General features: G+C 44.7%; 58 protein-coding genes (2 of these 58 running past the window's edge). 25 read left to right on the top strand and 33 right to left on the bottom strand.

What is annotated here, in order from left to right; all coding sequences use genetic code 11:
- From MHI51_RS05710 to MHI51_RS05655, 12 genes are all read right to left on the bottom strand, one after another.
- Nucleotides 1–724: the 5' portion of an MFS transporter gene (locus MHI51_RS05710; RefSeq protein WP_076100052.1), read on the bottom strand. 476 nt of this gene lie to the left of the window's left edge; the window shows 724 of its 1,200 coding nt (coding positions 1–724); it begins with the start codon at nucleotides 722–724; its stop codon lies off the left edge, out of view.
- A 172-nt stretch (nucleotides 725–896) separates the two neighbouring features.
- Nucleotides 897–1,505: a TetR/AcrR family transcriptional regulator gene (locus MHI51_RS05705; RefSeq protein ID WP_081383506.1), complete on the bottom strand. Its 609-nt coding sequence runs from the start codon at nucleotides 1,503–1,505 to the stop codon at nucleotides 897–899.
- 156 nt (nucleotides 1,506–1,661) lie between these two features.
- Nucleotides 1,662–2,012: a type II toxin-antitoxin system PemK/MazF family toxin gene (locus tag MHI51_RS05700; RefSeq protein WP_036686777.1), complete on the bottom strand. Its 351-nt coding sequence runs from the start codon at nucleotides 2,010–2,012 to the stop codon at nucleotides 1,662–1,664.
- A 3-nt stretch (nucleotides 2,013–2,015) separates the two neighbouring features.
- On the bottom strand, nucleotides 2,016–2,297 hold the full coding sequence (locus MHI51_RS05695) for a CopG family ribbon-helix-helix protein (RefSeq protein ID WP_025698676.1): 282 nt from the start codon (nucleotides 2,295–2,297) through the stop codon (nucleotides 2,016–2,018).
- A gap of 215 nt (nucleotides 2,298–2,512) precedes the next feature.
- On the bottom strand, nucleotides 2,513–3,694 hold the full coding sequence (gene alr, locus MHI51_RS05690; protein ID WP_036686775.1) for an alanine racemase: 1,182 nt from the start codon (nucleotides 3,692–3,694) through the stop codon (nucleotides 2,513–2,515).
- A 188-nt stretch (nucleotides 3,695–3,882) separates the two neighbouring features.
- On the bottom strand, nucleotides 3,883–4,968 hold the full coding sequence (locus MHI51_RS05685; protein ID WP_076129533.1) for an outer membrane lipoprotein carrier protein LolA: 1,086 nt from the start codon (nucleotides 4,966–4,968) through the stop codon (nucleotides 3,883–3,885).
- A gap of 206 nt (nucleotides 4,969–5,174) precedes the next feature.
- Nucleotides 5,175–5,348 (bottom strand): aspartyl-phosphate phosphatase Spo0E family protein, encoded by a 174-nt coding sequence (locus tag MHI51_RS05680; protein WP_076129534.1) that lies wholly within the window; start codon nucleotides 5,346–5,348, stop codon nucleotides 5,175–5,177.
- A 147-nt stretch (nucleotides 5,349–5,495) separates the two neighbouring features.
- Entirely contained in the window at nucleotides 5,496–6,881 is a 1,386-nt protein-coding gene (locus MHI51_RS05675) for a helix-turn-helix transcriptional regulator (RefSeq protein ID WP_076277904.1), read from the bottom strand.
- Nucleotides 6,882–7,136: 255 nt separating this feature from the next.
- A complete protein-coding gene (locus tag MHI51_RS05670; RefSeq protein ID WP_076277903.1) occupies nucleotides 7,137–7,895 on the bottom strand; it encodes a DUF3600 domain-containing protein in 759 nt (252 codons plus the stop codon).
- Nucleotides 7,882–8,469 (bottom strand): sigma-70 family RNA polymerase sigma factor, encoded by a 588-nt coding sequence (locus MHI51_RS05665; RefSeq protein WP_076277902.1) that lies wholly within the window; start codon nucleotides 8,467–8,469, stop codon nucleotides 7,882–7,884. Before MHI51_RS05665 ends, MHI51_RS05670 begins: the two co-directional genes overlap by 14 nt.
- Nucleotides 8,470–9,040: 571 nt before the next feature.
- Nucleotides 9,041–10,003 (bottom strand): DUF4367 domain-containing protein, encoded by a 963-nt coding sequence (locus tag MHI51_RS05660; RefSeq protein ID WP_405173662.1) that lies wholly within the window; start codon nucleotides 10,001–10,003, stop codon nucleotides 9,041–9,043.
- Nucleotides 10,000–10,566 carry a sigma-70 family RNA polymerase sigma factor gene (locus MHI51_RS05655; RefSeq protein WP_076277899.1) on the bottom strand — a complete coding sequence of 189 codons (567 nt, stop codon included), beginning with the start codon at nucleotides 10,564–10,566 and terminating at the stop codon, nucleotides 10,000–10,002. The genes MHI51_RS05660 and MHI51_RS05655 overlap by 4 nt, the downstream gene beginning before the upstream one ends.
- A 218-nt stretch (nucleotides 10,567–10,784) precedes the next feature.
- On the opposite strand from MHI51_RS05655, the gene MHI51_RS05650 reads away from it, so the two are divergent.
- The 5 genes from MHI51_RS05650 to MHI51_RS05630 all read left to right on the top strand — a co-directional run bounded on the left by MHI51_RS05650 (nucleotide 10,785) and on the right by MHI51_RS05630 (nucleotide 14,363).
- Entirely contained in the window at nucleotides 10,785–11,204 is a 420-nt protein-coding gene (locus MHI51_RS05650; RefSeq protein ID WP_076219269.1) for a MarR family winged helix-turn-helix transcriptional regulator, read from the top strand.
- Nucleotides 11,205–11,375: 171 nt separating this feature from the next.
- Complete coding sequence (locus MHI51_RS05645; protein ID WP_405173661.1) at nucleotides 11,376–12,023, top strand: hypothetical protein; 648 nt, start codon at nucleotides 11,376–11,378, stop codon at nucleotides 12,021–12,023.
- A gap of 12 nt (nucleotides 12,024–12,035) precedes the next feature.
- Nucleotides 12,036–12,347: a hypothetical protein gene (locus tag MHI51_RS05640; RefSeq protein ID WP_076277897.1), complete on the top strand. Its 312-nt coding sequence runs from the start codon at nucleotides 12,036–12,038 to the stop codon at nucleotides 12,345–12,347.
- A 103-nt stretch (nucleotides 12,348–12,450) separates the two neighbouring features.
- The gene (locus tag MHI51_RS05635; protein ID WP_405173660.1) at nucleotides 12,451–13,584 is read left to right on the top strand and encodes a copper amine oxidase N-terminal domain-containing protein; all 1,134 of its coding nucleotides are present in this window, start codon (nucleotides 12,451–12,453) and stop codon (nucleotides 13,582–13,584) included.
- Entirely contained in the window at nucleotides 13,581–14,363 is a 783-nt protein-coding gene (locus MHI51_RS05630; protein WP_405173659.1) for a TatD family hydrolase, read from the top strand. The genes MHI51_RS05635 and MHI51_RS05630 overlap by 4 nt, the downstream gene beginning before the upstream one ends.
- Nucleotides 14,364–15,036: 673 nt before the next feature.
- On the opposite strand, the gene MHI51_RS05625 is transcribed toward MHI51_RS05630, so the two are convergent.
- The 4 genes from MHI51_RS05625 to MHI51_RS05610 form a co-directional block, all read right to left on the bottom strand.
- Nucleotides 15,037–15,603: a histidine phosphatase family protein gene (locus tag MHI51_RS05625; protein ID WP_076221148.1), complete on the bottom strand. Its 567-nt coding sequence runs from the start codon at nucleotides 15,601–15,603 to the stop codon at nucleotides 15,037–15,039.
- Nucleotides 15,604–16,204: 601 nt separating this feature from the next.
- Nucleotides 16,205–17,506, bottom strand: a complete 1,302-nt coding sequence (locus tag MHI51_RS05620) for an MFS transporter (protein ID WP_405173658.1) — start codon at nucleotides 17,504–17,506, stop codon at nucleotides 16,205–16,207.
- Nucleotides 17,507–17,580: 74 nt separating this feature from the next.
- Nucleotides 17,581–18,732, bottom strand: a complete 1,152-nt coding sequence (locus MHI51_RS05615) for a winged helix-turn-helix domain-containing protein (RefSeq protein WP_081387657.1) — start codon at nucleotides 18,730–18,732, stop codon at nucleotides 17,581–17,583.
- A 148-nt stretch (nucleotides 18,733–18,880) separates the two neighbouring features.
- A complete protein-coding gene (locus MHI51_RS05610; protein WP_405174039.1) occupies nucleotides 18,881–19,564 on the bottom strand; it encodes a DUF4309 domain-containing protein in 684 nt (227 codons plus the stop codon).
- A gap of 558 nt (nucleotides 19,565–20,122) precedes the next feature.
- Between MHI51_RS05610 and MHI51_RS05605 the strand changes: the two genes are divergently transcribed.
- Genes MHI51_RS05605 through MHI51_RS05595 form a run of 3 tightly spaced genes read left to right on the top strand, consistent with a single transcriptional unit; the run spans nucleotide 20,123 to nucleotide 23,266 of the window.
- Nucleotides 20,123–20,650: an RNA polymerase sigma factor gene (locus MHI51_RS05605; RefSeq protein ID WP_405173657.1), complete on the top strand. Its 528-nt coding sequence runs from the start codon at nucleotides 20,123–20,125 to the stop codon at nucleotides 20,648–20,650.
- Nucleotides 20,647–20,985 (top strand): hypothetical protein, encoded by a 339-nt coding sequence (locus tag MHI51_RS05600; RefSeq protein ID WP_341088595.1) that lies wholly within the window; start codon nucleotides 20,647–20,649, stop codon nucleotides 20,983–20,985. The genes MHI51_RS05605 and MHI51_RS05600 overlap by 4 nt, the downstream gene beginning before the upstream one ends.
- Nucleotides 20,975–23,266, top strand: coding sequence for a hypothetical protein (locus MHI51_RS05595; protein ID WP_405173656.1), 2,292 nt, complete (start codon nucleotides 20,975–20,977; stop codon nucleotides 23,264–23,266). Before MHI51_RS05600 ends, MHI51_RS05595 begins: the two co-directional genes overlap by 11 nt.
- A gap of 77 nt (nucleotides 23,267–23,343) precedes the next feature.
- On the opposite strand, the gene MHI51_RS05590 is transcribed toward MHI51_RS05595, so the two are convergent.
- From MHI51_RS05590 to MHI51_RS05535, 12 genes are all read right to left on the bottom strand, one after another.
- Nucleotides 23,344–24,153 (bottom strand): SDR family NAD(P)-dependent oxidoreductase, encoded by an 810-nt coding sequence (locus MHI51_RS05590; RefSeq protein WP_076277892.1) that lies wholly within the window; start codon nucleotides 24,151–24,153, stop codon nucleotides 23,344–23,346.
- A gap of 46 nt (nucleotides 24,154–24,199) precedes the next feature.
- Nucleotides 24,200–24,634 carry a MarR family winged helix-turn-helix transcriptional regulator gene (locus MHI51_RS05585; protein ID WP_076129552.1) on the bottom strand — a complete coding sequence of 145 codons (435 nt, stop codon included), beginning with the start codon at nucleotides 24,632–24,634 and terminating at the stop codon, nucleotides 24,200–24,202.
- Between the two features lie 117 nt (nucleotides 24,635–24,751).
- Complete coding sequence (locus MHI51_RS05580) at nucleotides 24,752–25,291, bottom strand: RDD family protein (protein WP_076277891.1); 540 nt, start codon at nucleotides 25,289–25,291, stop codon at nucleotides 24,752–24,754.
- Between the two features lie 35 nt (nucleotides 25,292–25,326).
- Nucleotides 25,327–25,854 (bottom strand): hypothetical protein, encoded by a 528-nt coding sequence (locus MHI51_RS05575; protein WP_076186750.1) that lies wholly within the window; start codon nucleotides 25,852–25,854, stop codon nucleotides 25,327–25,329.
- Nucleotides 25,855–25,858: 4 nt separating this feature from the next.
- Nucleotides 25,859–26,158, bottom strand: a complete 300-nt coding sequence (locus tag MHI51_RS05570) for a hypothetical protein (protein WP_076277916.1) — start codon at nucleotides 26,156–26,158, stop codon at nucleotides 25,859–25,861.
- Nucleotides 26,159–26,304: 146 nt separating this feature from the next.
- Nucleotides 26,305–28,155 carry a ribosomal protection-like ABC-F family protein gene (abc-f, locus tag MHI51_RS05565; RefSeq protein ID WP_405173655.1) on the bottom strand — a complete coding sequence of 617 codons (1,851 nt, stop codon included), beginning with the start codon at nucleotides 28,153–28,155 and terminating at the stop codon, nucleotides 26,305–26,307.
- Between the two features lie 378 nt (nucleotides 28,156–28,533).
- On the bottom strand, nucleotides 28,534–29,445 hold the full coding sequence (locus tag MHI51_RS05560; RefSeq protein ID WP_076129557.1) for a L,D-transpeptidase family protein: 912 nt from the start codon (nucleotides 29,443–29,445) through the stop codon (nucleotides 28,534–28,536).
- Nucleotides 29,446–29,972: 527 nt separating this feature from the next.
- Nucleotides 29,973–30,107 carry a hypothetical protein gene (locus MHI51_RS05555; RefSeq protein WP_405173654.1) on the bottom strand — a complete coding sequence of 45 codons (135 nt, stop codon included), beginning with the start codon at nucleotides 30,105–30,107 and terminating at the stop codon, nucleotides 29,973–29,975.
- 876 nt (nucleotides 30,108–30,983) lie between these two features.
- Nucleotides 30,984–31,952: a sugar phosphate isomerase/epimerase gene (locus tag MHI51_RS05550; RefSeq protein WP_036680409.1), complete on the bottom strand. Its 969-nt coding sequence runs from the start codon at nucleotides 31,950–31,952 to the stop codon at nucleotides 30,984–30,986.
- Nucleotides 31,953–32,684, bottom strand: a complete 732-nt coding sequence (locus tag MHI51_RS05545; RefSeq protein ID WP_038569006.1) for a ThuA domain-containing protein — start codon at nucleotides 32,682–32,684, stop codon at nucleotides 31,953–31,955.
- 51 nt (nucleotides 32,685–32,735) lie between these two features.
- On the bottom strand, nucleotides 32,736–33,812 hold the full coding sequence (locus MHI51_RS05540) for a Gfo/Idh/MocA family protein (RefSeq protein WP_076129559.1): 1,077 nt from the start codon (nucleotides 33,810–33,812) through the stop codon (nucleotides 32,736–32,738).
- A 6-nt stretch (nucleotides 33,813–33,818) separates the two neighbouring features.
- Nucleotides 33,819–34,772, bottom strand: a complete 954-nt coding sequence (locus MHI51_RS05535) for an AraC family transcriptional regulator (RefSeq protein ID WP_076195168.1) — start codon at nucleotides 34,770–34,772, stop codon at nucleotides 33,819–33,821.
- 346 nt (nucleotides 34,773–35,118) lie between these two features.
- On the opposite strand from MHI51_RS05535, the gene MHI51_RS05530 reads away from it, so the two are divergent.
- From MHI51_RS05530 to MHI51_RS05510, 5 genes are all read left to right on the top strand, one after another.
- The gene (locus tag MHI51_RS05530; RefSeq protein ID WP_036680403.1) at nucleotides 35,119–36,123 is read left to right on the top strand and encodes a LacI family DNA-binding transcriptional regulator; all 1,005 of its coding nucleotides are present in this window, start codon (nucleotides 35,119–35,121) and stop codon (nucleotides 36,121–36,123) included.
- Between the two features lie 155 nt (nucleotides 36,124–36,278).
- A complete protein-coding gene (locus MHI51_RS05525; protein ID WP_076129561.1) occupies nucleotides 36,279–37,544 on the top strand; it encodes an ABC transporter substrate-binding protein in 1,266 nt (421 codons plus the stop codon).
- Between the two features lie 77 nt (nucleotides 37,545–37,621).
- The gene (locus MHI51_RS05520; protein WP_038568998.1) at nucleotides 37,622–38,488 is read left to right on the top strand and encodes a carbohydrate ABC transporter permease; all 867 of its coding nucleotides are present in this window, start codon (nucleotides 37,622–37,624) and stop codon (nucleotides 38,486–38,488) included.
- Nucleotides 38,485–39,306, top strand: a complete 822-nt coding sequence (locus MHI51_RS05515) for a carbohydrate ABC transporter permease (protein ID WP_172628781.1) — start codon at nucleotides 38,485–38,487, stop codon at nucleotides 39,304–39,306. The genes MHI51_RS05520 and MHI51_RS05515 overlap by 4 nt, the downstream gene beginning before the upstream one ends.
- Before the next feature lie 34 nt (nucleotides 39,307–39,340).
- The gene (locus tag MHI51_RS05510; protein ID WP_076219686.1) at nucleotides 39,341–41,029 is read left to right on the top strand and encodes an alpha-glucosidase; all 1,689 of its coding nucleotides are present in this window, start codon (nucleotides 39,341–39,343) and stop codon (nucleotides 41,027–41,029) included.
- Nucleotides 41,030–41,077: 48 nt separating this feature from the next.
- On the opposite strand, the gene MHI51_RS05505 is transcribed toward MHI51_RS05510, so the two are convergent.
- Nucleotides 41,078–41,608 (bottom strand): NAD(+) diphosphatase, encoded by a 531-nt coding sequence (locus MHI51_RS05505; RefSeq protein WP_076219685.1) that lies wholly within the window; start codon nucleotides 41,606–41,608, stop codon nucleotides 41,078–41,080.
- Nucleotides 41,609–41,644: 36 nt separating this feature from the next.
- Nucleotides 41,645–43,120, bottom strand: a complete 1,476-nt coding sequence (locus tag MHI51_RS05500) for an amidase family protein (protein WP_076219684.1) — start codon at nucleotides 43,118–43,120, stop codon at nucleotides 41,645–41,647.
- Between the two features lie 170 nt (nucleotides 43,121–43,290).
- Here MHI51_RS05500 and MHI51_RS05495 point away from each other — a divergent pair, with 170 nt between their 5' ends.
- From MHI51_RS05495 to MHI51_RS05465, 7 genes are all read left to right on the top strand, one after another.
- Entirely contained in the window at nucleotides 43,291–44,136 is an 846-nt protein-coding gene (locus MHI51_RS05495) for an STM4015 family protein (RefSeq protein WP_076219683.1), read from the top strand.
- A 7-nt stretch (nucleotides 44,137–44,143) separates the two neighbouring features.
- Entirely contained in the window at nucleotides 44,144–45,433 is a 1,290-nt protein-coding gene (locus MHI51_RS05490; RefSeq protein WP_076195180.1) for an STM4014 family protein, read from the top strand.
- Nucleotides 45,433–46,215 carry an STM4013/SEN3800 family hydrolase gene (locus MHI51_RS05485; protein WP_076104692.1) on the top strand — a complete coding sequence of 261 codons (783 nt, stop codon included), beginning with the start codon at nucleotides 45,433–45,435 and terminating at the stop codon, nucleotides 46,213–46,215. Before MHI51_RS05490 ends, MHI51_RS05485 begins: the two co-directional genes overlap by 1 nt.
- 32 nt (nucleotides 46,216–46,247) lie before the next feature.
- Nucleotides 46,248–47,597, top strand: a complete 1,350-nt coding sequence (locus MHI51_RS05480; RefSeq protein WP_076219682.1) for an STM4012 family radical SAM protein — start codon at nucleotides 46,248–46,250, stop codon at nucleotides 47,595–47,597.
- Nucleotides 47,594–48,460: an STM4011 family radical SAM protein gene (locus MHI51_RS05475; protein ID WP_341164760.1), complete on the top strand. Its 867-nt coding sequence runs from the start codon at nucleotides 47,594–47,596 to the stop codon at nucleotides 48,458–48,460. The genes MHI51_RS05480 and MHI51_RS05475 overlap by 4 nt, the downstream gene beginning before the upstream one ends.
- A 103-nt stretch (nucleotides 48,461–48,563) precedes the next feature.
- Complete coding sequence (locus MHI51_RS05470; protein WP_340012007.1) at nucleotides 48,564–49,301, top strand: glycerophosphodiester phosphodiesterase; 738 nt, start codon at nucleotides 48,564–48,566, stop codon at nucleotides 49,299–49,301.
- Nucleotides 49,302–49,305: 4 nt separating this feature from the next.
- Nucleotides 49,306–50,538 carry an SLC45 family MFS transporter gene (locus MHI51_RS05465; protein ID WP_036680370.1) on the top strand — a complete coding sequence of 411 codons (1,233 nt, stop codon included), beginning with the start codon at nucleotides 49,306–49,308 and terminating at the stop codon, nucleotides 50,536–50,538.
- A gap of 65 nt (nucleotides 50,539–50,603) precedes the next feature.
- On the opposite strand, the gene MHI51_RS05460 is transcribed toward MHI51_RS05465, so the two are convergent.
- On the bottom strand, nucleotides 50,604–51,422 hold the full coding sequence (locus tag MHI51_RS05460) for a GGDEF domain-containing protein (protein WP_081387703.1): 819 nt from the start codon (nucleotides 51,420–51,422) through the stop codon (nucleotides 50,604–50,606).
- A 77-nt stretch (nucleotides 51,423–51,499) separates the two neighbouring features.
- Nucleotides 51,500–52,087, bottom strand: coding sequence for a histidine phosphatase family protein (locus tag MHI51_RS05455; protein WP_405173653.1), 588 nt, complete (start codon nucleotides 52,085–52,087; stop codon nucleotides 51,500–51,502).
- Nucleotides 52,088–52,345: 258 nt separating this feature from the next.
- Here MHI51_RS05455 and MHI51_RS05450 point away from each other — a divergent pair, with 258 nt between their 5' ends.
- Nucleotides 52,346–53,500, top strand: a complete 1,155-nt coding sequence (locus MHI51_RS05450; protein WP_076278164.1) for a phosphodiester glycosidase family protein — start codon at nucleotides 52,346–52,348, stop codon at nucleotides 53,498–53,500.
- A gap of 28 nt (nucleotides 53,501–53,528) precedes the next feature.
- On the top strand, nucleotides 53,529–53,660 hold the full coding sequence (locus MHI51_RS05445; RefSeq protein ID WP_405173652.1) for a hypothetical protein: 132 nt from the start codon (nucleotides 53,529–53,531) through the stop codon (nucleotides 53,658–53,660).
- A 227-nt stretch (nucleotides 53,661–53,887) separates the two neighbouring features.
- On the opposite strand, the gene MHI51_RS05440 is transcribed toward MHI51_RS05445, so the two are convergent.
- Nucleotides 53,888–54,793 carry a GNAT family N-acetyltransferase gene (locus tag MHI51_RS05440; protein WP_405173651.1) on the bottom strand — a complete coding sequence of 302 codons (906 nt, stop codon included), beginning with the start codon at nucleotides 54,791–54,793 and terminating at the stop codon, nucleotides 53,888–53,890.
- A gap of 871 nt (nucleotides 54,794–55,664) precedes the next feature.
- Between MHI51_RS05440 and MHI51_RS05435 the strand changes: the two genes are divergently transcribed.
- The 3 genes from MHI51_RS05435 to MHI51_RS05425 all read left to right on the top strand — a co-directional run.
- On the top strand, nucleotides 55,665–55,979 hold the full coding sequence (locus MHI51_RS05435) for a hypothetical protein (RefSeq protein ID WP_144024701.1): 315 nt from the start codon (nucleotides 55,665–55,667) through the stop codon (nucleotides 55,977–55,979).
- A gap of 79 nt (nucleotides 55,980–56,058) precedes the next feature.
- Nucleotides 56,059–56,757, top strand: coding sequence for a response regulator transcription factor (locus tag MHI51_RS05430; RefSeq protein WP_076278054.1), 699 nt, complete (start codon nucleotides 56,059–56,061; stop codon nucleotides 56,755–56,757).
- A protein-coding gene (locus tag MHI51_RS05425; RefSeq protein ID WP_405173650.1) for a sensor histidine kinase crosses the window boundary here: on the top strand, nucleotides 56,754–57,671 show its 5' portion. It continues 81 nt past the right edge of the window; only the first 918 of its 999 coding nucleotides appear in the window; it begins with the start codon at nucleotides 56,754–56,756; its stop codon lies beyond the right edge, outside the window. The genes MHI51_RS05430 and MHI51_RS05425 overlap by 4 nt, the downstream gene beginning before the upstream one ends.

The raw sequence follows: 57,671 nt of genomic DNA, 5'->3' as shown, positions 1-57,671 counted from the left end.
CGAACAATCCGAACACCGTTTCATAATTAGCCAGCCCAAAAGCCATAACAAATACAATAATTAAGCCGAAAAAATACGGTTCGCGATAAGAGCGCATCAGCTGCGTCAAGAAGCTTTCCTGATTATTTTTTGATAACGTCGCTTCCTTACGTTTCTCTTCAGATAGAGACTCAGGCAAAATTAAAACTGTAATTAGAGCTGCAACTCCAGCTGCACCCGCTGCACAGAAAAAGGGTACCCGCATTCCAAGCTCAGCAAGATAACCGCCAATCCCAGGACCAATAATAAAGCCGGTGGTAATGGCTGCATTAATTAGCCCCATTCCTTTAGCTCTCTCTTCAAAAGAAGTCGTGTCCGCTACATAAGCCATAACTGCCGGCATAATTAAAGCAGCTCCTGCACCACCAAGCAATCTCGAAACGAACAAGAGCCAAGGTACATTGGCCAGACCAAAAATCAGCTCCGATATCGCAAACACGATCAAACCTGCTACAATCACCTTTTTTCTACCGATTCTGTCGGATAATCTGCCGGCAAATGGCGATATTAATAATTGGGCAAGCGAGAAGGAGGCGACCAAGAGCCCGACAGTACTTCCGCTGATCCCAAGCTCATTCATGTAGGTTGGCATTATTGGGACTACTAGCCCAATTCCAGTAAAAGCCAGAAAAATATTAAGCATAACAAGCAGCATAGCGCCTCTGTTTCTAAGTAACAATGACATTGTATTAACCCTCCGTGTGTTTAAAGCCAAAACTTCGAATATTATGCATGTTAAGACCGACCATCCGGTCTAAATAATAGTAAAAAAATAACCCTTCCTATTCCGGTGCCTTTGAGAAGCTTCAGCCTTCATGTTCCTGAATGTAAAGCTTCTTTTCATGCCCCTCGTTATCTTACCCCGTACGGATCCCTTGTAATAATAAATTTACTGCTTCCCGGTAATATTTTTTTATATCCTCCTGGGTCTTCTCATGAATCGAGAATTCAGAAACTCTTCCAATCCCTTCAAGCATGCCACTCACGATGATTACATAGTTCTCTAAGTCGCCCTTTACCAAATATCCCGTTTCAATACCTTCCTTCAAAAGATCACGACAAGCATGTGAGGCTGCTTCATAAAGAAGTGAAAGCCGCTTGCTAATCTCTTCCGGGTGGCATCTGCTTCTGGAGAATTCCTCGAGCGCATGAATCAATGGATTCTGAAAATCATTTGCGTAGTGTTCGGCTAACGCATAAAATCGTTCTTCGATTCCTACAATTTCCTGTTTCTTATCATCCCACGCTTGCAGCCACTCTAACGTATCCACTTCCACTACAAATAGAAAAAGCTCATCCTTGCTCGGAAAATGGTGATAAAGACTGCCTTTACTGACATTCGAGGCTACACAAACTTCATTCATAGTTACGGCAGCATAACCCTTCTGTACAAACAGCTGCGTGGCCTTGCGCACAATTCTTTTTTTAGTTTCTTCTCCGTCTGAGCGTCCTTTGATTCTAAGCACCTCCTAAACCGACCGTACGGTCTAATAATATCAGATCATTTTCAAAAAGTGAAGACCTAACGATTCTTTATTTACTATACGCAAAAACGCACATTAAAAGACGCCCGGATTCGTACCCGAGCGCCAATCTCATGAGTTATCTATAACCTAGGGTGATTAAAAATCAATCAGACCAAGGCTGATTTGCAGCGATTCATCCACCTTTTTCATCGTTTCATCATCAAGGTGGGTGATCTTGTCAGTTAAGCGTTGTTTGTCAATCGTCCTAACCTGTTCCAGCAAAATAACAGAATCTCTGTCAAAGCCATGAGCAGCTGCGTCAATTTCCACATGTGTAGGTAACTTAGCCTTCTGGATTTGGGCTGTGATTGCAGCCACAATTACCGTCGGGCTAAAGCGATTGCCAATATCGTTCTGGATGACCAGAACTGGCCTTACTCCGCCTTGTTCAGAACCTACAACCGGCGAAAGATCAGCAAAAAAAACATCGCCACGTTTAACGATCAATGTCTACACCCCGCTTACTAAGCGGCCAAGAGTGCTGTCTGCATCTTCCTCCGCGAGGAAAGCCTCGCATGCCATGGTCAAGTTGATCTTAGCCATTTCCATGTAGCCGCGCTGCATGGACTCCCGGATGGAACGTTTCCTCCGTTCGCTCAAGTACAGCTTCATGGCCTGCCTAATCAATTCACTCCGGTTGGAATTCTCCAATTGAACAATTCCGTCCACTTCCTGCAAGAGATGATCGGGCAAGCTGATCATGATTCTTTTGGTGTTCTGCAAATTAGCCACCTTCTCTTCCACCCCCACAAACCTTCTGCCCTTGTGTTCCAGTGTTACAATATACAAGGAATTTTATACAAGGAATATATGCCGCCAGTATATCAAGTATGCTGCATCCCATTATAAACTAGAAATGGTGGTTCGTATAGGCTTTTAGTCACATCTCCTAATACGATACAATTCCTTCTATTTTCTCCCTTGTATAACATCACTGTCAAGAACTTTCAGTTTGTGAGCAGAGCATTTACTAATTTAGGAAGTGTGCCTTCACTTATATAAACGCGGGGCACCCGATGAGCCAACATGCAGATAACCTCGTAGTGAATTGTTCCAAGCTGGAGAGCCAACTCGTCTGCCGTGATCATCACGTCAGCTTGACGGCCGATGAGAACAACTTCTTCGCCTGCTTTAATTTGTTCCGCTTCTGCAGCGAAAGATTTGAGTGATACCATACACTGATCCATGCAGATTGTTCCGACGACAGGAACGCGGCGTCCACGTATTAGCACCTCCGCTTTGCCAGTTAGCATGCGGGAATATCCATCTGCGTACCCCACAGGTAGCGTTGCAATAATCTCCTCGCTCTCTGTGATGTACCTAGTGCCGTAACTGACGCCCCAATCGGCAGGCAGGCTTTTGACATATACAACCTGCGTCTTCAGCGTCAATACCGGACGTAGTTCTACCAGTTGACGGTTCACCTCTGTGGAGGGATAAAATCCGTACAAGCTGATGCCTACACGCACCATATTGCTGGATAAATAAGGTGAATCAATGGCCGTAGCGCTATTGCCCGTATGTATGATCGGGATCTGAATGTTCTGCTCCCGCAGCGTTTCCGCCACGCTCATGAACCGTCGATGCTGTTCCAGTGTATAGCTTTTGTCTTGTTCGTCTGCCTTGGCAAAATGGGTAAACATACCCTCCAGCTCCGCCTGCGCAACAGACTGCACTTCAGAGATAAATGCAGGTGCGTCAGCTGGTAAAAGACCCAGTCGTCCCATCCCGCTATCAATCTTGATATGCACCTTCAGCCGATGTTCCGGATCTATAGGAAGCTGTCTTATAGCCTCCAGTACCTCCGGTGTGAACAGTGTTACAGTTACATGGTTCTCCCAGGCAACGGCTATTCCTTCTGGGGAAGTGTAGCCAAGCACCAGTATAGGAATCAGTATTCCCGCCTGACGCAGCTCCAATGCTTCATCCAAAAAAGCCACACTAACATAATCTGCTCCGAGTCTTTCCAGCTCCCGTGTCACTTCCACTGCTCCATGGCCGTACGCATTTCCTTTGACGCATCCCATAAACTTTGTCTCTGCCGGCAAGTAGCGGCGAAAGGCTTCGTAATTGGCACGCAAATCATCCAGATTAATTTCGGCTACTGTCGGTCGATAGCTTGCTTGCACTTCAAGTCACCTTCTTACGTTGTAGTAAAACGTCATTGCTGCATTGCATTAATCATTGTCTTAGTACCAATGGTAATGCTACAGAAGGTGGCTGTCAATGTGTGCTGGAGCCCCGGCAAATAAAGAAAAGCGGATACTACGTTGTAGAGGAAAGAATCCCACAAAACGCAGTATCCGCCTACTTTTTATTATTTACCCGATTGTGCCTCCATAGAAGCGGCAATTTGCATCATTTCATTAGCAGGAAGATTGGCACTTGTAATTCGGTACTCTACTCCCTCAGACATCCAAGTCAATGTCTGCTGCTCATCCCCACTCAGAACTCCCCATGTAAAACCAAGGTCTTTCAGGGTTCCAGGCGCCAGTGCTACCGCACGGTCCAGTGGACGGGATTCCATAATAGTGTACTGATAAATCCCATCATATCGGATGAGAACAGCATGGTCTTTGTTCCCCTCCAATTTATGCGAGTCCTTAAACTCGACACCAGCTGGAATATAATCAGGTTCAATGATCCCAAAGTCTCCAAGCTCTGCAGCCACTGGTTGCTCAGCCGGTTCTTGGCCTTCAGGAGCTGTAATTGGATTACCATTCTCATCAACCTCAGCTACTGTGCTCTCTGCGGACTTACCCGAGGCCATGTTCTTTTCCATATCAAAAGAATCCTTGGTGAAATCCGTATCGAATTTGAAGGTGTCAAACTTCACGTTTACAACTACCTTCGCTTCAGAATCCGAGACTTGAACCTGCTTAGGTTCATAAGTCTTTTTATCAAGCCAAATCTTTTGTCGTACAAGGGCATTGCTTTGATAATTCGCGGCTACCTCGAACACATAGTTATCCCCATCTTCCACAAATTGCCGATTATTATCCGAAACTATGCCACGAACCAACGTCTGATACAGATAGACCTGACCTTGATCATCCGGCCAATCGCTTTGGAAGCGGAAGCTCTTATTCATACTTGGTGTGAGTACGAATACTCCCTCATCATTACGAAGTACGATCTGCGTAATATCCTTCTGAACATTTGCCAAGCTGATCCGGTAGTAGGAAGGATTCTTGTACCATACCTCTACCTTATACTCCTGCGGCTGTTCCCCGGTATACAGGGTCATTGTGCCAGAACCTTGGTACGTTCCCTGCTTACTTTCCAACTTGTCAGCCACATTGTTCAAATCCTTGACTACGGAAGCGGCATCCTTCTTCCCGCACCCCGTCATCACCAGGGCCACGCTCATAATGATCGCGAGTACCCATGTTATCCGGCGCATGACATCATCCCCTTAACCTGTTTTGAATGCATTGATTAGTACATGTCTATGAGGGACTTGGCCGCAATATGCAGACGGGCATGACAAGCGTGCAGCATTGATTTATTTTATGAGCTCCAACAAGCCAAAAAGCCCGCGCACAGCGCTGGCTCTATACTTCATCAGAAGTTGCAATATCATTATGTAGGGTGTTTTAACCATTCTCTTCAATTCTCGTTATCACTATGTACTGCTTTATTGTACTGATTAATTAATTCATCTAATCTCATGGACTGTCTGATCACATTTGGATGCGAAAGCCCTCCATGTTGCCTCTCCATCAAATAAAGTTTGTTTCTAGCACCCTCTATTCTCTTTTGGATAATTTCCTGATCATTCATTAACACTACCTCCCTAATGAAATATTCTAGAGGTATATGTCAAATTCTTAATTTTACATTGAAGTGCATTACTAGAATTCAAAAAAAGCGATTCCAGATTTAATCAGGGAACTCTCTTGATTGATATCTTCTATGAAACTATCACTACTAAGCACTGTCAATAACAAAACAATTTTTCTTTTCATTGATTCTAAGCAGATTCTGGTACTCTTTCTGCGTTTCTAAAGATGCAATATGCCGAAGCTGCTCAAACATTCCGACACACTTAATTATACATGATTCGTTATTAATCCTTACAGAATTCTCTAAACTATCCATTATATATTTTATACTAAGCTCATATTTTCCTCTTCTTATATAATACAATGCTATTTCAGCCATAAAAAAAGTGTATCTGTCTTCGATAATTTGTCGATTATAACATTTAAGATTTCTCTGCTGATCTCTAAAATCTGATATTTCTGGCTCAAACCGCTGAAGAATATCATCCACATTAAAATCATAGTGATTGGCTGCCTGAAGGATTTTGAACAGGCCTGGAAGAAATTCTTCTTTTCTATCTTCAATATAGGTCACATATTCCGGAAGCATTGCTGCATCACCTTTTAAAATTTTCAGCAAAAAAATATTAGCCTGCGCCCAACCCATACATTTATTCATGAGTTGCAAAGCTTCCTCCGTATCCTCACGAATCCAGCTCATGTCCATGTAAAGGTTGATATAATGCAATGCTCTATCATAATCTCCAAGCTCTCTGTAAACTACTGAACGTAACACATAAGAATATAAAATATATGAAAATAAGGGCATTGCAGGTTCCTTTTGTACCCCGTTTTTTCTGGCTCGCTCATTATTATAATTATATTGAATGGATGCTTTTTTGCCCAATTCCTTAGTCATTACCATTACCTTATCCCAATGCCTCAAAGCGCTATATGTATTCGCCAGAACCTTCAGTGCGTCAAGCTGATCAACTTCATCAAGCCGATTTACAAAGCCCTCAAACTGCACCGCTGCCCGCAAATTCACATCCTGATCGCCCCCTAGAGCAATCGTAAACAATCTGTATTGGCAAAAAGCCAGCCGCTCTGAATGCTGATACTTCTCACTCTCCGCCACACTCCGGTATAACAGCGCTGCAGCTTCATATTTTCCTTGTGCAAAGAAATCTTCTGCTGTATCAAACAACGGGTGTGTATAAGATAGGCTGTCCATCATGATTCCAATCACCCGGCTTATACATTCCAGCTTATCTAGTTCAGCACAGCGATATAGAAAAGGTCGAAGACGTCTCCAATTGGGATTGGAATGTATAAAACACTCCTCCACATACATATCGTAAAAGCATCCTTCCTCTAATCCCATACCTTTTGTAATCCGATCTAATTGCTGCATGGCTATAGGACGATTCCCATTCATAATGTTGCTAATCGTGCCTGAATTTACTTTAGATACCTCTGCGAATTGATTAATTGTTATTCCATTCTTCTTGAGGTAGTCCGCCAGTTCTGCACGAATGGTCATCTGCTTCATGATCAAAGCCACCTTTCGCCATCATGATTCATATATAGATCAATAGTATTTAAATAATAATATGTCTAATTATTCCAGTGGTCAAATACTTTTTTTGACTCAATTGATTATACATTTATTCAATTAGTGATGTATAAAATACAAATTAGCCGAATGTAAAAAACCACCAGAACACAAGGTGTATTAGACCTTTTCTGGTGGCTTTTCTAATGTTACTTCTATCCATCGTTATTCAATACATGCATTTAAATTCAACTAAGAACTAGGTTTAATCATCATGTCCAGCTTATTTATATAAGGGCCGAGCGCTTCAATTAACTTCTCTTGGTTTTGTATCTCCTCTTTCGAAAGCCGATCCATATGAACACTTCCATCTGCATCAAATACCTTGGCATCATAGCTTTGCAACTCATTTATTAATTGTTCGATCTCTGCAAACTCTTCTTTAGTAAGCCTCTGTTCTGCTTTTTCCAGCAAGCCATCCCAGAAAGTATCACGATCAACGACAGCCGACTTTGCCTTAGGGATTTCCGTTTCATTCATTTTCTCAAAATAAGGTTTAAGCTCAACCTGTAAATCGTTATATGCCTTTTGATCCTTTGCACTTAACTGTTCCAGGTGAAAGACTCCTTCAGCATCGGTCATTTGCAGATTGTAAGCTCCCAATTCCTCTAGTAATGACATCAATCTTTTGAATTCCTCTTCGTTAAAACTTTGCTTCGCGCTCTGCAGCTTGGCTTCAAGCCTGTCATATTGTTGCTGGGTTACTCCAATCGTAGCAGCAGTTGCTTGTGAGCCATACAGGGTATCCGCCAAATAATTATATCCGGCATATGCTCCAGTAGGAATTAATAATGCAGCCGCCAAAATGCTTGCTACAAGCCATTTTTTCATTCGTCTTCCCCCTAACCTAGTCTCGGTCTGATTTAGTATTTGCTCCTTCAGTTCCGGTGGGGCACTTAGATTTCTCGCCTCTTCCTGCAGAACTGTCCGTAACTCTTCATTGAAATTCATGCAGGTCCTCCACCTTTCCCTTAAAAAGAGTATGATTTTCTGGCTTCTGACGAAGCTTATGCAGTGCAGCATGAATACGGGATTTCACCGTACCCAGAGGGATACCCAGTATCGCGGCACTTTCTTCCTGTGAATATTCATTTAAATAGTGCAGAATAATCACCTGCTTCAGCTTAAATGGAAGACGATCAACACTTGCTAGTAGACGGCGGTTAGCTAACCTGTCCACAACATCACTAGTGAAATCAGGTTCCATCTTTAGATCATTATGCTCTACTTTTTTGACCGTTCGGAGATGCGTCCATCTCTTTCTTCGATAGGCATGAATTTGCCGCATAACCAGCCCCATAAGCCAAGGCCTAAAAGGACGATTGACGTCAAATTGCTCAAGCGACCGGTGCATCTGAATATAAATCTCCTGAACAACATCATCCACATCGGAGGTTTCGCGAACGAGAAAATGAACGGTCTGATACACATCCCGAATCGTTGCTTCATATAGTTCACTGTACGCTTCACGGCTGCCGGCTAGCGTAAGCGCAATGAGCTGAGAATATTCATTTGGATGTTTCATCCCTCTCAATCCCTCCTTCGGTCTTACACTATGTATTGGTAAATAGAGAATAAATCGTTCGATTTATTTTAAAAAACAACCAGGCAGCGATTTTCCGGTTATTGGAGAATCGCTGCCTGGTGTTCTTACTCTTCAGCGGCTTATTGGAGTAAATGAAGTCGGCGGAGGCTGATCTTCAGCTTTGCTTGAGCAGATTATGCGCAGGTGGAAGCTGGTCTTCAGCTTTGTACGCCAGCTTTGGCCGGACCCTGCCGAAATCTATGAGATAACTGCATTCTATACACTTATTCAATATGCAAAAGGGGTTACTCTGATTTTAAGTGTATTCTATACAATTAAAAAGCAGAGAAACTTCCTATAGTAGTGTAAATCGTGAAAATAAGTGTACGAAATACAGCTATTTTCATTGGAAAGATATTTCGCAGAAATATAGTTGTACAAAGTACAGCTATATCCTCCCAATCGTTGTTTGCATGTGCCCTCAATAAAACGAAAAAGGGGAGATCCATATGGATCATCCCCTTACCCGTATATACTCGAATAGAAACCGCCTATCTTTCTAAAAAATCAGTCAGCGGATAGACTCAGCAACTTTGATCAAATCATTCTTGTCCAAGCTAGCTGATGTTACACCGTATAACACTTCATTGGCTTCCCAGTCCAACCCTTTTCCATTAACCAATACAGCATCAACTCCGTTAATCTTCACTTTTTCGATGGTGCCATCCGTCGACATCTCATAAGCCGTTTCGGAATCAGCGTGCCGCTGCTGCATCGAGATGATCTCATCGGTAGCTTCATTAACAAAATATAAATTAATATATTTGCTATTGATCACATCACCATTGCTATCCTTATAAAACTCTGCACGATCAAAGGTATAACCCTCTGGTAAATACGCCGGTAAGCCCACATCAAAAATCGTATATTCGTTTAGCTTGCTAGAATCCCTCTCGATCAGCAATTCCGCTTTCTCTTGATCCCTCTCAGATTGCGTAACCAGTCTGCCGTCTTCAACTCCGACGATTTTTTCCCCATCAGCATTGTAGATATCACCTGCCTTTTGAGCAGCGCCGAGAGTCGCAAGCGCATTTCCTTTGCTATCAAAAATCTTCCCCTTAAAGTCATCCGGAATCACGTTGGAATCCGCAGAAAATTCTACTTCATGGGCTACAATATGGCCTAAGTTTATCGTTTGCAATACTTTCATTAACAGCTCCTGCGCAAATGACGGCTGCACAAAAGTTACACTTAATACGCTAACCACTAGCAAAGTTGCCAGCATAACAGCAGGACGTCTGAATCTATGTTTTGTACGCAATCCTATCTCCTCCTTTTGGCCGGCATACTTTCTTCGTGCCTTATTCAGAATGGCTGTTTTGTCAGAGCCCTCGCTGAAATCTTGATGGGCCAGAACCCTGCCTAGCTCCAGCAGCTCCTTGTACTCCCCAGCACCCTTTAGATCATTTGCCGCTCCATATATACTTTCATCTAAATCTGCTGAGAACTTCTGCTGTATGTCTTTACTGTTCATAGCTGCTCCACGCTCCCTATTTCAGTCTTCAGCTTTTTCATAGTCCGGTAGAGTATCACACCGATATTGCTCTCCGAAATTCCCGTAACCTGGGCAATCTCTCTATTTCTCAGATTAGCACCAAATTTTAGAGCCACAATATTCCGCTCCTTTGAGCTCAATGTATTCAAGGCTTCGTTAAGCCTTCCACTACGCTCTCCCTGGAGGATCAAGCTTTCCGGATCTTTCCTGCTAGAAACCTGTTCCTTGACGGCATCCAGCGAAAAGAAACTTTTCCTTTTAAAACTCCGGTAATGATCATTGACCACATTTCTGGCAATGGCGAATAACCATACCTCTAAAGGAGCTTTTTCCTGAGAATAGGTCGATAGTTTCGCCAACGTTTTCTCAAAAACGAGGCTTGTCAGATCCTCAGCCGTATAGAGAGAACTAACCCGGTAAGCGATGTAGTTGAATATTCTTTTATAGTAGGTTTCAAAAATCGTTGTGAACAAAACATCTATGTCAGCATTTTCCTGTATATTCTCTTTTACAAAAGGATGAAGCAGTGCGCGCTCATGCATCAATCGAACTCTCCTTTCCCACCAAATTTTCACTTAGCTAAGTAAAATCATCAGTTAATACGATACATTTTCAATTTCATTACAAGATATAAAAAAAGAAGAGTTCCAGCGCTAATTTCAGTCTTTCTAACCAAGCTACAGTAACCCGGCAACTTGACAAGCTTATTATAGCTTCTATATATTTTAGTAATTAAAGTAAATTGGAGCGAGGCAATGTTATGAGCATAAAGGAAGAGAAACAAAATGCTATCCATAAGGTCATGGAATCTATGGCAAATGTGCAGCAGAAATCCCAGTTTTTCATTGATATGATCACTAAAAAGGAAACCCTGACTCACAATCAGATCATGCTGCTGTTTCAACTCCGGCTTACCGGAAGCTTGAACATTACTGACATCTCTGAACGCTTCGTGGTTACACCCGGAGCCGCTTCTTCCATGTGCGATAAGCTTGAGGAAGCTGGACTTATTGAACGGGTGCGGACTAAAGAAGACCGCAGAGTTGTCAATATTGTCCTTACAGAACAAGGTGATCAGCGTATCCATACAATATTTGAAGCATTTCCTACCCCTGATCTGAATAAAATCTCCGGAACTTTAGAACAAATAAATAAATTGATGGAACAAATGATGCACTAACAGCCTTCATTTTGCTCCTTATCAGCTATACTCTTTTCTATAAACACTGTCTGTCAGGAAACTGACGGCAGTGTTTTTTTAGGTTTAACTCCCAAATTATTATATTGACTATATATTATAATGAATATATATTTTAATTATTAAAATATATTTCAAAGGACGGTACTGTAAATGTCCAATAATAACAATACTTATGAACGTACTGACATGATTGATCCACCCTTGAAGGTAAGAGGTTCGCAGTTTGTTCGAGAGAATATTAATGCGGTCACGGTTGATGTGTTTGGCCACTTAAGTACCAAAGGGAGCGTCTCGACTTCTAAACTCAAAGTATCTGGTGACTGTACAATTGGGGGGAATTGTAAGGCCAATCAGGTAAACAATCTAGGGAGCCTACGCATTCAAAATATCCAAGCAGATAATCTCCGCTCTTCTGGATACATGTCCGTAGCAGAAAATGCTGCAGCTGGGACTTTTTATGCTGAAGGTGCCGTGAAGATAAAGAGACTAATTGCAGATTCATCGATTGAGATCCGTTTAGGCAATAGAAGCACTGTCGGGGTTATGAGAGCTGGCGGTAACATTATCGTTAAACCCTCTTCCAAGTTGATTAATGCGCTGATGCACCCTTTTCGAAAACTTACCTGCACAACAATTGAAGGAACTAACATAACGTTATACCGGACGACAGCTGACCTTGTGTGCGGTGAAGAAATTATCGTCGGACCAGGTTGTACCATTGGGGAAATCCGCTATAGCAAAAGTCTGACGGTGGATCTTAAGTCGCAAGTTGACCGAACTGTATTTTTAAACCCATAAAGAAGAGTTTACATGGAAAAAAGCACTCATTTGTCAGGAGCCACTGTGCTCAAAAACATCGCCAAAGGAGCCATCATCTTATTCTGTGTACCAATCCTTAGTGTCTGGGCCGCGGGGAGCGTTGTCTGTGCAATCATTGCACCTATCGGTGGTGTACTAGGTATTGTTGGCATCCAAGGAATAGGACTAAATGCCTTTCCAGATTATGATTTACCGAACATTCTCAGCCTTCCAATCGGTCTCTGCCTCTCCTTACTTTTGTTCATTTCTTTCTATTACACTCGTCGTTTATTGCGTGGATGCCTGCATTTTATTAAAAACTAGCGAACTGTAACAAGCTTGTATTCTCTTTGTTAATAGAAAGTGACCTACAACGCGCTGTTTTATTCTATACTTAAGGGGACTGGACTTTATCCTGGAGGTAATTATGAATAAAATCATCGCTATCGGAGCTATCACGCTCTTTTTGGCCGGATGCGGAGCATCGGCAACCATAGATATGGATACAACAATGGCTATTAACCAAACACAAGCTACTTCAGCACCACTGAAACTAATCGTCGACGGCGAAGCCGTTCTTCCTACCCTCTCCCCTTTTTTCCTAGATGATAAGGTCTATGTACCTGCAAAAGTATTAATGGAATACTACACCTCAGAACAAAAATGGGATAATAACTTAAAGACCTTAACCATCTCTGATGGAAGCAGTAGTTATGTTCTGAAACCGGACAATGAGTATATGCAAGCTGACGGATATCAAACCTCACTTGAAGGACCAGCTATTCTACGAAACGGTATTTTATATATTCCAGCCGATTCCTTAAACTCTCTGTCTGGTGCCACTGCGCAGCTGAATGCAGCTGAAACTGAAGTATTAATAACATCAGGGGATGTTAGTACTACCGTCAGAACACCCAGCGAACCTCTTGCTATTGCTACAGAAAATGACCAAATGAAGCTGTATGCTGCCCTTAAAGATGGCGGTACCTATGAGGGATTTGTTGTAGAGGTGAACGGTAACAAGCATACATTTGATTGGGAAGCACCCAGACTCCTAAGTTACCCTCCTGAGATTCATTATGCCGACGTCGATCAGGATGGGCAGGAAGAAATCGTTGTCATTCTGTGGCTCGGAACAGGTACGGGCATGTCCATGCAAGAGCTTCACGTGATTAAGCCTAACCAGTGGGAAGAAGTCACTGTCCCTTCTGCAGATAAAGCTGCCTCCGCATTGGTTACGTCAAAAATTTCTACTGAAAAAGGGGACGCCCTGATTCAAATTCAAGTTAAAGGCTCAACTCCATCCATGGTGATTTTGCGATATCCAGATCGTGCTGAGGATGGCAATCTAGGCGAAGAAGCCGGCATTGGTGCTGTTACTCACTACATAGTGGAAGAGGGCAAGCTAAAGGCGGAAACAAATGTTTATATTGGATTTCTGGAGAGTATTGGCACACTAACTTTTGCCTACAAACCGGGAAAAGATGGAATGGAACCCGACTCTATTCGCTTTGAGGTTCATGAGGAATTAGCTTCTTACGTGGAGGGTGAACAGTTATGATTGATGCCCATATACATTTAGAGCAATATGAACCTGAAGTTGCCGAACAGATACTGAGTGAACTGCCTGAAATGGGAGTTAAAGCCCTTATCGCTGTCTCTATGAACTTGGACTCTTGTATACGCACCCAAAGACTTGCAGCCATAAATCCCGGCGTGGTCCGTCCAGCTTATGGCTTTCATCCAGAGCATCCCTTGCCGCAGGATGCTGAGCTGGCTGCTCTACTGAAATGGATCGAGAGTCAATCTAGTGAGGATTATATTGCTGTGGGGGAAATCGGGCTACCTTACTATTCGCGTGCTGAAGCCTTAGAACGTGGCGAAACCTTTGATATGGAGCCCTATATTGAGCTGCTGGATCAGTTGCTTGGGTTAGCTTCCCGTCTCAATAAACCTGTGGTGCTGCATGCTGTCTATGAAGATGCGCTTATTGCTTGTGATCTCCTGGAGAAACATAACATACAGCATGCCCACTTCCACTGGTTCAAAGGTCCGGAAGAAGCCATTGCCCGCATGATGAAGAACGGCTACTATATCTCCTTCACCCCGGATATCCTGTATGAGCCGGAGATACAGGCGCTTGCCCGCCGTTATCCCCCAGAGCTAGTCATGGCTGAAACCGATGGTCCTTGGCCGTTCGAAGGACCTTTTGCAGGGAAAATCACCCATCCGTCTATGATTCGGGAAGTCGCCGCTGCTTGGGGAGCGCTCCATGGTTACACTCCCGGCGAAGCGGAAGAGTTACTGACTGCGAATACTAAGCGATTTTATAGCTTGTAGATGCTCTATAGCTTGTTGATAGGTCTATAGATTATAGATAAAACTATAGCTTGTAGATAGATATATAGCTTATAGATAGATCTATTCTAGGAGTAGAGGAAAGTCAGGGCCTTAGCTAGCCTAGCCTAACGCCAGACCAACATTATGAATAAACACAGCTTGGCTTGTGAATCCGTATTTTTCATAGTGGAAGTACTGGTCACAAGCCGACCTTACTTAATCCAGATCCCCTTACCGATTTTCGTTTAATTCGGTAATATTTTCGCGTACATATTTTTGCGTATGCATTTACGTGTACGTAGTTTACGTGTACTTATACATGCACGTATTTACGTGTACGTAGTTTACGCGCTTATTTACCTATACGTAGTTAGACGTACCCATTTACATGTATGTATTTCTCGTACGTATTCACTCGTATGTATTTACGCGTGTGAAGCCGCTATCGGACACAGCTGACCTTATATGCAGCAATTCCCCATTTTTGGGATGAGAACGGACCCCAGAGTCGCTATTGGTATAAAAAATACCCAATAAGGTGCTCTTTTTAAGGGATAACGACGCTGGAGTCCGAAACCATGCTCCAAAGGCTAATAATCTGTGAATAATGTCATCTGGGTCCGTAAGCCTCAAGTTGATGATGCTCGGGCCGCTTGTTGGCAGCCCCCAATAATCATAACCGCTCCACACCCACTAACGTTCCGCCTGCGAACTCCATTTTATAAATATCTGGCTTTGTGGTTTGAAGTAAAAAATTCAGATCATATTTGGCATCAAAATAGTTCATCATAAGCGTCATGACTGCCCCGTGAGTTCCAATAGCAACCTTTTGACCGCTGTGATTACTCAGAATTTCTGCCAGTACACTAACTGAACGCTTCTGACACGCATGAATGGATTCCCCACCAACTGGGACAAAATCCGGATCTTCAAACATTTTTGCCAGTAGTGGATACAGTTCCTGATCAGTCATAATCGTACTTCCGTCCGAGAAATGGATCTCCCGCAGGTCTTCAACACTTTGAATCTCTGCTCCTAACTCCTGCGCCAATCCAGAAATCGTATGTATAGCCCGAAGGTATGGACTTGAATAGAAGACTTGAATTCCTTCCAGACGTAATTTTTCCGTTATCTTGCGGGCATCTGCCTCCCCTTTCGCGGTTAGTCCGCGAGTCCTTTCAGTTCCTCCGGGCAGTTTGGGCGACTCACCGTGCCTCACCATATAAATAAAAGTAGCCATCCTTTCCCTCCTTTCCCTCTACAAATTCTAATGTTCTAACCTATCTCCTCTACACACTAAAAAAGCCCTTACGGACGAGAAACTGTCCTATCGGGCTAGGTAATATTGTAACTTATAACGTTTTGTGCAGCAGTTGCTTTAGATCACAAAGTAATAACTTATTGCGAAGTCACTTATTGAGGAAATACTTATTGAGAGGTCACTTATTGAGACTTACTGAGAAATCGCTTACTGAGAAGTCACATATTAAGGCGACTATGACTAAGGAGACTATTAATTGCACTATATACAACTATTAAGCGGTAAAAGAGGCCTCCTGAGCAAATAAGTGTACTCTGTGCAACTAAAAATCATCTTTCCAAGACTAAAAGGGAGAAAATCAAATAATAACTGCACAAAGTACAACTAAATCCCAGTTCGATCGCTGAAAGAGAATTTAACTGTACGTTCTGCAACTAAATGCTAGAGAGTCACGCTAGATTGTCTTTGCCACTCAAGCATTCTAGTCCCGCTGAGTACTGGCATTGGCCAGGTTCTCTCTGCCACTCAAGCTTGCTAGTCCAGCTAGGAAGTCCTGCTAGCTAGACTAGCGTGCTACCTCCTAGCCCCCTTCCATCACCTCAACCGCCCTAGATTGCTCCGCAGAGCTATCGTTCATCTCTTTCTGCGCGGGCCACAGCACGCGCCCAAATGCGATGCCCAGCACACCAATCAGAGCGATTACGATGCCAAAATTCAAAAAGATACGGCTAGGCCCAGCAATCTGCACCATCATTCCGCCGAGGAGTGGCGCGCCGATCATAACAGCGCTAAGAATGGTACTCTGAATACCGAACACACGCCCTGTCATGTGCGGGGGTGTTTCTTTTTGCAGACAATAATTGAAGGTGATCATAAACATTCCATTCCCGAGACCCAATAAAAATCCTAGCAACAATACAGTAAGGATGGAGACGCCCGGCTGAAGCAGGCCCAGCCCTCCGACCGATATACCAATAAGCATATAACCTGTACCCAGCTTCCAGCCGTAGCCTGTTCCCCTGTTCAATTTGTTCAGGACCATGATCATGAATACAGCCCCCACGCCTGTTGCCGCAACAAGCCAGCCCAGCATAGATTCCTCAGAAGGTGCAATAATTCTGAATAGACTAGTGAACTGGAAATCGATCATCTGAATGGCCAACGCACCAACTAAACCAAACAGCATGCTGTTTAGAAGCAGTCTACTGCGCAGCATAAAGCTCCAGCCTTCTTTCCACATCGTGCGGAGAGCAACACGCTCCTCTTGATCACCCTTACCTTCTGAGCTGACTTGTCCTGCCTCACTGTTTTTAACGGTAAGTAAGAGCAAATAAGAGCAGCCTCTGAGACAAGCATTGATCAATATACACCACTGAGGCGTAAGAACAGACAACGCGAAACCGCCCAGTAAAGGTCCCGCGATTTTTGAGCCTTGATTTACAAGCCCATTAAGCGAGGTAGCTTGGAGCAGTTGGTCTTCTCTAACCATACTACGGGTCATCGACTGTTGAGCAGGCACGTTTAACGTAGAAATGGCAGCACGCAACATCAATAACGGGAGCAACCACACCATACTGGGAGCAAATAATACGAATACGGTTAACAATGCCGTAAGCAGATCACACATCCGCATCAGCTTCAGCTTGTTCAGTCGGTCAGCCACTACCCCTGCGAACGAGCCCAGCAAAATCCCCGGCAAAGCTATGGAGACCGGAATCAAAGCCAGCATTAGCGGGCTGGCCTGCCAGCGGTACCCTACGAGTACCTGAATCGCCAAGGCATCGAACCAATCCCCAAAGGTCGCTGTCGCAAATGCGCTGTACACACGCATATACACCTTGTTCTTAAGCAGGCTCGTGCCTGCTTGTGGTGAAGCATTCATTAAACATTCCTCCAAATTACAATTAAGAACTTATTAGCATGACCTTAATGTAATGGAGAATTGTCAGAGAATTATCAGGGGGCAGTCACAAGGTTCGTAAGCACGGCATCCAAGGATTGTTCTAACCGATGGAACCCCCGCTCTTCCTTCTCTCGTTCAAATAAATTCACATATTTGCGATACAAAGCTGGCTTGGGTGGAAACTCGTTACAAAAATGAACTATTCGATACAATGCATATATCCGCATCGGCACGAACCCTGACATCTCAAGCACCTGAAGTGCCTCATCCAACAGTTGCTCGGCTTCACGCCAAGACTTGCGCCGTAGAAACCACAAGCCCCTTGTAACTTTATAACTACCGATCTCACGCAAATAAGGCTTCTCCAGCAAAAGCGCTTCAATGTCTGTTGCCATCCGTTCTATTACGTGATCTTCTGTTCCCATCCATAAGTGTGTAAGCATTTCTGAGGTCGCCGTTATAGGAATGAAACTCTCATACCCCGGCTCTTTAATCACTTCATATGTTAGCTTTAGCCGTTCCAGTGCTTTTTCCGGTTGCCCTGCCAGCGTGTACAAATCCAGAATATTTAGAATCTCCACTTCTCGATGCTGAGGCGGCAAAAGAATCTTTTTCTCAAGGACTAACTCGCAGAACTCTAGTTTTTTCTTAGGATCACCCAATAGAACATAACAGATTAATAAGGAATAAAACCGTTCCTCTATCCCCACCTCGGTTGTGTTCAGCAGCCAATCCAAATCTCCCTGTACAAAATGAATATAGATCGAATAAAACGGATCCATCGCATACCCCAAAACATCCTGTTGGCGTGCGAGGATTAACATCGAGCGACCTTGGCCATATAGGTGATATTTCTTGAATACTTCCCGCATCGTCTTTTGCATCTCTAAGTCATATGTAGTCGGATTGGCCATAGCAGCTGAGGGCTCCTGCATAGTCAGACTATAACCAAATCCCCGAACAGTCTTAATATCTAAGTCTTGAAGCTTGCCTAGCTTTTTACGAAGCCGATAAATATGATCATCTACCGTTCGCTCTACCGGATATTCAAGCGGCCATACTTTATCCAACAGTTGTTCTCGACTGAATGTACGCCCTCTATTTTTGTACAAAAACTGAAAAAGCGTAAATTCTTTTGGGAATAATTCTATCGTTATCCCTTCTGCGGTCACTTTATATTCACTTTCATTTAATTCCAGCTGCATGATAGAACCTCACTTTCCCCGAACCCGCTCATTAGTTTCATTATAACAGTCCGTCCAAGGCCTACTCCACCTCAAAAAAGAACATACAAAAAGAGCAACCCCCAGATTCCTCTGCATGATTGCTCTCTCCTCTTCTAACCCATGCCACTTACCCAGCCATATTGTTAAAAGAATCCTGTTCACTAAATACGGATATATGATCTACTGTACCGGTCGAGCTTGGAATAATAAATTTCAGCTGGTATTGGTCATTGGCTTGATAGGTGTAAATCTTATCCTCTCCGTTCACTTTGGTATCGTCAGGCTTACCGAGTGTTGCCTCAATTTGCTTCAGCGTCAGCTTTTGCAGTGTGGAATCACTTGAACGAACATCGAAGATTAAACTTCCTTTATTAAATCCAAACACGACATGTTTGTCAGTGTAGGTTGCATAAATACCTTTTCCCGCTGACTCTTGTTGATCAGGTTTGCCCCAATCCGCTTCGACCTCATCAATGAGTCCGGTATGAGCGGCATATTTCACACCGGGTACCTTCCCCTTTTTGGCAAGCTCGAGTAACTCTTTAAGCTGTTTGTCGCTATTTTGTGAATTTGAGCTGGTTGAATCTTTATCAGTCTCCGTAGGGGAGGAAGTCGCTGCCGGTGCAGTTTCTGCTGGGGTGCTTGATGGACTAACTTCCGGCTCAGAGGTTGCTGTTACAGCTGTTTCTGTTGGGGCCGTTGCCTGGGATTCTGAATTCCCCGCCTCATTATTCGAACTGCATCCAGCAAGCCCAATCATTCCTGTGAGCAGGATTGAGCAAGCAATTAATTTTATCTGTACTGACATGATGTCATCTCCTTAGTGGATTACCTTAAAGTCGTCTTGCAAAAAATGAAACTGAACATACAGACGAGGGGAAAATCAAATAGTTGCAGGATAGCGGCAATTCTTCTGGCTAACCCTCTTTACCCATATCTCCCAATTTAAATTCACACACACTCTATTTTTCTACATAAAACCCTTTTTTCCGACACCTAACTCAAGTTAGTTTCTCTTTTAAAATCTCCACATAACTCCATTTAACTATAAACTCGTGAACTCATAAGCTCATAAGCTCATAAGCTCATAAACTCATGAACCATATGACCTTAGACGTCATTCCCAGCCTCGAAGGTTTCATTGCAGAACGTACAATAGAAAGGAGCTAATCCTGCTTGAAAAAGCAATCCATTGCATTCTGTGCAATAGATTCCAAAAGTAAACTGGTATCCGGCGTCCTTCTGAGTACACGAACTGTAATCGCGACATTTGTTGAAGAATTTTCCATCAAAACGCAACCTTAATCCTCCAAGCCGCATCTTATTAGTAAAGGGAGGGGAGCTGCATCTGAATATTATAGAGAGAATTGTGGCAAAAGATGAGTCAGCTCTCCGCCTGTTAATGGACGAATATGGAGATATGCTGCTGCGAACCGCTTCTTTACTGCTTAAAGATAGACAAAGTGCCGAAGAAGCGGTACAAGATACTTTTATTCAAGCTTATGCCAAAATGAGTCAGTTAAAGGAGCCGGACCGGCTGAAGGCATGGCTAATACGGATAGTGGTCAATCGCTGCCGCATGAGGCAACGGACTTGGAGCTGGCGTAATATTTTCCCGGCGGGAGGGTCAGAGCTGCAAACCAACGAAGATGCTGACTTCACAGCCGGAGCGGAAGAGCTTTTTATGGTGGAATGGCATAATGTCAGGCTCGCCGAGTCCATGAGAAATCTAGATTATCTATACCGGGAATGTCTGACTTTATATTACTTTCATGAAATGAATATCCGGGAAATTTCCGAGCAATTAAATACATCTGAAAATACGATCAAATCCAGACTCGCCAGAGGCCGGACGCTCTTAAAAAAGATTTTGGTGAAGGAGGGACATTTCTTATGAATACAGAACGCGATGTGGTCAAAAAGCAGCTTGATGAAGAATTAAAAAACCTCCAGTTCACTGGACACGACCGGGTCATTAAGCAGACTCACCCTCCAACCTTTGGAGCTCGTTTATTGGCGCTGTGGAATAAGGAAATTGAGATCCCTGTCAAACCTATAGGTGCGATCGGTGCCATTATTCTAATCGTTTCGCTGACCCTGCATCAGCCAGAGATTAAACAGCAGCCACAACAAAACACCCCGCAACGTGTAAACCGAGAACTAATCGAAGCTGGAGGCAATACGTATTGGAAGGATATCTACGAGCAGGCGGTGAAAAAACATGAGAATTAAGATAAAAATCAAACATCTGGTGTTATTCGTGTTGCTCCCTGCCTCCCTGCTTATTCTTCTGTTTAACTTCTTACCTTCACAGGCGCAGGTAGATCAGAGCACAGCTATTCAATCTAACATTGCTAGGACTGATCTTCTGCAAAAGCTGGCTTCCACAACCGGGAGTAAACGTATCGAGCTAATTCGTACAAACATCCTTGATAAGGATCACAGCTATGATCCCTACAGATATGACGTTAATGTCAGTCCTTCGATGAGCCAGTGGAGTAATGATGAAACCCAGCGTTCCGGTCTGTTACCGGAGGACATAGTACCTTTACTTGAGGAATATATCCTTGAGGGGCCTTCGGATAATACACGTATATTTTCGGCTAAGCAGTTAGCTTATGAATATGATGCTCTTGGCCGAAAGGAAGATGGAGATCAAGCGCTAATCACCGCAGCGAAACAGTTAAACAGCAGCTCCTCTGTAGCTAAACAGCTGGAGCTCCTTCGAGCGGAGCGGGCCCTAAATAGTGGCGATATAACAACCGCTGAAACGATTCTTGAACAAACCCCCTTTCCATCCGAGTATCAGGAAGAGCTAAACGCACAAAAAGCATGGCTTACCGGGCGTTTACTCTTTACAAAAGGCGAAGCGCAGGAAGCACTTGCCGTAGTAAAAGATGGCTTGGAGAGCTACAAAAAATTCTGGCAGGATATTCATAAACAAATGAACGCTGCCACCAGCAGTTCGAACGAAGGCTCCACAGACAATACAGGATCAGCAGCAGCACCAGAAGCTGGGACCTCAGATACTGAAAGACAGCTGGAATCGCTTCGAACCGCAATCCAGTCTGCTATAGATATGGGAAACACCTCAACTGCTGTCGTCTCCGGTACCCTTACACGAAGCGATGGCACCCCAGTTCCGCGGGCAGGTATTTTCCTTCGCGCTGAAAGCGAAGTTAACCATAGCATCACTTCTGCTGAACCCTACCGAATCGTCACAGATACTGAAGGACGTTTCGAATTTCACGGTGTGATTCCGGGCTTTTATCAGTTACAGCTTGGACTTGGCTATGATCAGATCGACGGCTGGACTTGGCCTGTACAATATGACGATTGGATTGAAGTTAAACCAGATGACAGGTTGAATGAGAGCATAGTTCTACAACCTCTGCTTGAGCTGCAGTCTCCCATTAATCAGGAAACCCTAACAGGCAAGACCATAGATTTCCGCTGGAAAGCTGTTGAAGGTGCAGCTTACTATCGTTTAAGCGGTGGCGGGGAGGGGGCCGTGTTGGGCGTACAAATTCGGGATCGTATTGTAGATAACCATATCTCCATTCCTGTAGAAGAACTTTACGATGGCGGCGGTTTTTCCTATGGCAGCAGTGGAGATGGCTGGGAATCTATTGATCCCCTCTCCCTTCTCGGATTTATGAATCCCGAAGTGCGCTTTTCTTGGAATATTGAAGCCTTAGATGCAGATGGACGCCTGATTACCCGCAGTAATGGCTACAGATTGAACGAAGACACCGTCGGCAATCTGCCGTTCTTTTATCTCAAGGAAAGAGAGCTTACTGCGGCTGACCAACTCTTACTGGATAAGAAACCGGATCAGGCACTAGAAATGTACCAAAAAAATATTGCCGATGACCCACAGGATGTTCATGCCCTGCACATGCTAGTAAAGTTGATGCTGGCAAAATCATCCCTCACAAAGGATACAACATTAGAAGATAAGGCGATTCCTTTACTCGAAAAGCTAATACAACTACAGCCTTCTACTAATTACGCCTTCACATTATCGCAGTACTATTTTGACCATGCGGACTGGAAGTCGTATAACGAATATTATTCCTACTACAACGAACTAAACCGACCCAATACTAACGGTTATGTACTTTCTATTAACGCCACAGCACTCATGCAACAAGGGAAGCTGGAAGAAGCTCGTAAACAATTCGCGATCGCCCTAAAGTATGATGATAGCCATCGTTTTATTGGCAGCTTTTTGGCGGCAGAATTATACGCTGGTGAATCACTCTCTTCGGTAATGACACTTGCTGAGCGTTATCCTGAACTCAGCTTTGGTCATAGTGGGTATCGCTGGCCACGAATGATTAAACAACTGTTAGCGGAACGAAAAAATCAACCTAAAGTCTTTGACCAAGAGTTAAAAGAGAAGCTTGAATGGTACGTGAACGGTCAGACGGATGTGCTGAAGCAATGGATTGCAAGTGCCAAACCCTCCGCTCTGAAGACCTTTATGCAGGAGGTTTTAGAGGTACGCTAATTCATTAAAATAAACAAAAATCCGGTCCCGCTCGACAAATTCGAGCATGGACCGGATTTTTAATTACACATAATCTTTTATTTAGATTTAGCTTCCATCATGTAATTCTGGAAATCCGTGATACTTGGGTTAGACATATAGTGGCCACCCTCTACTTCAATTGTTTGGCCTGTGATGAATTTGGATTCATCCGATGCCAGGAACAAAACCGTATTGCCGATATCATCAGCTTCACCATGATAAGGCAGCGCGTTGAATTTTTGGAAAATATCCAATACAGCTGGCGGCATATTTCTTGCTGCCGCAGGTGTCAGGATCAGCCCAGGTGCCACTCCATTACAACGGATTTTCTCTTTACCATATTGTGTAGCGATGTAACGAGTAAGGTTCACAACCGCTGCCTTAGAGGAGCCATAAGCAGTACGCAATGAATCGCCAGCAAATGCTGACATCGAAGCCGTGTTAATGATCGAGCCTCCGCCCGCTTTAATCATATGAGGAATAGCAAAACGGCTGCCTAACAGAACACTTTTGGTATTTACGTTCATCAGGCGATCCCACTCTTCCAAATCTATATTGACCACATCAAGGTCTTTTTGCAGATTAGTTAGACCGACATTATTGAACAATATTGTGATGGTGCCATACTGAGCAACTGTGAAGTCAACAGCTTCCTTGATCGAATCCGCTTGGGAGGCATCTAAGAAAAGACCTTCAGCTTCTCCGCCTTCATTTTTAATCTTAGATGCTGCTTCTTTGGCTGCTTCCACATTAAAATCGGCAATAACAACCTTTGCTCCTTCTCTAGCTAATAGAGTGGCAGCTGATAAGCCAATACCTGAAGCGCCTCCAGTTACTAATGCAACTTTACCTTGAACTCTTCCCATGTTCATACCCCTTTATAATGTTATTGTGCTTCTAAGATGACTTGGTTTATGTTTCAGAGCTATCAAAGCTCGTTAACAACTTCTCATAGATTTTCAAGAATTGCTGCAGTTCCTCCTCATTGAGCTTTTGGAACATTTCAGCTCTTAGCTCCTGTCCCTTAAGCTGTGCTTCCTTCAGAACGTCTTTTCCTTTGTCCGTGATAGATAGAAGTACATTCCGTCGATCATCTTCGTTATATTTTCGCTCGGCCATCTCCTGCTTAATTAGTCGATTAGCAATGTTTGTCATTGCTCCCGGCGTATATCCTAGTCTCTTAGCCAAAATAGTCTGCTTCAAGGGACCTTTTTTATTCAATTCGCCCAAGACTAGAACTGGAGATATCCCAATATTGTGATCAAATGCGTTCATCCATCGGACAATAACTTCATTCGTAAATAATTCAACTGCATGTATTAGCTTAAAAATATCTGGATTTTCCAAGAGGTTCTCCTTTGGCATTCATGATGATCAGCTGCTTATAAAAGTATTTTAACACTAAAATATTTAATAGTAAAATACATAATGTTTAAAAAAAGAATGCTTGGTGAAAAGCATTCTTCAAATTGCGGATTTCTCAACAACATAAGTGCCAGCCAGCAAATCGTGAATCGCACGTTTACGGCGATGTAATCCAACCAACAAGTAATCCACCAGCATGATTGGACCCAGGATTTGAGTGAGGTCAAAAGCCAAATCCGACCATAAGGATAATTTGGCGGAAATAACGGTAAAGTCATAGCTGCTGACCGCAATTACCATTGAAAGAATCATACTAATCATTCGGAAAACATTTCGAATCAGAGCTTCCTTCACTGTAGGGTAATTCCCTTGCTCATTGACAATTTTTATTTTTAAAATCAGCTTCCCTGGAGTTCCGCCAAATCTAACGATCATAAAGATATCAAATGCGATAAACAAAATGTACTCCAGGATAATAGGTATCTCCGAGTGTAATGAAACAGCTAATGAATTGAGTATCCAGTATACGATAACCCCAGGTATTCCAATGACCAGGAAATCAAGAATGGAAGCCAGCACTCTTTTCCAAAAGCCTATAAAATTCTCCTGATCCAAATGCTCGGGTAGAATGTTATCCATGCAAGCACTCCTCTCTCTATCATTTACTTTGTCGCTCAATCCCTATTTAACAATCCCTTCCTCAGATGCTCTTGGATAATGGACTCCAGCTCTTTGTTATTTTTCACAATTACCCGTTTATCAGACAGAGTATCCGTTAACTCTATAATCCTATGTGCGGCCTCCTGATCATATCCACGGTTCCATTCAAAAATCATCACATACAGATTCTTAAATGACTGCTTGTAATTCGCTTGCTCTAAACCCAGTCTTGTTTTTATAAACCTTGTAAACACTCTCAAATCCCTGATCACTTTATTAGGATTCAAAATAACGATTAAGTCAGCAGCTTTAAAACTCTCTTGTCCCCATTTGTAATGTGCGCCTTCCAGAATCCATGAGGGTTTATCAAGGATTTCCTCCAACTGAGCATCCCTTGCTTCAACTGAAAAGCGCAAATTCTCGGCACTTCTGTCCCATACCAAGTTGTCAGTCTCGTAATACTCTACACCGTATTTTTTAGATAACTCCCGGGCGATATAGGATTTGCCACTGCCGCAAGCTCCAATGATTCTAATCTTCATAAGCTCAGCCTAGCCCTGTCGGCAGGATTATTAGTCCTATAGAAATTACGGTGATTATTCTTGTGGTGAGGAGGTTTAGCTTTTTATTTTTCTCTGATTTATACCAGCCTTTAAACTGAAAATGATTCCGGTACAGCATAAAAAATAACAATAAATTCCCGAGTCCCATACTCCAGTTATACACGGGCTGACCAAATATCAATTGATAAATCAATCTTTCTGCCCAACCCAAAACTAACAAAGTCAGCACAAGCAATATACACAAGCGAAGTAATTCCAATATAAAAGAGCCCAATTTCAGCAATTCTGCAACCATCCTCTCAAGGTTTCTTTATCGCCAAAAAATCCACATTCCTCCAAATTATACACCTTACACCTTACGACTCCTACCTAAAAACACAACCTGCCCAAGATAAATTTATCCTGAGCAAGGTTGTGTTTTTTATCAGCTTAGGAGGATGCGGGTTTCCCCTCGCCCCTTAGTTCCTGTATTTGTCGCTGCAAATTAACGATTTCCGCCACTAGCGCTGCATTCTCCGCCTCAGAATCCACACCGCTACTCTGAATCAGCTGATTCAGACGCAGCTGCAGGAGGGCAAGGTTATCCTCCCGAGCCTGTTCTATACCAGTAAGCAGACGGGTTCTGTCTTTTGCGAAGTATTCAGCATACGTTCCTTGAAAAAACTTTGGTGCCTGAGACGGCTCTAAAATCACCAAGCGATTAGCCACTTTAGAGTGAAGATAACGGTCATGCGAGACCATTACTAACCCGCAGGGATACACCATAAGTGCCTCTTCTACTCGTTCCCTAGTGTCAATATCCAGATAATTAGTGGGTTCATCTAAAACCAATAAATTCGCTTTTCCAAAATACAACTTGAGAAAAGCCACACGGCATTTCTCTCCCAGACTCAAATCCCCAATCCGTTTAAATACATCGTCCCGCGTAAATAAAAAGCAACCTAGAATCGTCCGCGCCTCCGTTTGGGTCATTCCCGGCAGTTCAAGCAAGCTATCCAGAATCGTAGAGTTCATTTCTAAGTTATCTAGCTCTTGTGCAAAATAACCGATTGTCGTCCGTGGATGCAGCCGCACTTCACCTTTTGTAGGCTTATTGATCCCTGCAATCAATTTCAGCAGCGTAGACTTTCCAACACCATTAGGACCCAGAATAGACAGTCGGTCTCCCCGGTTTAGCGACAAACTGAAATCCCTAAGAAAAGGCGCACTCCCCTGATAGGCAAACTCTATCTCACGGAGTGTCAGTAAAGAATCTGCCAGAAACTCTTCGCTTTCCAGCTTCATCTTCAGCTTGCCAGTCTCACGGGGCAATTCTACACGGTTCTTATTTAACCGTTCCAGTGCAGCTTCCTTGGCATGGAAACGAGACACATTTTTCTTGGATTTCGAACGCAGAAAATCATTTTGTCCGGCAGCACGATGCGCTTGCTGGAACCATTCTGCATACCGCCTAATGCTCTCCAGCAGCTTCTCCTTTTCTTGCTCCTGCTTTTTATACTGTCCCTCCAATGTTCTCAGCTCTATAGTCTTCTGCTCCCGGTATTGTGTATATCCACCCGAATAACGCCGGCATCCCTCCGGACTAAGCTCCAGCACAGACGTCGCAGTTCGATCAATAAATGTTCGATCATGTGATACATAAAACACGGTTCCAGGGTAGGTGCACACCCAATGCTCCAACCACTCCATCGTTTCTCCATCTATGTGATTGGTCGGTTCATCCAGAATCAATAGCTTGGGCTGCCGGGCTAATAATGCTGCTAATTGCACCCGTGTCTTTTGCCCTCCACTAAGTGAGACGTATGGCAAATCCCAGACCGCATGTTCAAGCTTGAGCTGCTTTAGACTTTTTTCCGCTTTGACCTCCCAGCCATATCCATCAAGCTGCAAGTAACGATCGTACACCTCTGTATATTCAGCCAATTCAGTTTCGTTATCAGCTTTCTGCTCCTGCAGTCTCTGACTGAGGGCTTCCAGCTGGCGTTTTAATTCAGGCAGCTGTGCTGACCCTGAAAGAACGTAGTCCAATGCGGTTACTTCCCCCGGTACCTCAAGCTGTTGATCGAGCACACCCCATTCTTCAGATGGTAAACCATGATAGATACCTCCCTCTTCAAAAGTAAGGCGACCGATCAGCCCCTTAAGCAGTGTGGTTTTGCCAATCCCGTTTCGTCCGAATAAAAGCACGCGCTCTCCCTCTGCTATCTCAAAGGATACCTCCTTAAATAAAGGGACCCCATTCCATTCCTTACGTAAATTCTTCACTTTAATTACAGTCATCTTTCATTCCTCCGATTTCATTGCAAATAAAAAACCGCAGCCAGCGGTCTGCGGTCGAATAGCGTATGAAGGGGGAATGTGCCCAGACATGGATAGACTACGGCCGTGTTCACCTGCTGGATGCAGAGTAAACCAACACAATAGATAGAACTATCCATATAAAAGCATCGTAAGACCCCCGACCGACACACGTATCCCTGACCGTTATCACCCTGCGCGGGTGCTCCGTGACTTGTGCATATGCACTTCACAAACTTTATGGTCTGTTTCAGGAAACGTGTTAGTTATTCATCAGTCGGTGGCCCTCCGTAATTGTCCGTATTTTAGAATAAGTACAGTATATAACAATTTAAATCAGAAATAAAAGGCCAAGAACAATTATAACTTAATCTTTACCACCTGAGTCTGCGCATTCCACTGCACCTGAACAGCAAATAAATCAGGCAGGATACTCAGCGGAATTAGTAATCGGTTATTTTCATTGCGTGACGGTAAAATCGTAATGGATTTCCCATTCACAATAGCCTTATTGGATAATGGCTTATGTGTCACCGTACGATTGCCGATCGTAATTATCAGTGCTCCTGTCCCCGCTTCACTCTGCAAAGTACCACCCAGTAAGGCCACGGATTCTCTCAGCGGAACAAACACACGGGAATTTTCCAATATAAAAGGATCCTTCAGCTTTGTTGTCGTCCCATTGATCTCAAAAGTTCCCGCAAACTTATTACTTCCCACAGAGTACCCGTTTTTAGTTGCAATATTCTCCATAGCCAGTGTGCTCGTTGTAATGATAACTCGAGTATTCTTGGCTACTTTTGGATACAGCCAATGAATATCATCATTATGCATTCGAATACAACCAGCGCTAACATACTTCCCTATCGATGACTCATTATTATTGCCGTGAATCGCATACGTCGTGCCATAGGTACCGTTCACTTCCAGCCCCAGCCAGCGGTCGCCAAGCGGATTGGCCGGGTCCCCACCGGGAATTTTCTCTTTGTAGTAGGGTCTGTTTTTTACCTTAACCACCATTTTGAAGCTACCTTCTGGCGTCAGTTCCTTCGACTTTCCTGTGGCAACCGGAAAAGTCTTCACCAGCTTGCCGTCACTGAAATACGCGAGTTTGTTTGTTTTTTTGTTCACGATGATCAGATCTGAGCCAGCAGCTTCCACCCTTCCAACTCCTGTAAAGCAAGCAGCGAACAAAAGTCCAAATACAAGCATCAGTTTAATGTTCCGCTGTAAAAAAGTTTGAAACCGGCCTCCCGAAAAGCATAAATTCATCTTGCTCCACCTCCGTTATATAAAGACGAAATCATTTCAAATATGTTGCGTACCAGCCTGTACCTATTCTTTTCAACTCGTCCACTCCCGCTTGACGCAGAGATTGCAATACTGTAACCAGTGAATGCACGACAAAAAAGCCGAACTTTGAATACGCAAAGATCAGCATGCGCATAAACACATAAGTTGCGGACTCCAGGGCCCCTATTTGCAACTATTGCGCTGTTTTGGGATGTTATCGGACTCCAGCGCAGTTATTTGCTCAAAACACCTCGAATTCCTTGCTCTTCACGACCAATAACGTCTCTCGGGTCCGAAACTCGCCCCATAAACCCTAAAACACGCGAATAGCTGCATCTAAGTCCGTTAGCACAGTTCTACCTTGTTCTTTCCTACGTCTCATACATTTCCGCCCTACGTCTCATACATTTCCGCCCTACGTCTCATACATTTCTGCCCTACGTCTCATACATTACTGCGTTCATTACTGCGTCCGCTCATTTGCCCGTTACCGTTAGCACAGTTACCTACCACATCATCTGCACCACATCTCCACTACATCTCCACCACATCTCCGCCACATCTCCACCACGCTCCTGACGCTCCAGCCCTAAACTAACTGCGCTGCACATTTGCCCGTATCCCATTATCCCGAAGCTCAACTCATCAGCCTCCAAACTAACTACGATTTTACCGTCGAAGATCAGCTAGCGCATAAGCGCATAAGTCGCGGACTCCAGAGACCCTATTTGCAACAAATCCGCTGTTTTGAGATGCTATCGGACTCCAGCGCAGTTATTTGCTCAAATACCCTCGAATTCCTTGCTCTTCGGGACCAATAAGGTCTCTCGGGTCCGAAACTTGCTCAAAAAGGCCTAAAACACGCGAATAGCTGCATCTGAGTCCGTTAGCACAGTTATCTACTCCCACACCCCACCACGCTTCTAACGCTCTAACACCAAACTAACTACGGTTTTACCATCGCAGATCAGCTAGCGTATAAGCGCATAAGTCGCGGACTCCAGAGACCCTATTTGCAACAAATCCGCTGTTTTGAGATGCTATCGGACTCCAGCGCAGTTATTTGCTCAAATACCCTCGAATTCCTTGCTCTTCGGGACCAATAAGGTCTCTCGGGTCCGAAACTCGCTCCAAAAGGTCTAAAACTCGCGAATAGCTGCATCTGAGTCCTTTGGCAAACCAGTTAGTTTCAGGTTGGTTTTTAGTTGGTTTCCAGTACATTTCTGATTAGTTTCTAGTTCGTTTCTTATTAGCTACTACTCGTCCCTACCCCCCCCTATCTCTTTGTCAGCTCGTTTCTACTCCCTTCCGTTCTTTCTTCCGCTCTTCCGCTCTTCCGCTCTTCCGCTCTTCCGTTCTCCCCTCCCGTTCTCCTGTTCTCCCGCTCTCCCGCTCTCCCGCTCTCCCGTTCTCCCGCTCTCCCGCTCTCCCGCTCTCCCGCTCTCCCTACATCCCCACTACACGCAAAAAAAAGCCTTGATTCTCTAAATAGAGAATCAAGGCTTTCTAATTCGACCTTACACCCACCACATACCCTGAGGCTGGTCATGAATAAGAATGGATTGCAAATTGGTTACTGCACGTTGGAAGCCTTCGTCAACCGTCATAAGAGGGTCTTCATGCTCGATGCTCACCACATAATCATAACCGTAAGTGCGCAGCGCGCTCATGATATCTGACCACTCAGATATGCTGTGGCCGCAACCAACGGAGCGGAAGGTCCATGCGCGGGTCTGCACATCGCCATAAGGTTGCATATCGGTCAGACCATACATATTGATGTTGTCCTGATCCAAGTAAGTATCCTTGGCATGGAAATGGTGAATCGCGCCAGCTTTACCGAGAATCTTAATGGCACCTACAGGATCAATACCTTGCCACCACAGATGGCTCGGATCCAGATTGGCTCCGATAGCATCGCAGGTTGCTTCTCTAAGCTTCAAAATCGTATAAGGGGTATGGCACAGAAAGCCGCCATGCAGCTCGATACCGATCTTAACGCCATGCTCCTCGGCCAGCTTGCCGATTTCCTTCCAGTAAGGGATCAGCTTATGTTCCCACTGCCAGGTTTTGATGTCGCTGTACACGGTAGGCCAAGGTGTGACTGGCCAGTTCGGTGCTTTTGCCTCATCGCTGTCCCCAGCCGTTCCCGAAAAAGTGTTCACGACCTTAACACCCATGAGTGAAGCCAGCTTGATCGATTTACGGAGAATTTCATCCCCGGCGCGGGCTTCTTCTTTATCTGGTGAAATCGGGTTATTATGGCAACTGAAGGCACTGATCATAATGCCACGTTTCGTGAACTTTTCCAAATATTCTTGACGTGCTGACTCGCTCGCAAGCAGCTCATCTGTCGGACAGTGAGCATTGCCGGGATTACCGCCCGAGCCGATCTCTACCGCATTCAAACCTGCGGCGGCGATTTTATCTAACATCTCGTCAAGACTCAAGCTTCCAAATACAGGATCAAATACGCCTAATTTCATTTATACGACCACCTTTTCTTTGATAGGCTCTAAGGCTTCAGAATGTCCGTAAACCGGATAGTCACGTTTCGTTGGTGCACACCAGTTCACGCCATTGATGATGACTTTTTGAATATCCTTGTTGTAATAGGTTGGATAAGATTCATGACCAGGCTGGAAATAAAAGATCTTCCCGCTGCCTCTACGGTAGGTCGATCCGCTTGGGAAGACGTTGCCGCCTTCGAACCAGCCGACAAATACAAGACTCTCTGGTGCTGGCACATCAAAATGCGCACCGTACATTTCCTCTTGCTCCAAGTCGATGTATTCACCAATGCCCTCAGCAATCGGGTGACTTGGGTCCATGACCCACAGGCGCTCCTTCTCCTCAGCTTCACGCCATTTCAGATCGCAGCTGGTGCCCATTAATTTCATAAAGATTTTGGACATATGGCCCGAATGAAGCACTACAAGTCCCATACCTTGCAGCACTCGCGCATGTACACGGTTTACAATCTCATCACTTACTTCATGATGGGCGATATGTCCCCACCAGATCAGTACATCCGTGTTATCCAATACCTCTTGCGTCAGTCCGTGCTCTGGTTCATCCAGCGTAGCTGTCTGAGTGTCCAGTCCTGCCTCTTGCAGAAAACTTGCCAGTTGTCCATGAATACCTTGCGGATAGACCTTAAGAATTCTTTCTTCCTGCCGTTCATGACGGAATTCATTCCATACGGTTACTCTTGTCACTTGAGACACGCTCCTAGTTCATATTTATCTATGACCATCGAATTTGCTTGATTATTCAAAAAACACAGGCATTCCAGTTTCAGAGGATTTATAAATAGCCTCCAAGATGCGAGTCACAACCAACGCCTGCTCCGGCTTCACTACAGGCTCGGTGTCATTTACAATGCTGTCAATCCACTGAGCTGCCTCTATCACCGCAGGATCATCTCCTGCACCATCATAAAAGTCGACGCCACCGGCATCCAGACCGATATGCTTTTCAAAGGTTTTACCGTAGGCTTCTCCGTTAATGCGCAGACCCTTCTCCATATCTGCTCCGCCTTCAGTCCCACAAAGTACCGTTTTGGCCTCACCGACATCGAGTGTATTCAGTGCCCAGCTTGCCTCTAAGACGATGGTAGCCCCATTCTCCATAGTGATGAATCCAATGGCGGAATCCTCAACTGTAAACTTCTCAGGATCCCACGGGCCCCAAGCATTCGCAGCATTTTTACGACCGGACAGCTTATGATAAGCGTTGCCCACGACATATTTAGGTTTGTAATTATCCATCATCCACAGGGTCAAATCGAGCGCATGGGTACCGATATCAATCAACGGGCCGCCGCCTTGCGCTTCTTCATCCAAAAACACACCCCAAGTTGGGACCGCGCGACGACGGATAGCCTTAGCTCTGGCGTAATAGATCTCACCAAGCTCATTATTCTCACATACCGCATGCAGATAAGCTGAATCTGGTCTGAAACGGTTCTGATAACCGATGGTCAGCTTTTTCCCAGTTCGCTCTGAGGCCTCGATCATCGCTTGTGCTTCTGCCGTGGTTTTAGCCATCGGCTTCTCACACATTACGTGTTTGCCTGCTTCCATAGCCGCAATGGAAATCTCCGCATGGGAAATATTCGGCGTACATACATGTATCACATCTATACTTGCATCGTTAAGAAGCTCTTTATAATCTGTGTAAACTACGGACTGCTCATCTCCAAACTCCGCTTTTGCCTTCTCGGCACGTTCAGCGACGATATCACAAAAAGCAACCATACGCGCACCTTCTACTTTTTTTAACGCGGGCATGTGCTTGCCGTTCGCAATACCTCCGCAGCCGATAATTCCTACTGTTAAAGTCATTCTGGTCTAACCTCCACTTATTCCTGTTTTGATATCTCTATCATACAAAGCTGAGGAAGGGCTTTCTTCCTGTAATCTTGCTGTATTATTCCCGAATATTGTCTTGTGGTATTTCAGCGGGGATATCCCCGTTGCTTCCTTGAAAAAATGATGGAAGGTCTTCACGCTGCCAAACCCGGCTGCTTCCGCCACGGCAGACATCGGCAGATCTTCATTGATCAAGATCCATTTGGCTTTGTTAAGCCGGTATTCGTTTAAGAACGCGATAAAGGTCATGCCCGTGTTTTTCTTGAACAATTTGGTAAAATAATAAGGACTAAACCCCATATAATTAGCTACCTCATTCAGCGTAATAGCCTCCTGGTAATGCTGCTCCACATAGATAAAAATCCGCTCTAGTCTCTCCAGTGTTTCTCTGGATTGATTCAGTGTATCTTCCGAGAACTTAGGCTGTTTCTTGATCGGACTCTTCGGTACCTCCCGTAGAATAACGGTCAGCAGTTCAAACAATCTAGCCTTGATTAGAAAAACATATCCTTCTCTTCGCTGTACATCTTCCTCGTAAATACTCTCAATCAGCCCTTTGACCTTCGCGGCAGTTGCCACGGGCCATCTAGAACTGGAATACTCCATAAGCGTAAAGACCTCACGAAGTGAGTAGTCATTACCGTTCAAAGCGGCTACTTCTTGAAACAAATTCAGGTCAAATTGAATCACTACCCGTTCACTCTCAGGTGAAGAGAGAAAATAATGCACATCCCCACCATTGATAAACTGAACTTCGCCCTGCTCCATGTGAATAGGGGTATCGTTAATTCCCAGATTCAGGCTTCCTTTGGTAACATAAATAATTTCAATTTCTTTATGCCAATGCGGATAACACAACGTATCACCATTGCAGAGTAAACTGCGGTAAGGAAAGTGCTTATCCACATCCGGAATCTCGAGATAAATATTCATAAATGCAACTCCTTATCCGAGTAAATCATTATAACTAGAGCTTGCATACCATATTTAAAAATTTTACGTAAGCGTTTACTCTCTAAATGTTAGACCTCCAATATTCTTTTGTCAATTCCGATATTTCTAAGTAAATTTTTGGTATATACATTGGTTTCATTCCTATTAAAAGATTACTGCTCTTGCGTAGTTTTGATCATTTTTTTATTTTTTAAGTACAGTTGACAAAAGCGCCTACCAGCATTTATATTCGGGGTAAGCGTTTACGTTCTCTTCTTTCATAAATTACTCTCATCAGCGTAAGCGTTTAATTCAAGGATAACCGTAGTTTAAGGAGCTCATAGGAATGAACCCAACGATTAAAGATGTTGCACAGAAAGCGAACGTTTCCATTGCCACAGTCTCTCGCGTGCTAAACAATTTAAGTGGGTATTCGGACAAAACGAAACAAAAGGTAAATGAGGCGATCAAAGAAATTGGTTATCAACCCAATGCGATTGCCCGGGGTCTAATCAATAAGCGTACACAAACCATTGGTGTTATGTTCCCTAGTGTTTCTGGTGCCTTCTCTTCCGATCTGCTCAAAGGTATTGAAGAATTGGCCAATGACCGGAACTACAGTGTGATGGTATGCAATACCGATCAGGACGGTAAAAGAACGTTGAAGTACTTACAGCTCCTGAGAGAGAAACAGGTTGATGGCATTATTTTTTCTAGTGAAGTCCTTAAGAAAGAATATTACGATGTGCTCGAAACCATGAGGATCCCCGTTGTATTGGTCTCTTCCCAAACAGAATTCGCCAAGGTCCCTTATGTGAAAGTAGATGATTATCGAGCAGCTTTTGACGCTATCCTCTACTTAATTTCAAAAGGTCACCGCAAAATAGCCATGATTAGTGGAAACCCTAGCGATCTTATCGCTGGTGCGCCAAGAGCAGAAGGTTATAAGCATGCGCTTGAAGCAAATGGTATTCCTTTTGACAGCCGCTATCTTGCTTACGGAGATTTTTTGTATGAGAGCGGAAGTATAGCTATGGAGACTCTTTTGGAGCAAGCGCCTGATGTGACTGCCGTTTTTGCTGCTAGTGATGAAATGGCGATTGGTGCCCTCTCTACCGTTATCAAAAATGGTCTAAGCGTGCCCGAGGATATCTCCATTATGGGATATGACGATCTTGGATTAGCCAAAATGGTTATTCCGCCTTTAACAACAGTACGCCAACCGCTGTACGATATTGGAAAGATCGCCGTGGAGAAGCTCATTCAGATGATTGAAACAGGCGAGTCTGTCAACAGCCAGATTGTCGATCACACAATTGTGGAAAGACAAACGGTAAGATCGCTTACCTAAGTCTTTTTATCAATATTACGTAAACGTTTACTGTTCACTTTATTGCATACCCGTCGCTTAGAAGAACACGAACATCATTTAAGTTTGCCGTCAACGTAAACGTTTACCCTTAGCAAATTCACCATAATACCAACACATTATTAGGAGGATTTATCATGAAAAAAACAATTAAACCCGTAATGGTTAGTCTACTAGCTATGTCCGTGCTTAGCGCCTGCGGTAGCAATAGTGGTAACAATGCGGCTGACAACACATCTAGCGGCGGGAACTCCTCCGGTGACAAGGTAAAAATCGAGTTTTTCCAAAATAAGACCGAAGCCAAAGCCACCTTCGACAAGCTGGTTGCGAAATTTAATGAAGCCAATCCGAACATCGTAGTCACTCAAGTGAACCCACCGGATGCCGAAACAGTGCTGAAGACTCGTGCAGCTAAAAAAGACATCCCTGACGTGGTCGGTATCGGTGCCACTGACACCTACAAAACATTATCCGGAAGTGGTCTGTTTGAAGACTTCTCAAGTGATCCACTCGCTGAAAATATCCAGCCTGCTTATGTTCAAATGCTGAAAGACCTGACAGGTTCGAGCGAGCTGAATGGTCTTCCATTCTCTTCGAACGCAAGTGGTGTCATTTACAATAAAGCGATGTTCACTGAAGCCGGCGTTACCGTGCCAACCACTTGGGATGAGTTCATTGCCGTCGCTCAAAAGTTCAAGGACAGCGGTAAAAATGCTTTTTACCTGACCCTTAAGGATTCCTGGACAACCCTTACGCCGTTCAACTCCCTCTCTACAATCATTAAAGGCAATGATTTCTTCAAGCAACGTACTGAAGGTACTGTGACTTTCGCAGACAGCTTCACCGAAATTGCTGAAAAGCTGCTTAAGCTGACGGAGTTTGGTCAAAAAGATATTTTTGGAAAAGGCTACAATGACGGCAACACAGCTTTCGCTAAAGGTGAATCTGCAATGTATCTGCAAGGGGTATGGGCGATCCCAGAAATCGTGAAGGCTAATCCATCCATTGAGCTTGGTGTATTCCCTTTCCCAGCGACAAATGATGCTGCTAACAATAAGGTCATTTCTGGCGTAGACACATTGTTGACTATCTCTAAGAGCACTAAACATAAAGAAGAAGCTAAAAAATTCGTTGAATTCCTGCTCCAGCCTGAGAATGTCAGCCTCTACATTAACGAGCAAAAAGCATTCCCAGCTGTGCAAGGTGTAACACAAGATGATCCAACAATGGACGGCTTCAAAGCAGCATTTACCTCAGGTAACTTAGCCGACTTTGCGGACCACTACATCCCAAGTGCAATGAAAGTGGATACCATCAATCAAGCCTTCCTGCAAAAGAAAGATGTTGATGCGTACCTGAAACAGCTTGATAAAGAATGGGATAAGGTAGCTGACCGGAAATAACGAGACCTGACAAATAAGAGCCGAGAAAGAGAACGGGACTCCCCCTTCTCTTTCTCTTTTCCAAGGAGGATTACATGATGGCCAAACGCCGAGTCGCCTTTTATCTAATGACTATACCGGCATTGCTTCTTTTCTTTGCCTTTCACACCTTTCCTGCACTGCAGGGTATTTATTATTCGTTCACTAACTGGGACGGCTTCAGTGACAGCTTTGATTACGTAGGATTTAAGAACTTCATTAACATTTTTCAAGATGAAAATGTGCTGAATTCATATGTGTTCACTTTTAAATATGCCATCTTAACAACTATTCTCATCAATATCATCAGTTTGTTGATTGCGCTTGGGCTTAACGCCAAGATTAAAGCCAAAAACTTTTTCCGCGGTGTATATTTCCTGCCTAATATCCTCAGCGTGCTGATTGTCGGCTTTATTTTCAACTATTTGTTCGCAAATGTATTCCCTATCTGGGGCGAGAAGCTTGGCAGCGAATTCCTTTCGCAGAACATTCTCGGCAACTCCGATTGGGCCTGGATCGGTATCGTCATTGTAGCCGTTTGGCAGGGAATTGCTTATAACACGATTCTCTATCTGGCAGGTCTACAGACCATTCCGCAAGATCTTTACGAAGCCTCCAATCTGGACGGCGCTAGCCGCTGGAGAGAATTCTGGAGCATTACTTTTCCAATGCTTGCTTCCTTCTTCACGATCAACATGGTGCTGGCGATGAAGGGCGGCTTAATGGTATTCGACCAAATCGTAGCCTTGACAGGTGGGGGACCTGGACGTTCAACACAATCCATTGCCCACTTAATCTATACAGGCGGCTTCCAAGGCGGAGAATTTGCCTATCAATCGGCGAACGCCGTGATTTATTTTATCGTGATCGTTGTGATCTCCGCCCTTCAGCTTAAATTTCTGCAGAAACGGGAGATGGACTTATGATCAAAAAATCAAGCAACTGGCCTGCAACGATTCTTATCGCGCTAGGCTCACTACTGATCCTTTTTCCGCTGTACATGACTATTGCTATCGCGCTAAAAAATCCCGAGGAAATGGCTCAATCCATCTTTTCACTGCCGACTGGCCTGCATTTTGAGAACTTCGCCAATGCCATTAAGGCAACCAATTTCTTCAACGCCTTAGGAAATAGCGCCACGATCACAATAACATCAGTAGTGTTCATCTTGCTTACCAACTCCATGGTAGCCTACGCGATTGCCCGCAATATGAACCGAAAATTCTTCAAAGCGCTCTACTTTTATTTTATCAGCGCAATGTTTATTCCTTTCCAGATTATTATGCTGCCTGTGGTCAAAGTGACAACGGATCTGCATATGAACAACATTCTGGGTCTTATTATTCTATACATTGTTTATGGCTTGGCTTTTAACGTGTTTGTATACACTGGCTATATCCGCTCTATTCCTTATGAGCTAGAGGAAGCTGCCACAGTAGATGGTGCGACGACATTCGGAACGTTCTGGAAGATTATTTTCCCACTTCTTGCTCCGGTCAGTGCAACAATTGGTATCCTCTCCTGTCTGTCGACTTGGAATGACTTTATGCTGCCGTTGATTCTGCTAGGTGATCAGGATTCATACACACTTCCGCTTGTACAGTATGTCTTCCAAGGTCAATTCAGCACAGATTTCAACTTAGCCTTTGCTTCGTATCTGCTTGCTTTATCCCCGATGCTCGTGGTCTATTTGTTCGCGCAAAAATGGATTATCAGTGGACTAACATCAGGGTCCATTAAATAACTAAGATTTATATAGAGAGATAGGAGAGTTATACATGGATAAGAAATGGTGGAAAGAAAGCGTAGTTTATCAAATCTACCCCCGCAGCTTCAAAGACAGTAACGGGGACGGCATCGGTGATCTGCAGGGCATTATCTCGAAACTCGATTATTTAAATCAGCTTGGCGTCGACGTAGTCTGGTTATGCCCGGTATACGAGTCGCCAAACGACGATAACGGCTATGATATCAGTAACTATCAAAGTATTATGGATGATTTCGGAACACTCTCTGATTGGGAGGAACTGCTAGCTGGACTTCACAGCCGCGGCATGAAGCTGATTATGGATCTCGTGGTCAACCACTCCTCTGATGAGCACGCTTGGTTCGTGGAGTCCCGCAAATCGCAGGATAATCCTTATCGTGATTATTATATCTGGCGGCCGGGCCAGGACGGACAGAAGCCTAACGACTGGGGTTCCTTCTTCAGCGGTTCGGCTTGGGAATTCGATGAGAAGTCGGAGGAATATTACCTCCATCTCTTCTCGAGAAAGCAACCCGACCTGAATTGGGATAATCCTAAGCTGCGCCAGGAAGTCTACGATATGATGACCTGGTGGCTGGACAAGGGCATTGACGGATTCCGTATGGATGTAATCAACTTGATCTCCAAAGTACCGGAATTACCTAGCGTTGCCCCAGAAAATAACGGAGAACAGCCTACGTACCACTTCGGAGGAGACTATTTCGTTAACGGACCACGCGTACATGAGTATATGCAGGAAATGAACCGTGAGGTCCTGTCCAAGTACGATATCATGACAGTGGGCGAAGCCGTTAATGTCACTCCCGAGGAGGCTTCGTTGTACGTTTCCGAGGATCGCAACGAGCTGAACATGGTTTTCCATTTCGAGCTTATGGACGTCGATTCCGGACCTGGAGGCAAATGGAATGTGCAGCCTTGGAAGCTGGCGGACATCAAGTCCATCATTTCCAAATGGCAAATCGCGCTGGACGGTAAAGGTTGGAACAGTCTGTATATGAACAACCACGATCAGCCGCGTATGTTATCCCGCTTCGGAGATGATAAGTTATATCCGAAAGAGTCTGCCAAGATGCTGGCAACACTGCTGCACACGCTCCAAGGCACACCTTACATCTATCAAGGCGAAGAAATCGGCATGACGAATGTACAGTTTGATTCCATCAACGATTACAAAGACATTGAAATCTTGAATATGTATAAAGAATACTTGGCTGCCGGACATTCGGAAGAAGCTATCATGAACTCCATTTACATTAAAGGCCGGGACAATGGCCGTACGCCGATGCAATGGAACGCCGAGCCGCAGGCTGGCTTCACGACGGGCTCTCCTTGGCTAGCCGTAAATCCTAATTACAAGGAAATTAATGTGGAGCAGGCGCTGGCTGATCCTGATTCTATTTTTTACTATTATAAGAGACTTATTGAGCTGCGCAAGCAGCATGAAATTATCGTATACGGAAATTATACAATTCTGGCTGAGGAGAATGAACAGGTATATGCTTATCTGCGTACTCTTGGAGAAGAACAGCTACTGGTTGTATTGAATTTCTTCGGAGAGCCTGCGACCTTCGAACTTCCTTCTACTGTGAAGTTCCAAGCGAAGGCATTGCTTATTGCCAATTACGAAGTAAATCCAGAAGAAGAACTAAACACAATTCAGCTTCGTCCTTATGAAGCTCGTGTGTATAAGCTTAAATAAACTAGACCCCCTACATGAAACAATAAAAAGGAGCCTCACGGCTCCTTTTTACTTTCCTCCAACAGCTACCGGATTGACCTGTACCTGTCCCGCGTTCAATTTCTCAATAATCGCCAGTAAGAAGGTTTCGGCTAGGCTGTTCTTTTTAATCGCTCTGGCGGCTTCTTCCAAAGTAAACCATTCAGCATGATCAACCTCAGTACTCACCTGGCTCAAGTCCTCCGAATCTGCAACACCTATAAAATTCAGCATTAGCGTATTGGATGGTGCGAAGTACAAGCTGCGCATATATTCATAAGCGACAATATCAAGTCCTACCTCTTCTTTTACCTCACGTACGAGAGTCGTTTCCGCATCTTCACCTTTGTTCACGTATCCTGCGAGTAATATGTAGTCTGGCCGATTATATTGCTGAATTAATAAAATCTTATTTTTCTCCCTGTTTAATACTGCTGTACTAATCGCCGTGCTGAAAATAGGGAATCGGAACATTTCACACGCATTACAATAAGGTACCTGCCCTTCCCCTTCATTTTCTTTCATTACTAACTCTGTCCCACATTCCAGGCAATACTTCAAACTGATCGCTTCCTTCTATTCTAAGTTAGCCTAATTCTACTCCAATTGAGGTGGAATCCGTTGATACGTTGCTTGTTCAAACCCGTATGCTAAGGCTATGAGCGTAGGCTCGCTATAAGCTTTTCCGGAAAAAACAACACCAAAAGGTCCCCTGGTCGAATCCCCATCCGCATCAATAATGCCTTGAGATACATATCCCGCCGGAACAGTAACTAATGGATAACCTAAGCGTGCCGCAATATACATGCCATCTACATCACCAGGCAGCAATAACGCGTCTAAACTATACTGTTCCAACACATAATCTATTCCTTGCTCAAGCGCTAATTCCTTGTATTCTTGTCTCTTCTCTTCATAGGCCTCTTCAGTTAATGTTACTTCTTCTGATCTTGTCAGGGTGTCTTGCCCATATTGCAAGGCAATCTCAGCATGTCTTTCATTATAGGCTATCAATTCTTGCAAAGAGTGAATCGGAACGGAATCATCTACTTGTGCTAAATACTGGTTGAGCCCTTTTTTAAATTCATAACAAATCACATCATTATTCCAATTCTGTTGTTCAACATGTACTGTGACAGGATCTATAATGGTAGCCCCTTCATTCTTCAAGGTCAAGATAGCTGCTTCCATAATTGCAAGCCTCTCAGCGTCTAAATGCTTATAATAATGCCGTGGAATACCTATTCTTGCTTGTCGTATAAAGCTTTTATCTAAATTTGAAGTATAGTCTGTATAAGCGTATTTTTCGCTTGAAAATGTTGCTGAATCGTTGTCGTCCACTCCGGTTAACGCCCCTAAAATAATTGCCGCATCTGTAACCGTTCTAGCTATAGGCCCAGGGGTATCCTGGCTTACTGAAATGGGAATGACTCCAGAACGGCTGACTAATCCCACCGTAGGTTTGATTCCGACAAGAGCATGTTGGCTGGCTGGACCGACAATAGATCCTGCGGTTTCCGTTCCGATCGCTGCTGCTGCCAGATTCGCTGCTACGGCTGCCGCAGGCCCGGAGCTGGAACCACTGACAAATACCGTGCCAGGTCCATACGGATTCAGTACAAGCCCTCCCCGCGAGCTATATCCCGCAGGCATTGTACTAGACATAAAATTAGACCACTCCGACATATTCGCCTTCCCAAGTAAAATAGCCCCCGCCAATCGAAGCTTGGCCGCTACAAATGAATCTTTTGCCGCAATTGATCCAGCTAAAGCTACAGAACCGGCACTCGTATGCATTTTATCCGCGGTGTCTATATTATCCTTCAATACAATAGGAATACCGTGCAGGCTCCCGCGGCTCCCTTTTTCTGCTCGTTCTTTATCGAGTGCTCGCGCGATTTGTATAACCTCTGGATTTATTTCTAAAATAGAGTTTATGTCTATATCGTATTTATGAATCCGCTCCAAATATACTTGAACTATATCCTCTGAGGTAATTAAACCTGCTTCCAGAGCCTCTTGCATTTTAATTATATCCGTCTCAATAATCCATTCCTGAAGTTTATTCTTCATACGAATAACTCCTTCCAAAAAAAATAAAATTGCCTCTAGTATAAACCTACCACAAAATTTCACCTCAATAATATGGAGAGTTTAACTATAGTTATATTCAGCTATTTGACTCCCTCGGCTACAGATGATAGGGTATTTTCGAAGTTAAATTTTTCCGGGAGGGAACACCCATGACGGAAGTAAAGCTTAGTATTGGATACGACGAATTCGAAGAAGGTCAAAGAATTGGCGAAGCAATTGAGAAGTTAAGCAGCAGCCCTGAAGGTGCGTCGCTGATCAGCCTAATTATCGGTGATTGGGGGCAAGCCTACGAGAATAGCTCGGAAGAGGTTGTAGAGGCACTGGTTACGCATAGCGCCAGCTTCCCTGCTTTACGCAAGCTTTTTATTGGTGAGATGGGCTATGAGGAATGCGAGATTTCATGGATTACCCAAAGCGATCTATCACCGCTGCTCCCTGCTTTTCCAGAATTACAATCACTCACGATTCAAGGCGGGAATGAGCTGAGCCTCTCAGAGCTAAAGCATGACAAGCTGGAGGAACTGATAATTATTAGCGGCGGCTTAAGTAAAGCCGTACTTGATAATATTGCAGCCAGCCAATTGCCGAATTTACGCAAGCTGGAACTATATCTTGGCGTAGATAACTACGGCTTTGACGGAAGCCTCGCAGATATTCTACCTCTTATAGAAGTAGGAAAGTTCCCTAAACTTACCTATCTGGGATTAAAAAATAGCGAAATACAAGATGAAATCGCCGGTGCAGTAGCAAATGCGCCTATCTTAGATCAGCTGGATACGCTAGATCTATCTCTGGGTACCCTCAGCGACGAAGGTGCTGAATTGCTTCTTGCCAGTGAGAGAATCAAAGGACTAAAAGCATTGAATCTAAGCCATCATTTTATGTCCGACGAGATGATCAGCCGGTGGCAGCAGAGCGGATTGCCTGTCGATGTCAGCGACAAACAGGAAAGCGATGATGAGGAAGACTGGCGTTATCCTTCCATCACAGAGTGAGCCCCCTATGCGGCCGATGATCGTTATCGGTATTCCTGGGGATAAACGGACTAGCGGCATTCAGCAAGCACGTTCCGATCTCGGAATGCCACCTGCCATCATTTTATCGTACGCTGAATTTCTGCAAGGCCAATCGTTAGGTGATCTGCTGGAAGTGCAGAAGCAGCAGTTATCCAGCCAGCCGGCTGTTTATAACGGAATAGATCTCAGTGCGGCTCCCCCGCTGCTGAGATTGGAATCGCCTGGCAGCAGCTTTGAAGTAGAACGTGCCTTAATCGCTCTTGGCGCACCTGATGCCGTTGATGTTGACGATTCGCTGCATCCCTACGCTGAAAGACCTGATCCGCGCCCACTCCGTGTGAAGGTAGCCCATCAATTGAAGGAGATGCAGGGTGTCCTGCATCATCCTTCGCAATGGTTCCGCGGTTATTGCCGCATGCTGGCTAGACTACAGCGCGAAGCCAAAGAGGTTTGTCCAGGCTCGCTATGGTTAAATGACCCCGCTGACATTGCGGCCATGACCGATAAACGGCGGGCACAACAGATTCTGAGTGAGGCAGGCATCACTATTCCTCGTCCATTAGGCGAGGAACAACAGCCTACCGACTATGCCTCTCTCCGTGAGATGATGATCTCCCGGCGAATGCACCGGGTATTCATTAAGCTAGCCTTCGGCTCTGCCGCTTCCGGGGTGATCGCCTATCAGCTCCATCCCGTTACAGGTGCCGAGGTTGCCTTAACTACAGTGGGGGTCGAGAATTACATCACCCGACCACCCATTTACTATAATTCCGGTAAACTGCGGCGGTACACAGATACCGCCACGATCTCCGGCATTATTAACTGGATTTATCGGCATGGTGGTTATGCCGAGCAATGGATTCCTAAGATCGGCCATAACGGTAAAGCCTTCGATATCCGCCAGCTCGTGGTTCTCCGCGAGGCCTGTCATGCAATTGCTCGTGTAAGTTCCACCCCAATTACGAATCTGCATTTACGCAGCCAGCGGATGTCTCCTTCAGAAGCCGGTTTATCAGAATTCATACAGGAGCAGGTACGAAATACCGCGTTGCAAGCGCTGGCGGCATTTCCCCGTTCTGGAGTTGCCGGGATAGACGTGCTGATATCTGGAGGATCGCAGCAGTGTTTTGTCGCCGATGTTAATCCTTTTGGCGATTTGCTGTACGATGTAAAATACCGTGGCTGCAGCACCTACGAATGGGAAATGAAGGTATTAACCGCCAGAGACTATATTACTCATCCCTCAACACCGCTTATAAAGGAAGGATCCTCTTAATGGATATGAACACTATCGTTGGCACCCATGACATTCTAATGATCACGCTTGATACCCTTCGATACGATGCAGCTACGATGGAGGAAGCGAACTGCCCGAACCTGTGCGGAACGGGATCCTGGGAGAAAAGACATACTCCCGGCAGCTTTACTTATGCGGCCCATCACGCTTTTTTCGGCGGCTTCTTGCCTACTCCAGCTACAACGGATAAGACTGAGCATATCCGTATGTTCCATTCCCGAAATACCGGAATGAAGACGCATCCTCATACATGGCTTTTCGATACGCCGGATATCGTGTCAGGACTTGCTGCCGAGGGCTATCGCACGGTTTGTATTGGAGGTGTTATTTTTTTCACCAAAAAAAATCCACTCGCTCGTGTGTTGCCAAGCTATTTCCAGCAAAGCTACTGGCGGATGACCTTCGGTGTGACCAATCCGCGTTCCACAGAGCATCAGGTGAACCATGCCTTGAAGCTGCTAAGGGATACTCCTAGCGAGCAAAGATTGTTTATGTTCCTCAACGTCTCTGCCATTCACGGACCAAATCATTATTTTGTACCTGGTGCTAAAAAAGACTCCGTAGACAGCCAGCGCGCCGCTCTTCGTTATGTGGACGGTGAACTGGGCCGGTTGTTCGATGCGTTCCGGGAACGCGGCAATCCTGTCTTCTGCCTGGCTTTTTCAGATCATGGAACCGCTTATGGGGAAGATGGCTATCAGGGGCATCGCCTTGCCCACGAGACGGTATGGAACGTCCCTTATCGGGAGTTTATTTTATAATATTTATAACAAGGAAAGGATGGAGAACTGATATGACGTTATCGTCCTTCTCTTTAGAAGAGCTTCACAAGTGGAAAGACAGCATTACTGCTCACCCTTACCGTTCTTATCTGTATTCCTATCCACACAAAACGGCTTACAGGGATTTGCAGCCTCCGATGCCGCTAGAAACACTCTGGCGTGATGAGCCTGCGGAATCTTTCTTTCTATATATGCATATTCCGTTTTGTGGCGCACGCTGCGGATTCTGCAACCTATTTACCCTGCCTGATAAACGCGCAAATGTTCATGCCACATACGTGGATGCCCTGGAACGCCAAGCAAAGCAATGGGCGGAATTCACCAGACATAAACCTTATGCGCGTTTTGCGATCGGCGGTGGAACTCCCACCCTGCTGGCAGCAGATCAGCTCCGCCGCTTGTTCCACATTGCCGTTGATACGATGGGACTGGACACAAATACAGCCTCCATCTCAGTGGAAACTTCACCGGAGACGATTACCGAAGAGAAGCTGAATATTCTAAAAGAGTATACGGTGGATCGGGTCAGCATGGGCATCCAAAGTTTTGTCGCTGCTGAATCGGCGGCCATCTATCGCCCACAAAATCCGGATGAGGTATATCGGGCACTAGAGCTGCTGGGGAAATATGATTTTCCCATACTAAATTTAGATCTGATCTACGGGCTTCCGGGGCAGACGGTCGACTCTTGGCTATATTCGCTCAATCAAGCGATCAGCTTTGAGCCAGAGGAAATTTTCATCTATCCGCTCTACACCCGTGAGCATACGATTGTGAAGCCTGGTGATATCCAGCGTCAGGACGATATTCGCCTAGATTGCTACAAAGCCGCTGGGCAGCTGCTTAGAGCGAGAGGATATCGCCAATACTCCATGCGTCGTTTCGCCAAGGAAGACGCAGGAACAGCTAAACCCATTCTCGATTATAGCTGCCAAGAAGAAGGAATGGTCGGCTTGGGCTGCGGAGCCAGATCCTACACCCGCCATGTGCATTACGCTTCCCGTTATGGGGTAAGCCGTAAAGCAACCGAGAGCATTATTGCTGATTACGTTGCGACGGATCGTTACGATACTGCGGATTACGGGATTGTGCTGAGTCTTGAAGAACAGAAACGCCGCTTTATTCTGAAGGCGATTCTACATAGCGAAGGGCTGAAGCTTAAAGATTACAGCCAGCGTTTCGATCAATCGCTCTGGAGCGATTATCCTGAGTTGTCCAACCTGCTTCATTCCGGTCTTGGGCAGGAGGAAGATGGCATCCTGCGCCTTACCACCGAAGGGATGGGTTACTCTGATTCGATTGGGGATTGGTTTATTTCTGGGGAGATCCGAGAGCAGATGGAAAGGTTCGTATTGCCATGAATGCGGTCCTCTACTACCGCGGTTCCCTCACGTCCTGCAACTATGATTGCCCCTATTGTCCTTTTGGCAAAACAAGAGACAGCGCAGCTACGCTCGCCAAGGACCGCCAGGGGCTGGAAGCCTTTGTAGCGTGGGCCTCTGAGCAAGGTGCGGCAGGTCATCGGCTTTCTATATTTTTTAATCCCTATGGCGAAGGGCTGATTCATCGCTGGTACAAAGAAGCAATGATTGCTCTCTCCAATATGGACCATGTTGAGAAGGTAGCTATTCAGACCAACCTTTCTGCCAACCTGGATTTCGTCTCCCAGATGAATCGTAAAAAAGTGGCCTTTTGGGCCACCTACCACCCCGGACAAGTGCGAGAGGATAAATTTCTGGCGCAATGTTTGACTTTATATGAGAACGACGTTCCATTTAGTGTGGGAAGCGTTGGAATACGCAGCGCTTTTTCAGCTATAGCTTCACTTCGTTCTGCGTTACCAGAGAACGTGTACTTATGGGTCAATGCTTACAAAGATAAACCTGATTATTATACAGCTGAGGATTTTGTCTTCCTTAGCGAGATTGATCCACATTTTTCTGTGAATGCTATGGATTATGAAAGCCTTGGCCAAGCCTGCAATGCAGGAAAAGATGTTTTTTACGTACAGGGCGCTGGGCTTGTGAAACGCTGCTATAAGGACAGAGGGGTCATAGGCAATCTTTACCGTGATGGGCTAGAGGGTCTCTCTGCGGTTAGAAGCTGCCGAATGAAGGTATGCGATTGTTATATCGGTTATATTCATATGCCCGAGCTGAAGCTGCGGAGCATCTATGAAGCTGGACTTTTGGAACGAATCCCGTATGGCGCTATGAATAACTGATTTAAAATTCCAGACAGGGTTTCTTTACTCTCTGTGGAATATGACAAGTAGCCCCCATTCTATAGGGGCATAGCAAACACTAAAGTTGGAGGGACAATAACTTATGAACAACATCATTAATTTTGCGCATCGTGGAGCGTCGGCAGTGTGTCCAGAAAATACTATGGCAGCATTTCGCAAAGGTCTTGAGCTGGGTGCAACCGGAATAGAAACTGATGTACAAATGACCAAGGATGGCGGCCTAGTCCTCATTCATGATGAAACTCTAAACCGCACAACAAGCGGCACCGGCTATGTGAAGGATCATACACTCGCAGAACTGCTGGAAGTGGACGCAGGCTCATGGTTCGGACCTGAATTCAAAGATGAGCGCCTTCCATTGCTGGAAGATTTATTAGATCTGCTGCAAGGTAGAGATACCACCCTAAATATCGAGCTTAAAAATGGCACTTTTTTATATCCGGGTATGGAGGAAAAAGTGATCGCGGCCGTACGGGATTTCAAGATGAGCGATCGCGTCATTTTTTCGAGCTTCAACCATTATTCACTAGCTTACTGTCAGTCGCTGGCACCGGAGATCAGAACAGGAATTCTGTACGGGGAAGGCTTGTATCGTCCTTGGGATTATGCAGCTACACTTGGAGCGACTGCGTTGCATGCGTATCATTTTGCGGTACTGCCTGAATTCGTCGAAGAAGCGGCGAAGCATGGCGTTGTCTACCATCCTTGGACCGTTAACGATCCCGAGCGGATGAAATATTTAATTGAAGCTGGTGTATCAGGCATTATTACCGATCATCCAGACCTACTCGCTGGACTTCTGGCTGACAAGGGAGTGTGATGGTGTGAAAAAAGTCTGGCTGCTCGGATTCGGCTTTTTCAGCATCAGCATTACATGGAGTCTGTATAACGCATTTGTACCTTTTTTCCTCGAAAAATATGTACATAGTGTAGCCCTAATCAGCTTCATGATGACGATTGATAATTACTTCGCCTTATTCTTGCAGCCTTGGATCGGTAATCGGAGTGACCGCACGACCTCGCGTTTTGGACGCAGAATGCCTTATCTTATGATCGGTATGCCCTTCGCTGCCGTGCTGACTATGCTGATTCCGTTTCATACCGGACTATTTACACTGCTTTTATTTATGATGCTGATGAATCTAGCCATGAGTTTATACCGTTCCCCTACCGTCGCTCTAATGCCCGACATAACACCTGAAGAGCAGCGTACAAAGGCTAACGGATTAATTAATTTCATGGGTGGATTCGGATCAATTCTGGCTTTCGGCGTGGGTTCGATCCTCTATAAATCAAATCCTGCGCTGCCATTTCTCGTTGCTGGACTGATTACCCTGTTATGTCTGTTTATCGTATCGCGCTTCATCAAAGAAAAACGGGATGGTGTGAATATAAGCCCTACGCTTCTATCCGATACAGCGGGGAGCCCTTCTGCGACGATAGTTAAGCCTTCCAGAGTCTCCTTTCGCGGCCAGCTGGATCGTACTACAGTCTTTCTACTGGCAGCGATTTTCTTCTGGTTTGTAGCTTATCAAGGGGTCGAAACCTTGTTTACATTGTATGGCAAAAACCATCTGGGCCTCAGTGAACAAGCAGCCTCCTTCTCCCTTACCTTCTTCTCCCTTGCCTTTGTGCTGTTCGCTATTCCGAGCGGTTGGCTGGGTGGGCGATTCGGGAAAAAGAAGATCATTATCGTCGGCGTATGTGGCCTGATGACGGTCTTTGCGCTTGTTGGGTTTGCACAGGACCTGCTGGTGCTTCGAGCGTTACTCCTGACAGGAGGAATCTTCTGGGCTTGTATCAACATCAACTCTTATCCTTATGTTGTTGCAACGGGAACTGAGGAGAGTATCGGTACTCGAACAGGGATGTATTATTTGGTCTCTTCACTGGCAGCGATCAGCTCGCCACCTTTGCTGGGGCTAATGATTGATATTTTTGATTACTCCATCCTGTTCTATGTAGCAGCGATTAGTATGGCAGTTGCCCTGCTATGCCTCTTCTTGATGAAGGGACGCAAGCAAGTCCCCCACAAGTTTCACACACCGGGAGCCTAAAAAAGCGTCAGCCTTAGACATCCATTTATGTCCAAGGCTGACGCTTATATTTTACACTTAACAAACTAATTTTTATAAACTGAATAACGACCTGTACCCAGCTGTTTGGCGGTGTACATCGCTGTATCTGCTTCGTGCAGCAGCCTGAAATGATCCACCTTGCCATGACTAATGCTGATGCCTATGCTCGCAGATACAAAGAGGTTGTGCTCTCCCAGCTGATAATGTCTGGTCGTCTTCTCCAGAATCTGCACCGCTAACTGCTCCGCTTCCTTCTGATTGCAGCCTTTAGCTACAATCACAAATTCATCACCGCCTATGCGGAAAATATGGCGTTTTCTTTTGCTGGAGAATTGACTTAACCTTCCTCCCACCTCTTGCAGCAGTAAATCGCCCACATGATGTCCTAAGCTGTCATTGATTGATTTGAACCGGTTCAAATCCATAAACAATACGGCTAGTTGCTCATTTACTTTGCAGCGATCCCAAAAGTGATCCATTCCATTCTTGTTTAACAGCCCTGTTAAGCCATCCTTATAGGCAAGTTCCTTAAGCTGCTCTCTTTCCGCCAAAACAAGGTTCAGCCGTGTAAGCAAAAACATTAAAACAGCTATCGTAAGCGCGTATATCAATAACGGAGTGAAAATCCCCCCATTGACCTCTATAGTTTCTTCTAAGGATTTTTTGCCTAGCTGATGCATTGCCCATAATCCAACGACAATAGTTATAATGGAAAGGCCCGTGTAAACTGCTCTTTGTTTTGGTTCCTTACTAGCAACATCCCGGTAAAATCTCAATACTAAATAACCTACAACCCCTGCGATGATAATGGACATTAACGTTTGTAAATAAATCTGAACCTCTACCACCTTTAATTCGCACATCCTTCTGAACTACAATTAATTAGCTTACTGTACTGCGATACCAATATATAAAAAAGCTCTGAACATTATCTGAACACTTACTCTTTCTCCAAATGCCGCGCACAATTATATAACTCGCAGTTCCAGGAGCCATCCGATTCGGATTTTGTTATTCGCGTAATTGACGTATTGTTCAATAATACTGTGCCGTCCAGTTCTGGAAGTAGTCTTCTAAGGCTACTGCGTAAAATTACACCATGGCTAACGATCAGAATATGGCTGCCTGGATGTCTCGCCGCAATTTCTTCAATCACTTCGCTGCCTCTGAGCTCGCTGGCTTCTGGAGTTTCCAAACCCAAATCTAACGTCTTCCAATCGGTTCCCCATCGTTCAATCCGCTCTTGCTGCGTAGTTCCTTCAATAAGTCCCGCATACATCTCTCGAATGCCCGGCGCTAAACCCGTGATCTCAAGGCCTAATCTTTCTGCAATAACCTCTGCCGTTTGCCGCGCTCTGAGTAAATCACTTGAATATATGTAATCCCATTGTTCTGTGCTAAGACGTTCAGCCAGTAGTTGTGCCTGTTGCAGGCCTTCAGCATCCAATGAATTATCCGTATGCCCTTGCACTCTGCTTTCTTTATTCCACGCGGTACTTCCATGGCGAATTAAACCTATCGTAGTCATAAAAATCTCCTTTTAGCTATTGAGTCTAGTGGCAATTGTGATGCTGGTTATTGTGGTGGTTATTGTGCTAGTTATAGTGCTAGTTATAGTGCTAATCTCAGTGCAATTTCAGTGCTAATATAAATAATATAATCTATATTCTATCAGATTCACCCTATGAACATTTAAAAATAAAGGTTATCCAAGTTTTTGAACATGAGGTATAATAAACCTTGTCGTTTTTTACAACAGCTACAAGATAAGGAGTAATTGTTTATGATGAAAAAGCTAGGGTCCACTCTGTTTCTTACCTTCTTACTGCTCGTTCCACTTGTCGCCACTTGCCCATCCACTGTTGGTGCAACACCAGTTCCTAAAAACACCGTCTATGTGGACAAGAATAACCATTCATACATACCACTGCGTCTCTTAAATAGCTTCACTGGTATACAGTCTGTATGGAATCCTAACGAAAAACGTATAAGCATTACGAATGCAGACACCACCATAACGCTTACATTAGGTCAAACCGCTGCGCTCGTCAATGAAAAGTCGGTTACACTAACTGATCTTGCTTTCAGTGATAATGGCACGGTATATATCCCGTTGTCTTTTATCAGCACAACGCTTGGCATTCAATTAACCTGGGATAAGGAAGCCTCTTCATTAACCCTTAAGAGTAATGATATTGCAACCACTGTTCCTGTACAGTCCGGCGCACTAATCAAAGCGGATTCTTCTCCAGTTGTCAGCGCTAGTAAAACCTTCAAAGTTGGCGGCAGATCCTTCAAAGCTCAGACGGTTACAGTGTCCCTGCTGCATCCTAAGGTGAAACTTGATGTCGTACTGGCTGGAAATACGGTCGGAAAAGTAGAGGACCTAAGCAGTCTGGCTAAGCGTAATAATGCCGTAGTTGCGATTAACGGAACATTTTTTGATGCCTATACAAAAGGAGCATACAAAGCTCCATACGGGTACATTGTCAGCGGCGGGAAAATGCTTAAAAATAGCTCCGGGGATCGCCGGACGATTTTTACCTATGACAGCAACCATCTGGCGTCACTGATTCCTGGGCTGGAATTCACAAGCCGCTTCGCTTCCGGTTCTATGGAAGGAGCTCTTCAAGCCGGCCCGCGTCTTCTTGTGAACGGCAAGGTATCCCTAAATGTCGCGACAGAAGGCTTCAAAGATCCAAAAATTTTAACCGGCGGCGGAGCACGCAGCGCGCTCGGATTAACACGCGACCATAAGCTCATTCTGCTGACCACTGGTGGAGCCACCATCCCACAGCTGGCAGAAATGATGAAGCAAGCTGGAGCGTATCAAGCCATGAATCTGGATGGTGGTGCATCCAGCGGGCTCTACTACAACGGCAAATATCTTACGTCCCCTGGGCGTCAGATCAGCAATGCGATTGTAGTCAAATATCAATAAAATCTCTTGGCCAGACGGCTAGTTGCGAGTGCTGAGCTTCGTGATTTGGCTTGGCTCAGCCACGCTACTGCTCGGCTTCGGCTTCGGCTTCGGCTTCGGCTTCGGCTTCGGCTTCGGCTTCGGCTTCGGCTTCGGCTTCGGCTTCGGCTTCGGCTACTAAGAATATATGATTCTATTGTACAAAGTGCAATCTGAGGCAGTTTGCAGCGCATAATTGCTCTGGCGGTATGATTGCTGTGCGACGTATGAGATTACTGTGCAGCATATGATTGCCGAGCTCAAACCCAAAAATCCCCTTGATGACTTACCCATCAAGGGGATTTTTCATAGTACGTTGCCAGTTTAGGTACTGCTGACAGATCCAATGTCGGGGGCAGCCGGTGCAACTTAATCTGTGTGACCTGAATATTCCCACACCTGTAACCAAACTTCTGTAATAAAGCCCAATTTCTCATAGAAAGGCTGCATAGAACCTACGTAAACTTTACTAGCTCCGAGTTGTTTTAAACGGTTAAATCCTTCGTGTAGAACCGCCCGTCCCAGTCCCAGCTTTCGATAATTAATGGATGTGCCTACAGGCTCCAGAGCACCAATTCTATTGCTGCTGTCCCAAAAAATATTACAAAAGGAAACCACTTCGCCCGCGTCATTCACAACGCTAAGATCGAGCTGCGGATTATAGCTTGGAGCGTTACTCATATTCCCATAATGCAGCAGCGTGAGCTCTGCCTCCGCCGTTTCTGCATAGTCGAAGGCCATAATATGTCCAAGCGCTTTTGCAGTAACCTCGATCTCATCTCCGCTGCATATTCTAAAGCCAGAGGGGAGCTCCACAGGGAATTCCTTATCCAATCGCAAGGAGTTTACGCTTTCCTTACCACCCGTTTGATGATACCCCCTCTTACGAGCAACCTCCGCCGCAGAAGTCATATTCTCCGGTATTGGCACATACAGCTCTACGTAATCACCGTTCTCTTCCTCAGCTTTTTGTTCAGCAAAAGCGAACATTTCTTCAAGTAATTTTTCCGGAGGATTCATCTCAGCACACTGAAAATAGAACCCATCGTCCCTGCACACTACAGCTGCAAGCTCTCCATTCTCATACTCCCATAAGCCCACTTTTTGTTCCCACTGCTCCAGCGTTCCACTTCTCGTCTCCTGAAAAAAAACAACAAATTCCCAGCGGTCTATAAGCCAGGTATTTGGAGTCTTTAGCTTACTATAACTTTGTATAAGAAAATGACGTACCTTCAGCAGATCTTCAGAACGGTAGCTTCTAAAATTAATGTTCATTTTCCACGCCCCTTTCTTTAATTTCATATTAAGGGAGATGTAAAAATGAAGCATATATCATAATTAGTTATTATTATTTTATACTACCGAATATGATCCGTACGTTCACAAAACAAACATTTCTTGAGTGAAAATTATGAGTTCCACGCATACGTTAACTGCATTTAGTGCAACTATTCCTCAGAATGCTCCTTCAAAAGATAGTTAGTTGTATTTCGTGCAGTTAAATTTCTGGTTTTCCTTTAATTCCACTAGATTCACCCTTTTTAGTTGCACGAAGTGCAATTAAATGGCTTCTAATGACCAACTACGCAGGAATAAGTGTACAAAGTGCAATTAGAGAAAGTTTTGGAGTGGGCGATCTTCTTCCGGAGGAAATAGTCACTGATCAAGCTTTTTCAAGCGATAATTATGAGCTCCACGCATCCGTTAACTGCATTTAGTGCAACTATTCCTCAGAAAGTTACTTAAAAAGATAGTTAGTTGCATTTCGTGCAGTTAAATTTCTGGTTTTTCTTTAATTCCACTAGTTTCACCCTTTTTAGTTGCACAGAGTGCAATTAAATAGCTTCTATGGACTATCTACGCAGAAATAAGTGTACAAAGTGCATTTAGAGAAAGCTTTGTAGTGGGAGTCTTCTTCGGGAGGAAATAGTCACTGATCAAGCTTTTTCAAGCGATAATTATGAGCTCCACGCATCCGTTAACTGCATTTAGTGCAACTATTCCTCAGAATGCTCATTCAAAAGTTAGTTTAGTTGTATTTCGTGCAGTTAAATTTCCGGTTTTCCTTTAATTGCACCGAATTCACCCTTTTTAGCTGCACGAAGTGCAACTAAACGGCTTCTAGGGTCTATCTACGCAGAAATAAGTGTACAAAGTGCAATTAAGTCTGAATAAGCTGCTTGAGCTAAATCTGGATTGCTTAGATCTAAATGAGTTAGATTTTAGATCAGTTAGATTTGGATCGATTAGCGGTAGATCAGATAGAGCTATGCCAGCTAGGCTAAGTCAGCTAGAGCTAGGTCAGCTAGAGCTAGGTCAGCTAGAGCTAGATCAGCTAGAGCTAGATCAGCTAGAGCTAGGTCAGCTAAAGCTAGATCAGCTAGAGCTAGGTCAGCTACAGCTAGATCAGCTCGACTTAGATCAGCTAAATTTCCCTTCGATAAATCTAGCTAGATTCTAATTCTGAGTGACCATTAGTACTCTTTTTGCATAATTTTCCTTGTCCATGTTACTGTATAACTGAACAAAGGAGTGAAATTATGGAGACGATTCTAATCATAGAGGACGATGCCAAGCTGGCAAGCTTGCTGAGCACGTACCTATCGAAATATGGGTTCCGTACAATTATTGTAGAGGATTTCAACAGGGTGCTGGAGACTTTTAATGAAAGCTCGGCTGACCTTATCTTACTGGATGTCAATCTGCCTAAATACGATGGGTTCTACTGGTGCCGCCAGATTCGTTCCCTCTCACTCTGCCCGATTCTGTTCATTTCTGCACGGGATAGTGGAATGGATCAGGTGATGGCGCTTGAGAATGGCGGGGACGATTATATTACTAAGCCTTTTCACTATGAGGTTGTACTTGCCAAAATCCGCAGCCACATACGTAGAGCATACGGTTCATACTCACAGACTCAAGAAGAGCATAAACTCCAATCTGGAGGTTTAATCCTCTATCCTGAACGATATATGATCCAATACGACGGTCACACGAGTGAGCTAACCCAAAAGGAAGCGGTTCTACTGGAAGCTTTACTGCTTAAGGAAGGACGAGTGGTTAACCGGGAGCGTCTGCTCGATCTCATGTGGAAGGATCAGCATTTCATAGATGACAATACATTAAATGTCTACATAACCCGTGTCCGCAAAAAGCTCAAGGATCTCGGTCTTGGCGACATTGTGGAAACCGTAAGAGGCGCTGGCTATCGGCTTAATGTTTCTAAGGATACGCCATGAGGCTTTTTTGGAGAGACCAGATCTCTCTGATCCTATTCTATCTGCTTCAGATGCTGCTTATCCCTTTGCTGTATTGGCTGTCTGGTGAGAACAGACCGATCTCTATCATGCTTTATGGAATCGCCTTGAGTACCGTAGTTCTACTGCTATATTTAGGCTACCGATACGTTCAGCACCGGAGATTGTATGCAGCATTAAGCGAACCTATGGACATGCTCCAAAAACATCTTGTTTCCTTAGGAGACACTCCTCTTTCAGAAGCTATCCATGAGTTATTGCAGCTGATTGACCGCCAGTATCAGGAGCAAGTGAATGCGCATGCGCGCCAGATGGATCAGCATATCGTATTCATGAATCGCTGGGTTCATCAAATGAAGACCCCGCTCTCTGTAATTCAGCTTACGCTAAAGGATCTTGAAGAGGAGGCTGCCGCAAGTATTCAGGAGGAACTGGAACGTCTGCGCGGAGGGCTGGAGATGGTTATCTACACTTCAAGACTTGACCAATTTGAAAATGATTTTCAAGTTGAACCGTTATTTCTGCGCAAAACTGTTAGTGAGGCGGTAGCCGAAAATCGCAGATTATTCATACGCCGAGGCATAAAAGTAGATGTACAGATGGATGCCAATCTCGCGGTATATAGCGATGCTAAATGGTTAATGTTTATGCTGGCCCAAATCTTAACCAATGCCGTAAACTATACCTCCGGTACTGGCAAGACCGTTACCCTCTCAGCTCAGCGTGTGGGCACCGACACGATTCTGGATATTACCGATCAAGGGATCGGCATTTCTCCTGAGGATCTGAAGCGGGTCTTTAATCCCTACTTTACGGGTGACCGCGGACGACATTATCATGAATCGACAGGGATGGGGCTGTATCTCGTCCGGGAGATTTGCAACCGGCTCGAACAC

The sequence above is a fragment of the Paenibacillus sp. FSL H8-0260 genome, assembly GCF_045040625.1.
In the GTDB taxonomy this organism is placed as follows: domain Bacteria; phylum Bacillota; class Bacilli; order Paenibacillales; family Paenibacillaceae; genus Paenibacillus_AQ; species Paenibacillus_AQ odorifer.
This window is presented reverse-complemented; position numbering and strand designations above follow the sequence as displayed.

What these genes read in the sequence shown, in the direction of transcription:
- MHI51_RS05640 (WP_076277897.1), top strand. Translation starts at nt 12,036, where the DNA reads ATGGAAAAAAGCACTCATTTGTCAGGAGCCACTGTGCTCAAAAACATC.
- MHI51_RS05490 (WP_076195180.1), top strand. Translation starts at nt 44,144, where the DNA reads ATGCGGCCGATGATCGTTATCGGTATTCCTGGGGATAAACGGACTAGC.
- MHI51_RS05440 (WP_405173651.1), bottom strand. Translation starts at nt 54,793, where the DNA reads ATGAACATTAATTTTAGAAGCTACCGTTCTGAAGATCTGCTGAAGGTA.
- MHI51_RS05650 (WP_076219269.1), top strand. Translation starts at nt 10,785, where the DNA reads ATGAGCATAAAGGAAGAGAAACAAAATGCTATCCATAAGGTCATGGAA.
- MHI51_RS05455 (WP_405173653.1), bottom strand. Translation starts at nt 52,087, where the DNA reads ATGACTACGATAGGTTTAATTCGCCATGGAAGTACCGCGTGGAATAAA.
- MHI51_RS05615 (WP_081387657.1), bottom strand. Translation starts at nt 18,732, where the DNA reads ATGCAGCTGGAATTAAATGAAAGTGAATATAAAGTGACCGCAGAAGGG.
- MHI51_RS05520 (WP_038568998.1), top strand. Translation starts at nt 37,622, where the DNA reads ATGGCCAAACGCCGAGTCGCCTTTTATCTAATGACTATACCGGCATTG.
- MHI51_RS05575 (WP_076186750.1), bottom strand. Translation starts at nt 25,854, where the DNA reads ATGAAGATTAGAATCATTGGAGCTTGCGGCAGTGGCAAATCCTATATC.
- MHI51_RS05550 (WP_036680409.1), bottom strand. Translation starts at nt 31,952, where the DNA reads ATGAAATTAGGCGTATTTGATCCTGTATTTGGAAGCTTGAGTCTTGAC.
- MHI51_RS05630 (WP_405173659.1), top strand. Translation starts at nt 13,581, where the DNA reads ATGATTGATGCCCATATACATTTAGAGCAATATGAACCTGAAGTTGCC.
- MHI51_RS05660 (WP_405173662.1), bottom strand. Translation starts at nt 10,003, where the DNA reads ATGAACAGTAAAGACATACAGCAGAAGTTCTCAGCAGATTTAGATGAA.
- MHI51_RS05600 (WP_341088595.1), top strand. Translation starts at nt 20,647, where the DNA reads ATGAATACAGAACGCGATGTGGTCAAAAAGCAGCTTGATGAAGAATTA.
- MHI51_RS05665 (WP_076277902.1), bottom strand. Translation starts at nt 8,469, where the DNA reads ATGAAACATCCAAATGAATATTCTCAGCTCATTGCGCTTACGCTAGCC.
- MHI51_RS05535 (WP_076195168.1), bottom strand. Translation starts at nt 34,772, where the DNA reads ATGAATATTTATCTCGAGATTCCGGATGTGGATAAGCACTTTCCTTAC.
- abc-f (WP_405173655.1), bottom strand. Translation starts at nt 28,155, where the DNA reads ATGACTGTAATTAAAGTGAAGAATTTACGTAAGGAATGGAATGGGGTC.
- MHI51_RS05680 (WP_076129534.1), bottom strand. Translation starts at nt 5,348, where the DNA reads ATGAATGATCAGGAAATTATCCAAAAGAGAATAGAGGGTGCTAGAAAC.
- MHI51_RS05590 (WP_076277892.1), bottom strand. Translation starts at nt 24,153, where the DNA reads ATGGGAAGAGTTCAAGGTAAAGTTGCATTAGTAACTGGAGGCGCTTCA.
- MHI51_RS05430 (WP_076278054.1), top strand. Translation starts at nt 56,059, where the DNA reads ATGGAGACGATTCTAATCATAGAGGACGATGCCAAGCTGGCAAGCTTG.
- MHI51_RS05495 (WP_076219683.1), top strand. Translation starts at nt 43,291, where the DNA reads ATGACGGAAGTAAAGCTTAGTATTGGATACGACGAATTCGAAGAAGGT.
- MHI51_RS05480 (WP_076219682.1), top strand. Translation starts at nt 46,248, where the DNA reads ATGACGTTATCGTCCTTCTCTTTAGAAGAGCTTCACAAGTGGAAAGAC.
- MHI51_RS05500 (WP_076219684.1), bottom strand. Translation starts at nt 43,120, where the DNA reads ATGAAGAATAAACTTCAGGAATGGATTATTGAGACGGATATAATTAAA.
- MHI51_RS05645 (WP_405173661.1), top strand. Translation starts at nt 11,376, where the DNA reads ATGTCCAATAATAACAATACTTATGAACGTACTGACATGATTGATCCA.
- MHI51_RS05530 (WP_036680403.1), top strand. Translation starts at nt 35,119, where the DNA reads ATGAACCCAACGATTAAAGATGTTGCACAGAAAGCGAACGTTTCCATT.
- MHI51_RS05475 (WP_341164760.1), top strand. Translation starts at nt 47,594, where the DNA reads ATGAATGCGGTCCTCTACTACCGCGGTTCCCTCACGTCCTGCAACTAT.
- MHI51_RS05470 (WP_340012007.1), top strand. Translation starts at nt 48,564, where the DNA reads ATGAACAACATCATTAATTTTGCGCATCGTGGAGCGTCGGCAGTGTGT.
- MHI51_RS05675 (WP_076277904.1), bottom strand. Translation starts at nt 6,881, where the DNA reads ATGAAGCAGATGACCATTCGTGCAGAACTGGCGGACTACCTCAAGAAG.
- MHI51_RS05450 (WP_076278164.1), top strand. Translation starts at nt 52,346, where the DNA reads ATGAAAAAGCTAGGGTCCACTCTGTTTCTTACCTTCTTACTGCTCGTT.
- MHI51_RS05485 (WP_076104692.1), top strand. Translation starts at nt 45,433, where the DNA reads ATGGATATGAACACTATCGTTGGCACCCATGACATTCTAATGATCACG.
- MHI51_RS05620 (WP_405173658.1), bottom strand. Translation starts at nt 17,506, where the DNA reads ATGAATGCTTCACCACAAGCAGGCACGAGCCTGCTTAAGAACAAGGTG.
- MHI51_RS05655 (WP_076277899.1), bottom strand. Translation starts at nt 10,566, where the DNA reads ATGCATGAGCGCGCACTGCTTCATCCTTTTGTAAAAGAGAATATACAG.
- MHI51_RS05540 (WP_076129559.1), bottom strand. Translation starts at nt 33,812, where the DNA reads ATGACTTTAACAGTAGGAATTATCGGCTGCGGAGGTATTGCGAACGGC.
- MHI51_RS05510 (WP_076219686.1), top strand. Translation starts at nt 39,341, where the DNA reads ATGGATAAGAAATGGTGGAAAGAAAGCGTAGTTTATCAAATCTACCCC.
- MHI51_RS05670 (WP_076277903.1), bottom strand. Translation starts at nt 7,895, where the DNA reads ATGAATTTCAATGAAGAGTTACGGACAGTTCTGCAGGAAGAGGCGAGA.
- MHI51_RS05595 (WP_405173656.1), top strand. Translation starts at nt 20,975, where the DNA reads ATGAGAATTAAGATAAAAATCAAACATCTGGTGTTATTCGTGTTGCTC.
- MHI51_RS05625 (WP_076221148.1), bottom strand. Translation starts at nt 15,603, where the DNA reads ATGGCTACTTTTATTTATATGGTGAGGCACGGTGAGTCGCCCAAACTG.
- MHI51_RS05635 (WP_405173660.1), top strand. Translation starts at nt 12,451, where the DNA reads ATGAATAAAATCATCGCTATCGGAGCTATCACGCTCTTTTTGGCCGGA.
- MHI51_RS05560 (WP_076129557.1), bottom strand. Translation starts at nt 29,445, where the DNA reads ATGAATTTATGCTTTTCGGGAGGCCGGTTTCAAACTTTTTTACAGCGG.
- MHI51_RS05685 (WP_076129533.1), bottom strand. Translation starts at nt 4,968, where the DNA reads ATGCGCCGGATAACATGGGTACTCGCGATCATTATGAGCGTGGCCCTG.
- MHI51_RS05515 (WP_172628781.1), top strand. Translation starts at nt 38,485, where the DNA reads ATGATCAAAAAATCAAGCAACTGGCCTGCAACGATTCTTATCGCGCTA.
- MHI51_RS05460 (WP_081387703.1), bottom strand. Translation starts at nt 51,422, where the DNA reads ATGTGCGAATTAAAGGTGGTAGAGGTTCAGATTTATTTACAAACGTTA.
- MHI51_RS05580 (WP_076277891.1), bottom strand. Translation starts at nt 25,291, where the DNA reads ATGGATAACATTCTACCCGAGCATTTGGATCAGGAGAATTTTATAGGC.
- MHI51_RS05525 (WP_076129561.1), top strand. Translation starts at nt 36,279, where the DNA reads ATGAAAAAAACAATTAAACCCGTAATGGTTAGTCTACTAGCTATGTCC.